53 protein-coding genes, 2 tRNA genes and 1 pseudogene (2 of these 56 only partly in view) are annotated in these 55797 nt (G+C 68.6%); 42 read left to right on the forward strand and 14 right to left on the reverse strand.

Annotated features, from left to right (window positions below; translation table 11 throughout):
- The 5 genes from ACOMD9_RS08115 to ACOMD9_RS08135 form a co-directional block, all read left to right on the forward strand.
- Positions 1-3125 carry the 3' portion of an ATP-binding protein gene (locus tag ACOMD9_RS08115; protein ID WP_421413558.1) on the forward strand. Its footprint begins 559 nt before the window's first position, so the window shows 3125 of its 3684 coding nt (coding positions 560-3684); the start codon falls outside the window, past its left edge; its stop codon occupies positions 3123-3125.
- Between the two features lie 11 nt (positions 3126-3136).
- Entirely contained in the window at positions 3137-3763 is a 627-nt protein-coding gene (locus ACOMD9_RS08120; RefSeq protein ID WP_421413745.1) for a condensin complex protein MksE, read from the forward strand.
- Complete coding sequence (locus ACOMD9_RS08125) at positions 3760-5001, forward strand: hypothetical protein (RefSeq protein WP_421413560.1); 1242 nt, start codon at positions 3760-3762, stop codon at positions 4999-5001. The genes ACOMD9_RS08120 and ACOMD9_RS08125 overlap by 4 nt, the downstream gene beginning before the upstream one ends.
- Positions 4998-5861, forward strand: coding sequence for a DUF7281 domain-containing protein (locus tag ACOMD9_RS08130; RefSeq protein ID WP_421413562.1), 864 nt, complete (start codon positions 4998-5000; stop codon positions 5859-5861). The genes ACOMD9_RS08125 and ACOMD9_RS08130 overlap by 4 nt, the downstream gene beginning before the upstream one ends.
- Before the next feature lie 116 nt (positions 5862-5977).
- The gene (locus tag ACOMD9_RS08135) at positions 5978-6643 is read left to right on the forward strand and encodes a dienelactone hydrolase family protein (protein WP_421413564.1); all 666 of its coding nucleotides are present in this window, start codon (positions 5978-5980) and stop codon (positions 6641-6643) included.
- A gap of 7 nt (positions 6644-6650) precedes the next feature.
- On the opposite strand, the gene ACOMD9_RS08140 is transcribed toward ACOMD9_RS08135, so the two are convergent.
- Positions 6651-7556: a GGDEF domain-containing protein gene (locus tag ACOMD9_RS08140; protein ID WP_421413566.1), complete on the reverse strand. Its 906-nt coding sequence runs from the start codon at positions 7554-7556 to the stop codon at positions 6651-6653.
- A 178-nt stretch (positions 7557-7734) separates the two neighbouring features.
- Positions 7735-8886, reverse strand: a complete 1152-nt coding sequence (gene cfa / locus ACOMD9_RS08145; RefSeq protein WP_421413569.1) for a cyclopropane fatty acyl phospholipid synthase — start codon at positions 8884-8886, stop codon at positions 7735-7737.
- Positions 8887-9062: 176 nt separating this feature from the next.
- Here cfa and ACOMD9_RS08150 point away from each other — a divergent pair, with 176 nt between their 5' ends.
- Positions 9063-9368, forward strand: coding sequence for an MTH1187 family thiamine-binding protein (locus tag ACOMD9_RS08150; protein WP_421413571.1), 306 nt, complete (start codon positions 9063-9065; stop codon positions 9366-9368).
- A gap of 22 nt (positions 9369-9390) precedes the next feature.
- On the opposite strand, the gene ACOMD9_RS08155 is transcribed toward ACOMD9_RS08150, so the two are convergent.
- Positions 9391-10284: a LysR family transcriptional regulator ArgP gene (locus tag ACOMD9_RS08155; protein ID WP_421413573.1), complete on the reverse strand. Its 894-nt coding sequence runs from the start codon at positions 10282-10284 to the stop codon at positions 9391-9393.
- Positions 10285-10378: 94 nt separating this feature from the next.
- On the opposite strand from ACOMD9_RS08155, the gene ACOMD9_RS08160 reads away from it, so the two are divergent.
- The 24 genes and pseudogenes from ACOMD9_RS08160 to ACOMD9_RS08275 all read left to right on the forward strand — a co-directional run bounded on the left by ACOMD9_RS08160 (position 10379) and on the right by ACOMD9_RS08275 (position 35287).
- Entirely contained in the window at positions 10379-10987 is a 609-nt protein-coding gene (locus ACOMD9_RS08160) for a LysE/ArgO family amino acid transporter (protein WP_421413575.1), read from the forward strand.
- Positions 10988-11240: 253 nt separating this feature from the next.
- On the forward strand, positions 11241-12341 hold the full coding sequence (hppD, locus tag ACOMD9_RS08165; RefSeq protein WP_421413577.1) for a 4-hydroxyphenylpyruvate dioxygenase: 1101 nt from the start codon (positions 11241-11243) through the stop codon (positions 12339-12341).
- Positions 12342-12509: 168 nt separating this feature from the next.
- A complete protein-coding gene (locus ACOMD9_RS08170) occupies positions 12510-13970 on the forward strand; it encodes a sodium-dependent transporter (protein ID WP_421413578.1) in 1461 nt (486 codons plus the stop codon).
- Positions 13971-14101: 131 nt separating this feature from the next.
- Entirely contained in the window at positions 14102-14932 is an 831-nt protein-coding gene (gene cobA, locus ACOMD9_RS08175; RefSeq protein WP_421413580.1) for a uroporphyrinogen-III C-methyltransferase, read from the forward strand.
- Positions 14933-15016: 84 nt separating this feature from the next.
- Positions 15017-16711, forward strand: a complete 1695-nt coding sequence (locus ACOMD9_RS08180; RefSeq protein ID WP_421413583.1) for an ATP-binding protein — start codon at positions 15017-15019, stop codon at positions 16709-16711.
- Positions 16712-16740: 29 nt separating this feature from the next.
- Positions 16741-17502: a response regulator gene (locus ACOMD9_RS08185; protein WP_421413585.1), complete on the forward strand. Its 762-nt coding sequence runs from the start codon at positions 16741-16743 to the stop codon at positions 17500-17502.
- A gap of 163 nt (positions 17503-17665) precedes the next feature.
- Positions 17666-18670: a Bug family tripartite tricarboxylate transporter substrate binding protein gene (locus ACOMD9_RS08190; RefSeq protein ID WP_421413587.1), complete on the forward strand. Its 1005-nt coding sequence runs from the start codon at positions 17666-17668 to the stop codon at positions 18668-18670.
- Positions 18671-18787: 117 nt separating this feature from the next.
- Positions 18788-19267 (forward strand): tripartite tricarboxylate transporter TctB family protein, encoded by a 480-nt coding sequence (locus ACOMD9_RS08195; RefSeq protein WP_421413589.1) that lies wholly within the window; start codon positions 18788-18790, stop codon positions 19265-19267.
- 40 nt (positions 19268-19307) lie between these two features.
- Complete coding sequence (locus tag ACOMD9_RS08200) at positions 19308-20807, forward strand: tripartite tricarboxylate transporter permease (protein WP_421413590.1); 1500 nt, start codon at positions 19308-19310, stop codon at positions 20805-20807.
- Positions 20808-21118: 311 nt separating this feature from the next.
- On the forward strand, positions 21119-22462 hold the full coding sequence (gene urtA, locus ACOMD9_RS08205) for an urea ABC transporter substrate-binding protein (protein ID WP_421413592.1): 1344 nt from the start codon (positions 21119-21121) through the stop codon (positions 22460-22462).
- Positions 22463-22623: 161 nt separating this feature from the next.
- Positions 22624-24210: an urea ABC transporter permease subunit UrtB gene (gene urtB, locus ACOMD9_RS08210; protein WP_421413747.1), complete on the forward strand. Its 1587-nt coding sequence runs from the start codon at positions 22624-22626 to the stop codon at positions 24208-24210.
- A 6-nt stretch (positions 24211-24216) separates the two neighbouring features.
- The gene (gene urtC, locus ACOMD9_RS08215) at positions 24217-25347 is read left to right on the forward strand and encodes an urea ABC transporter permease subunit UrtC (protein WP_421413595.1); all 1131 of its coding nucleotides are present in this window, start codon (positions 24217-24219) and stop codon (positions 25345-25347) included.
- Positions 25344-26168 carry an urea ABC transporter ATP-binding protein UrtD gene (urtD, locus tag ACOMD9_RS08220; RefSeq protein WP_421413596.1) on the forward strand — a complete coding sequence of 275 codons (825 nt, stop codon included), beginning with the start codon at positions 25344-25346 and terminating at the stop codon, positions 26166-26168. Before urtC ends, urtD begins: the two co-directional genes overlap by 4 nt.
- Positions 26168-26866, forward strand: a complete 699-nt coding sequence (gene urtE, locus ACOMD9_RS08225; protein ID WP_421413599.1) for an urea ABC transporter ATP-binding subunit UrtE — start codon at positions 26168-26170, stop codon at positions 26864-26866. The genes urtD and urtE overlap by 1 nt, the downstream gene beginning before the upstream one ends.
- Positions 26867-27160: 294 nt before the next feature.
- The gene (locus ACOMD9_RS08230; RefSeq protein ID WP_421413601.1) at positions 27161-28054 is read left to right on the forward strand and encodes an urease accessory protein UreD; all 894 of its coding nucleotides are present in this window, start codon (positions 27161-27163) and stop codon (positions 28052-28054) included.
- A 292-nt stretch (positions 28055-28346) separates the two neighbouring features.
- The gene (locus ACOMD9_RS08235) at positions 28347-28649 is read left to right on the forward strand and encodes an urease subunit gamma (protein WP_421413602.1); all 303 of its coding nucleotides are present in this window, start codon (positions 28347-28349) and stop codon (positions 28647-28649) included.
- 10 nt (positions 28650-28659) lie between these two features.
- Positions 28660-28962, forward strand: a pseudogene (locus ACOMD9_RS08240) (urease subunit beta); the annotation flags it as partial.
- A gap of 86 nt (positions 28963-29048) precedes the next feature.
- On the forward strand, positions 29049-30752 hold the full coding sequence (ureC, locus tag ACOMD9_RS08245) for an urease subunit alpha (protein ID WP_421413604.1): 1704 nt from the start codon (positions 29049-29051) through the stop codon (positions 30750-30752).
- A 249-nt stretch (positions 30753-31001) separates the two neighbouring features.
- Positions 31002-31514 carry an urease accessory protein UreE gene (gene ureE, locus ACOMD9_RS08250; protein ID WP_421413606.1) on the forward strand — a complete coding sequence of 171 codons (513 nt, stop codon included), beginning with the start codon at positions 31002-31004 and terminating at the stop codon, positions 31512-31514.
- Entirely contained in the window at positions 31498-32211 is a 714-nt protein-coding gene (locus ACOMD9_RS08255) for an urease accessory protein UreF (RefSeq protein WP_421413608.1), read from the forward strand. The genes ureE and ACOMD9_RS08255 overlap by 17 nt, the downstream gene beginning before the upstream one ends.
- 201 nt (positions 32212-32412) lie before the next feature.
- Positions 32413-33051, forward strand: coding sequence for an urease accessory protein UreG (gene ureG / locus ACOMD9_RS08260; RefSeq protein ID WP_421413611.1), 639 nt, complete (start codon positions 32413-32415; stop codon positions 33049-33051).
- Positions 33052-33094: 43 nt separating this feature from the next.
- Positions 33095-33328, forward strand: a complete 234-nt coding sequence (locus ACOMD9_RS08265; RefSeq protein ID WP_421413613.1) for a hypothetical protein — start codon at positions 33095-33097, stop codon at positions 33326-33328.
- 159 nt (positions 33329-33487) lie between these two features.
- Positions 33488-34912: a phospholipase D-like domain-containing protein gene (locus tag ACOMD9_RS08270; RefSeq protein WP_421413615.1), complete on the forward strand. Its 1425-nt coding sequence runs from the start codon at positions 33488-33490 to the stop codon at positions 34910-34912.
- A 144-nt stretch (positions 34913-35056) separates the two neighbouring features.
- Positions 35057-35287 (forward strand): lipopolysaccharide assembly protein LapA domain-containing protein, encoded by a 231-nt coding sequence (locus ACOMD9_RS08275; protein ID WP_421413618.1) that lies wholly within the window; start codon positions 35057-35059, stop codon positions 35285-35287.
- A 6-nt stretch (positions 35288-35293) separates the two neighbouring features.
- Here ACOMD9_RS08275 and ACOMD9_RS08280 read toward each other — a convergent pair whose 3' ends face one another.
- On the reverse strand, positions 35294-36229 hold the full coding sequence (locus ACOMD9_RS08280; RefSeq protein WP_421413621.1) for a YihY/virulence factor BrkB family protein: 936 nt from the start codon (positions 36227-36229) through the stop codon (positions 35294-35296).
- Positions 36230-36429: 200 nt separating this feature from the next.
- On the opposite strand from ACOMD9_RS08280, the gene ACOMD9_RS08285 reads away from it, so the two are divergent.
- The 6 genes from ACOMD9_RS08285 (at position 36430) to dcd (ending at position 41497) form a co-directional block, all read left to right on the forward strand.
- Complete coding sequence (locus tag ACOMD9_RS08285) at positions 36430-37104, forward strand: spermidine synthase (protein WP_421413622.1); 675 nt, start codon at positions 36430-36432, stop codon at positions 37102-37104.
- 1 nt (position 37105) lies between these two features.
- Positions 37106-37693: a hypothetical protein gene (locus tag ACOMD9_RS08290; protein WP_421413624.1), complete on the forward strand. Its 588-nt coding sequence runs from the start codon at positions 37106-37108 to the stop codon at positions 37691-37693.
- A gap of 53 nt (positions 37694-37746) precedes the next feature.
- A complete protein-coding gene (locus ACOMD9_RS08295) occupies positions 37747-38505 on the forward strand; it encodes an RNA pseudouridine synthase (protein ID WP_421413625.1) in 759 nt (252 codons plus the stop codon).
- Positions 38506-38626: 121 nt separating this feature from the next.
- On the forward strand, positions 38627-39619 hold the full coding sequence (locus tag ACOMD9_RS08300) for a coiled-coil domain-containing protein (protein ID WP_421413628.1): 993 nt from the start codon (positions 38627-38629) through the stop codon (positions 39617-39619).
- 147 nt (positions 39620-39766) lie between these two features.
- Positions 39767-40570 carry an iron-sulfur cluster carrier protein ApbC gene (gene apbC, locus ACOMD9_RS08305; protein ID WP_421413750.1) on the forward strand — a complete coding sequence of 268 codons (804 nt, stop codon included), beginning with the start codon at positions 39767-39769 and terminating at the stop codon, positions 40568-40570.
- A gap of 360 nt (positions 40571-40930) precedes the next feature.
- Entirely contained in the window at positions 40931-41497 is a 567-nt protein-coding gene (gene dcd, locus ACOMD9_RS08310; protein WP_421413629.1) for a dCTP deaminase, read from the forward strand.
- 106 nt (positions 41498-41603) lie between these two features.
- On the opposite strand, the gene purN is transcribed toward dcd, so the two are convergent.
- Positions 41604-42344, reverse strand: coding sequence for a phosphoribosylglycinamide formyltransferase (purN, locus tag ACOMD9_RS08315; RefSeq protein WP_421413632.1), 741 nt, complete (start codon positions 42342-42344; stop codon positions 41604-41606).
- Positions 42341-43405, reverse strand: coding sequence for a phosphoribosylformylglycinamidine cyclo-ligase (gene purM / locus ACOMD9_RS08320; RefSeq protein WP_421413634.1), 1065 nt, complete (start codon positions 43403-43405; stop codon positions 42341-42343). Before purM ends, purN begins: the two co-directional genes overlap by 4 nt.
- A gap of 178 nt (positions 43406-43583) precedes the next feature.
- On the opposite strand from purM, the gene ACOMD9_RS08325 reads away from it, so the two are divergent.
- Both ACOMD9_RS08325 and hda read left to right on the forward strand, forming a co-directional pair.
- On the forward strand, positions 43584-44660 hold the full coding sequence (locus ACOMD9_RS08325) for an AI-2E family transporter (RefSeq protein WP_421413637.1): 1077 nt from the start codon (positions 43584-43586) through the stop codon (positions 44658-44660).
- Entirely contained in the window at positions 44657-45358 is a 702-nt protein-coding gene (gene hda / locus ACOMD9_RS08330) for a DnaA regulatory inactivator Hda (RefSeq protein ID WP_421413640.1), read from the forward strand. Before ACOMD9_RS08325 ends, hda begins: the two co-directional genes overlap by 4 nt.
- Before the next feature lie 3 nt (positions 45359-45361).
- Here hda and ACOMD9_RS08335 read toward each other — a convergent pair whose 3' ends face one another.
- The 3 genes from ACOMD9_RS08335 to ACOMD9_RS08345 form a co-directional block, all read right to left on the reverse strand.
- Positions 45362-45892 (reverse strand): carboxypeptidase-like regulatory domain-containing protein, encoded by a 531-nt coding sequence (locus ACOMD9_RS08335; RefSeq protein ID WP_421413642.1) that lies wholly within the window; start codon positions 45890-45892, stop codon positions 45362-45364.
- 143 nt (positions 45893-46035) lie between these two features.
- Positions 46036-46404, reverse strand: a complete 369-nt coding sequence (locus ACOMD9_RS08340; protein ID WP_421413644.1) for a phasin family protein — start codon at positions 46402-46404, stop codon at positions 46036-46038.
- A 138-nt stretch (positions 46405-46542) separates the two neighbouring features.
- The gene (locus ACOMD9_RS08345) at positions 46543-47547 is read right to left on the reverse strand and encodes an alpha/beta hydrolase (RefSeq protein ID WP_421413647.1); all 1005 of its coding nucleotides are present in this window, start codon (positions 47545-47547) and stop codon (positions 46543-46545) included.
- Positions 47548-47710: 163 nt separating this feature from the next.
- Between ACOMD9_RS08345 and ACOMD9_RS08350 the strand changes: the two genes are divergently transcribed.
- A complete protein-coding gene (locus tag ACOMD9_RS08350; protein ID WP_421413648.1) occupies positions 47711-49090 on the forward strand; it encodes a class II fumarate hydratase in 1380 nt (459 codons plus the stop codon).
- 7 nt (positions 49091-49097) lie between these two features.
- Here ACOMD9_RS08350 and glpD read toward each other — a convergent pair whose 3' ends face one another.
- Complete coding sequence (gene glpD / locus ACOMD9_RS08355; protein WP_421413650.1) at positions 49098-50600, reverse strand: glycerol-3-phosphate dehydrogenase; 1503 nt, start codon at positions 50598-50600, stop codon at positions 49098-49100.
- Positions 50601-50749: 149 nt separating this feature from the next.
- Complete coding sequence (locus ACOMD9_RS08360; protein WP_421413653.1) at positions 50750-51508, reverse strand: DeoR/GlpR family transcriptional regulator; 759 nt, start codon at positions 51506-51508, stop codon at positions 50750-50752.
- Positions 51509-51660: 152 nt separating this feature from the next.
- Between ACOMD9_RS08360 and glpK the strand changes: the two genes are divergently transcribed.
- From glpK to ACOMD9_RS08375, 3 genes are all read left to right on the forward strand, one after another.
- Positions 51661-53148 (forward strand): glycerol kinase GlpK, encoded by a 1488-nt coding sequence (glpK, locus tag ACOMD9_RS08365; protein ID WP_421413656.1) that lies wholly within the window; start codon positions 51661-51663, stop codon positions 53146-53148.
- 88 nt (positions 53149-53236) lie between these two features.
- Positions 53237-53313: transfer RNA gene (locus ACOMD9_RS08370), tRNA-Val, on the forward strand.
- Positions 53314-53345: 32 nt separating this feature from the next.
- A tRNA-Val gene (locus tag ACOMD9_RS08375) sits at positions 53346-53422 on the forward strand.
- Positions 53423-53464: 42 nt separating this feature from the next.
- Here ACOMD9_RS08375 and ACOMD9_RS08380 read toward each other — a convergent pair.
- The 3 genes from ACOMD9_RS08380 to ACOMD9_RS08390 form a co-directional block, all read right to left on the reverse strand.
- On the reverse strand, positions 53465-53923 hold the full coding sequence (locus ACOMD9_RS08380; RefSeq protein ID WP_421413659.1) for a GAF domain-containing protein: 459 nt from the start codon (positions 53921-53923) through the stop codon (positions 53465-53467).
- Positions 53924-54191: 268 nt separating this feature from the next.
- Positions 54192-55004 carry a MetQ/NlpA family ABC transporter substrate-binding protein gene (locus ACOMD9_RS08385; RefSeq protein ID WP_421413661.1) on the reverse strand — a complete coding sequence of 271 codons (813 nt, stop codon included), beginning with the start codon at positions 55002-55004 and terminating at the stop codon, positions 54192-54194.
- Between the two features lie 192 nt (positions 55005-55196).
- Positions 55197-55797, reverse strand: the 3' portion of a protein-coding gene (locus tag ACOMD9_RS08390; RefSeq protein ID WP_421413663.1) for a methionine ABC transporter permease. The gene runs 53 nt beyond the window's last position; only the last 601 of its 654 coding nucleotides appear in the window; its start codon lies beyond the right edge, outside the window — the gene reads right to left on this strand; it ends in the stop codon at positions 55197-55199.

Consider the following 55797-nt stretch of genomic DNA (forward strand, 5'->3'; position numbering starts at 1 on the left):
CGGGGCAGCGCATTCGCCACATCGAGAAGCTGGTCTCGGCGGTTCACGCCAAGGAGGGCAAGATGGACACCCTCAAGACCATGCTGGCGGCCATCTTCGAGGAGGACGGCGTCGAGCTCCCGGTGACCCGTATCCGCAACACCAAGGCGCGGGAATGGATCGACCGCATGCGCCAGTCGATGCGCCTGGAACCGCTGCAGCGCTCTCTTGCCGCCCTGCAGAGCCTCGATCGCGAGATCGCCGATATCGAGGCCTCGCTGTGGCAGCTGATGCCCCAGCTCGAGGCCGACCGCCACCGCGCCGAGCGCGAGAGCGCCGACCTCGACGCGCAGCTCGAGAATCGCCAGCGTGACTTCCAGGCCCGGGAGCGGGCCTACCAGGAGGCCCGCGATGCGCTGAACGATCGGGTAAGCCAGCTCGACAGCGAGCTCGACCAGACCCGCTGCGTGCTCGACGACCTGCAGCACCAGTTCGAGGCCTTCGAGGAGGCCGACATGCCCGGCCTGGCCCGCGACCTCGAGGCGCTGCCCCAGTGGCGCGAGCAGCAGCAACAGCTGCGTGAGCACCTGGAAGTGATGCAGCAGGCGGTCACGGAGAGCCGGGTGCGCCTCGACGCGCGGCTGGTGGAGCTCGGTGACCGGCTCGAGCAGCACGGCGAGGAGATCCAGGCGCTGATCGATGCCCTGGGCGAGGAGAAGGAGGCGTGCCGCGAGCAGCAGCGCGAGGCCGAAAGCCGCCTGGACGTCGACTACCAGAGCCGTCGCCAGGCGCTGGACGACGACTATCGTGCCCGCCTGGAGCAGGGCACCGCCCGGCTCTCCGAGCTCAAGGCGCAGCTGGCCCACGGCGCCCCGACCCCGGAGGAGGCGCGCGAGGCCGAGCAGGCCCAGGCCCGCGTCGACCAGGCCCAGAGCGAGCAGAGTGCCGCCGCGGCGGCTTTGGAGAGCGTGCAGGGAGAGCTCGACGAGCGCAAGCAGGAGCGGGAGCTCGCCGATCGCGAGCTGGAGCGAGCCCGTGCGCAGCGCGCGCAGGCCGAGGCCCGCCTGAAGGCGCTGCAGGTCCAGCGCGACCCCGCCCAGGGCAGCCTGCGCCACTTCCTGCGCCACCATCGGCCCGGCTGGGAACAGACCCTGGGCAAGGTGATCGCACCGGGGCTCCTGGAGCGCCGCGACCTGGCACCGCAGCTCAACGACGCCGCCAGTGACGACCTCTTCGGGCTGGCGCTGGATCTCGCCGCCATCGCGCTGCCCGACTACGCCCAGGACGAAGCCAGCCTGCTGGCCGAGATCGCGGCCGCCGAACAGGCCCTGGGCCAGGCCCAGGGCGTCGAGAAGGCCGCCGAGAAGGGGCTCAAGGTATGCCACGAGCGCGTGCAGGAAGCCGACGCACGGCTCGACCGCGCGCGCAGTGCACGACGTCGCGCCGCCGAGGAGGTGGACTATGCCCTGCAGGCCCGCAGCCAGTGCCAGCTGCGCCAGGCCGCCGCCCGCAAGGAGCGCGAGGCCGCCTGCCGCGAGGCCCTCGAGGAGCGGGAGGCCAGCCAGCAGGCGCTGCGTGAGGAGCAGCGCCGGGCCCTGGCGGCGCTCGCCGACAGCCACCGTGGCCAGCGCCTGGAGCTCACCGCCGACTACCAGGGGCGCCTGAGCGGGTTCGACCAGCAGATCGCCCAGCACCGCCGCCAGCTCGGTGAACTCAAGGAGGAGAACCGCCGCCAGCGCGAGGAATTGCAGGCCGCCTTCGACCGTGAGCTGGCCGAGCAGGGCGTCGATACCGTTCGCCTCGACGAGACCCGTACGCGCCTGGAGGCGCTCGGCAAACGCATTCGCCAGACCGAGGCGCGCCGCGAGGAGCTGGACGACTACGCGCGGTTCATGCGGGTGGAGTGGGGCGAGCGCAAGCCGCGTCTGGTGGAGAAGGAGGCGTCGCTGGCCCGCGAGCGCCAGGCCGCCGAGCGGGAGCGCGAACAGCACAAGGCCGACTTCCAGACGGCCAGGCGCGAGCACCAGGCGACGGTGAGCGAGCTGAAGCGCCGTCGCGACGGCGAGCAGCAGCACATCGAGACCCTCGCTCCCCTGCTCGCGAGGCTCGAGGCCCTGACCCTGGAACCGGCCAGCGAGCCACGCGGCGAGACACCGGGCGATGCCGCCGAGCGTATCGAGCGCACCCGGCAGGCGCTGGCCGACCACGCCAGGGCGCTCGACGAGTTGCGTCGCGGCTGCGAGAAGATCGAGAGCGACCTGATCAAGGGTGCCAGCGCCGATTTCCAGGCGACGCTCGAATCCGAGCGCGCCAAGCTGGAAGACGCCAGCCCGCGCCGCCTGCTGGGGGTGCTGGCCGAGATGCTCCAGCTGCTCGAGGGGCAGCAGCGCCAGCTGTTGCAGGAGGGGCGCAACCTGAGCGATGACCTCGACAAGTTCTTCACCGTGTTTCGCGACCTCAACCGGCGCATCAACGCCCAGAGCCGGCGGCTCTCCGACGAGGTCGCCGACGATCTCAGGCTGGAGGGCATCGGCCGCGCCGAGGTCAGGATCCAGTCGACCATCGACGAGCTGGGCTTCTGGGAGCCGCTCAAGCGCTTTGCCCAGCGCTACCGCGAATGGCGCGACTCCGGCCAGACGCTGCCCGGTGACGACTACCTCGACGCCCTGGCCGACGTGGTGGAGCTGTTGCGCAGCGACCAGCAGTACAGCTTCGAGAGCCTGCTGCGCCTGGAGCTGCACCTCAACGAGGGTGGCACGGATCTCGTGATCAAGAACGACCGCCAGCTGCTGGAGTCCTCCAGCCACGGCATGGCCTACCTGATCCTGTGCAAGTTCCTGCTCGCCTTCACGCGGCTGCTGCGTGGCCAGGCCGAGGTGGCCATCCACTGGCCCATCGACGAGATCGGCACCCTGGCCTATCACAACGTCGAGAAGCTGTTCGATGCCTGCGACAACAACCGCATCCATATCGTCGGCGCCTTCCCCAACCCGGAGTCGGACGTGCTGCTGCTGTTCCACAACCGCTACCTGATCGACCGCGACGAGGCCGCCCCGGAGAAGCGTCGCCTCAAGCGCATCGAACCGCGCCTGAGCCGCCTGGCCGAGCGCCTGCAGGCCCGCGCCGCCGAGGAGGTGTCCGCATGATCGAGCATTCCATGGTGGAGCAGGGCCCCCTGCTCGAACGCCTGCTGGCCGGGCAGTTCATCTGCGCGGTCAGCGACGAGGCCGCCTTTCGCCGGCTGCAGGACGAGGAGATCCGCGAGCAGCTCGATGCCTACCTGCGTCCCCTCAACCGCCGCCTGGCCACCAACGACGAGGGCAGCGTCTATTTCCTGGCCTGGCGGCAGTTGAACGACGACGCGCGGGAGCAGCTCTCGCGGCAGCTCGGCGACACCGTCGCCAGCCTGCTGCCGCTGCTGGAGTGGCTGCAGCTGGTGCAGGAGGCGCTGGGCCGCGATGGGCTGGCGGCCCCCGGCGACGTGCTCAAGCCCGCCGACTTCAGCTCGCGCTGCGAGGACAACCAGGGCCTGCGCGAGCGCCTCGAGCGCCTGGCCACCGATCCCTTCTTCGGCTCCCAGAGCGACCAGCTCGACGCCCAGCTCAAGCAGGTCTTCAAGCGCCTGAAGGAGCACGGCTACCTGCTCCAGCCCCATGCCGACCGGCAGTACTTCGTGGTCACCGCCAAGATCGACTACCTCATCGACCTTGCGCGCTTCATCCGCGACGAGGAGAACCTGCCCGTCGACGAGGCGCCCCCCGGTGACCAGGAGAGCCTGCTGTGAGCGCCGGCCACGCCCTGGAGAGCCGGCTGATCACCACCGGCGCCGAGCGCCTGGCGCTGCTGGGCAAGCACGCCGAGGCGCTGATGGCCGGCTATGCCCGCGACGAGGTGCCCCTGGAGGGGCTCAGCACCACGGCGCTCAACCGGCTGCTGGCCGCGCGTATCCTGTGGCGGCCGGACGAGCAGGGCGGTGTCAAGCTCACCCCCAAGGTGCGCGAGCTGATCGCCGAGATGCTCGCCGACGAGACCCGCCGCCACGTCAACGCCGACGTGGCCGAGACCCTGGAGCTGGTGCGCAGCCTGGTGCAGAGCTACCGGGAAGCCCGCGACGCCGGCGAGTACTGGCGCCAGGAGCAGCAGCTGTTGCGCCTGCGCCAGGAGGTGGACGATCTCAACGGCCGCTTCGCCGACGCCATCGACAGCCTGTGGCGACGCTTCAACAGCGACTTCGGCTTCGTCAGCCGGCTCACCGACAAGATCCGCGAGAACGAGCGCGCCCAGAAGCAGATCGAGCGCCTGCTCAATGGCCTGGCGCTGATCGACTTCGACGAGCTGATCGAACTGGTGGGCAGCGACGGGGCACTGCGCAAGCTGCTGGTCAGCGGGCTTCAGCACCAGCTCAGCCAGCACTACACCAGCCTGCGCGAGGTGCAGCGCCGGCTGATCGAGCTGATGGCGCGCTTCCGTCAGCAGCAGTCGCGCAGCCGCCTGGTGGCGGGCATGGCCGCCTTCCTGCGCGAGCATCCCGGCTTCGTGCCCGGCAACTATGCGAGGCGCAGCGAGGTACCGGAACTGGTCAACCGCGCCGCGCCACTGATCGCCGCCGGCGCCGCCGCGCTGGACCACCACCCCGATACTCGAGTCCTCGGCGAGTTGCTGCACCGCCTGCCGCGGCCTGCCCAGCGCCCGGAACCGGTGACGGCCGCCGGTGCTGCCGCTCCCCAGGAGGACACGCTCGTCGCCGCTCGCCAGCAGGCGCTCAAGGAAGACGTCGAGCGCTTCTACCTGACGGTGGTGGACCATGGCGGGGAGTCGCTCAGCGCCCTGCAGTACCTGCAGGAAGGGGAGCTGGCGTGGGGCGAGGAGATCTGGCTCTTCCAGGTGATCGCCGAGTACCAGGGACTGCCCAGAAGCGAGCAACGTGCCTTCCGCCTCCGCCAGCAGGAGACCCAGGCCAGCCCCTACAATCACCTGCGCCTGATCCACGACGTCAGCCTGGAGCTGGAGGTGGGGGCGTGAAACTGTCTTCGCGTGCTCGCAACCTGCTCCGCGACGCCGACCAGGCGCTGCGTGGCGCTTCCCGCATGAAGAAGCGCCGCGGCAAGGTGGTGAACGAGGTCGTGGCCTGGTGCCAGGCGCATGATATCGAGCTCGGCCCGCGCCTCTCCCACGCCCGTCTGCAGCTCGACCGTGATCTGCTCGCCCGGGTCGACGAGACCCTGTTCGCGCTGGGGGAGCCCGCCCTGGCAGCCGAGCTCAGCGGTCTGACCACCGCCGAGCAGGCTCATCTGGGTAACCGGGAGGAGAAGAGCGTCCGCGAGAAGCCTCGCGATCGACGCGTGCTGGCCAGCTTTCCTGCTGCGATGGAGCGGCGGCCGGGCCTGGCCAGCCGCCCCCGCGACTTCCTCGACCTCGACTGGTGCGAACTCGACCTCGATGCCTTCGATGCGCTGATCCAGGTGGAGAACCTCGACAGCTTCTACGCCTTCATGCCCCACGCGCACTGGCGGCTACCGCTGGTGGCCTACCGGGGCGACCGCCACTACGGCGGCGGTTTCGCCGCCCTGGCCGAGGCGTGGTCGGCGAGGGGGAAGCCGCATCTCTACGTCGGCGACTTCGATGCGGCGGGCATCGGGATGGCCATGGCCAGCCGAGCTACGCATCTGCTGCTGCCGCCCCTGGCGTGGCTGGAACGCCATGCCACCGCCGATCACCTGCCGGCGACGCAGTCGGCAGTCCAGGCCAGGCAGCGCGAGTACCGCGCCACGCTGCCCGACGGCCACCCGTTGCGGGACTATCTGGCGATCATCCTCGACCGCCAGTGCGGCCTGCGACAACAGTGGTTCGGCGATGACTGGATCATGGTGCCGCTCGATTGACGCCTGCCCCGGCATCCGTGCGGTGCTTTCCCGGTACGGATGTGACGGGGCATGACGGCCGCTACACTTCGGGTAGAGCCGCCATCTGTTCCGGCGCTGTTCCGGGAGGGCCTTCCATGTCGTATTCGCAACATGAAGTGGAGATCCTGACGGCGGGGGTCGCGCTGGAGGGGACCCTCCTGCTGCCCGACACGCCGTCGGGGATCGTGGTCTTCGCCCATGGCAGCGGCAGCAGTCGCTTCAGTGTGCGCAACCACCAGGTGGCCCGCCATCTGGCCGAGCAGGGGCTCGCCACCCTGCTGTTCGACCTGCTGACGCCGGAAGAGAGCCTGATCGACGAGCGAACGCGTGCCTTGCGTTTCGACATTCCGTTGATCGGCGCCCGCATGAGCGGGGCGGTGGACTGGGTGGCCGAGGCCGAACGGACACGGGGACTGGCCATCGGCCTGTTCGGCGCGAGTACCGGCGCCGCCGCGGCGCTGATCGCCGCCGCCGAGCGGCCCGCCCGGGTGAGTGCCGTGGTCTCCCGCGGCGGGCGCCCCGACCTGGCCGGCGACCATCTGCCACGGGTGCAGGCGCCGACACTGCTGCTGGTCGGGGGACGGGACCCCCAGGTGATCGGACTCAACGAAGCGGCCATGGCGCGCATGACGGCCCCCTGCGAGTTGCTGATCGTGCCCGGGGCCACTCACCTGTTCGAGGAACCCGGCACCCTGGAGGTGGTCGAGGCGCGGGCCGCCCGCTGGTTCCTGGAACATCTCGGGGCGAGCCGGTTCGCCTGACACCGCGTCAGGCGCTGGTCATGACCCGGTTGCGCCCCCCGTGCTTGGCGGCATAGAGGCTCTCGTCGGCACGGGCGATCAGGACATCCCGGGTCTCGCCGATGCGGTGCTCGGCGATGCCGATACTGACGGTCACGCTGCCAGGCCCGAGCCCGAAGTCGTGCTCGGCGATGCGTCTGCAGAGTCGCTGCGCCAGTGTCCGGCAATGGCCCCTGGGGGTCAGGGGCAGCAGCAGGGCGAACTCCTCGCCGCCCAGGCGGGCCACCAGGTCCTCCTCGCGCAGCGTGGCGCGGCAAAGTTCGGCCAGGTCGCGCAGCACCTGGTCGCCCTGCAGGTGGCCCCAGGTATCGTTGATCGACTTGAAGTGATCCAGGTCGAGAATCATCAGCGACAGGGGGGTGGCGTGCCGGTTGCTCAGCGAGATCTCCTCGTCGAGTCGATCGATCAACTTGCGACGATTGGCGAGGCCGGTGAGGTCGTCGGTATCGGAGAGGCGGCGCAGGCGCGCCTCCTCGGCGACCTGCTCGGAGATGTCGAGCATCATGCCGTGCCAGAGCACGCCATCGTCGACCCGTCGTGGCTGGGCACGCACGGCGATCCAGCTGTGACGGCTACCCACCAGGCGCAGGCGAAACTTGGTGGTGATGGGGGTCATCCAGCGTGCCGAACGCTCGATGGCGGCCATGAGCCTCGGGTAGTCGTCGTCATCGAGTCGCGCCAGCGCCGGCGTGGCATCCTCGGCCAGCTGGCGGCGGTCGATGTCGGTCAGGCGGGTACCGCTGCCGGCCAGATAGGGGAAGTGCATGTGGCCGTCCGGCCCACGCTGCAACTGGAAGATCACGCCCGGCAACTGCTCGGTGAGTTCGGCAATGTTCGTCTTTCCCCCGCCCGGCATGACGTCGTTTGAGGGCATGCGGGTGTCCTTGTGTTCCTGCTGCGTACAGGTGTCGTTCTTCTTCTGCCGGACGCTTCGCTCGGCGCCTCTGATCAGGCGTCCGATGATACGCCGACCGGGACGAGCGTCGTATTCTGCCTCGGTTGTAGGAGATCGCCTACAACCGAGGCCGGGGCATGATCGAGGTCAAGCCGGGCTAGCGCGGCGCATCATAGCGTCCCGGACGGCCGCGCGAATAGACCACCTGCCACAGCTGCAGGTCCCGCGAGCGGAAGGCCCCGGCACAGACCGAGAGATAGTAGCGGAACATGCGCCGTGTTCGCTCGTTGTAGTGGTGGGCGATCTCGTGCCAGTAGGCGTCGAGGTTGGCTAGCCAGGCCATCAGGGTGAGGTCGTAGTCCGCGCCGAAGTTCTGCCAGTCCTCCATCAACAGGTAGGACTCGCTGGCGCGGGCGATGTGCATGGCCGAGGGCAGCACCCCGTTGGGGAAGATGTAGCGGTTGATCCAGGGGTCGGCGCTGATGTCGGAGTTGTTGGAGCCGATGGTGTGCAGCAGGAAGAGGCCGTCGGCCGCCAGCAGCTGCTCGATGGTCCGGAAGTAGGTGGCATAGTTGCGATGCCCCACGTGCTCGAACATGCCGATCGAGACGACCCTGTCGTAGGTGCCATCCAGGTCGCGATAGTCCTGCAGCTGGATCTCCACGGGCAGGTTGGCGCAGCGCTGGCGGGCCAGTTCCGCCTGCTCGCGGGAAATGGTGATGCCGGTGACCTCGACCCCGTGGTGGCGGGCGGCATGCTCGGCGAAGCTGCCCCAGCCGCAGCCGATGTCGAGCACCCGCATGCCCGGGGCGAGCTCGAGCTTGCGACACGCCAGCTCGAGCTTGGCGAGCTGGGCCTGGTGCAGGGTCTCGGCCTGCTTCCAGTAGCCGCAGGAGTAGCACATGGTGGCGTCGAGCATGCGCTCGAAGAGGTCGTTGCCCATGTCGTAGTGCGCCTCACCGACGATGTAGGCGCGGGCCTTGCTCTGCAGGTTGAAGAAGCCCGACTGCAGGCGGTACATGAGCCGTTCGGAAGGCGTGCGAGCATGCTCGCCAAGGCCGTGGCGCAGCAGCCGGCAGGCCATCTCGTCGATCCTGTCGCACTCCCACCAGCCATCCATGTAGGCCTCTCCCAGGCCCAGGGTGCCCTGGTGCAGCACGCGGGAGAAGAAGTCGGGATGGAAGACCCGGATATCCTGTGGCGCATCGCCGTTGAGCGTCACCCCCGAGCCGTCGAGCAGTTTCTCGATGACACGCCGGGCTCGGGTGTCGGGGAGGGCGAGGGGGCCGATGCGTGGATCACTGGTCATGGAGTCCTCCTGGTCCAGCAGGATCGAGGGTCATCACAGGGCCGGTGGTCATGTCCATACGGTGGTGCGCCACGGGTGCCTTGCGGTTAGCATTGAGCATAGACCAGCATGAAAATGGCGGGAAAATCCACTCGGGCCAACGCTGGATCCATGCAGGACGAAGAGGAGTCACCGGAATGCACGTCATCATCGATCTCTGCGTGGTGCCACTGGGCGTGGGCGTCTCGGTGTCACCGCAGATCGCCGCTTGCCAGCGGGTGATCCAGGCGTCGGGCCTCGAGCATCGCATGCACGCCTATGGCACCAACATCGAGGGGCCCTGGGACGAGGTGATGGCCGTGGTCAAGCGCTGCCACGAGGCGGTGCACGAGATGGGCGCACCACGCATCACCACCACCATCAAGCTCGGTACCCGCATCGACCGGGAGCAGCACATGGACGACAAGGTGGAAAGCGTGGAGACCCTGCTGCGCGGCGATTGATCGCTCCCGCCTTCGCCAGGGTTCAATCGCCGTCGATCGGCGCCAGCCACTGGCGGGCCGTGGCCAGCAGGTGGCGGGTCAGTGCCTCCAGGGTCTGGCCGCCATGGCGCCAGTGGTGCCAGTAGAGGGGCACCTCGACATGGCGACCGGGCGCGATGTCGACGAGGCGGCCTTCCGCCAGTTCCCGCCGGACCTGCTGCTCGGGTATCAGCCCGTAGCCCACGCCGGCCAGGGCCAACTGGACGAAGCCCTCGGAGGAGGGGCAGAGGTGGTGGGGAAAGGCCTCCCGGAACCCATGCTGTGCGAGGTAGCGATGCTGCAGGCGGTCGTCGGGGCCATAGACGATGACCGGGGCGGTCCTGAATGCCTCGTGGAGCGGACCCTCGGGGAAGTGTCGGGCCAGATAGGCGGGACTCGCCAGGGCACGGTAGCGCATGCTGCCGAGCGGGTGTGCCCGGGCACCCTGCACCGGCTGCGGGGTGGCGCAGATGCAGCCGGCCACCTCACCATCGCGCATCCGCTTCAGGGCCACGTCCTGGTCCTCCACCACCAGGTCCATCAGCATGCGCCTACCGCTGCAGAACTCCCTGACGGCCGTCGCCCACCAGGTGGCCAGGCTGTCGGCATTGATGGCGAGCCGCAGGCGCTGCTCGCTGTCACCCAGTGCCGGCACCTGCTCGAGCAGGTCGTGCTCCAGCAGTTGGACCTGTCGGGCATGCTCGAGCAGGCGTCGCCCGAGCGGCGTGGGCGTCACGCGGGGGGTGCGTACCAGCACCGGCTGCCCCAGCCGCGCCTCCAGCAGCTTGATGCGCTGGGATACGGCCGATTGCGTCAACCCCAGGTGACGGGCGCCTCGTTCGAACCCCTGGTGGTCGATCACGGCGGCGAGCGCGGCGAGCAGCTTGTAGTCGAGCATCGATAATATTTATCTCGCAGTTGTTGAATTAATTTTCCTGATGACAGAGTCAAGCCCAGGATGGTCCTCCATGGCAAGCGCAGGGAGAGGAAGAGTGCTGTCGTCGATCCTTCATGGCGGGCTGGTGAGTGGCGGGCTGATCATCGCCATCGGCGCCCAGAACGCCTTCGTGCTCAACCAGGGGCTGCGGCGCCGGCATGGCTACCTGGTGGCGCTGGTCTGTGCCCTGTGCGACGGACTCCTGGTCGGTCTCGGCGTGCTGGGCCTGGGTGCCCTGATCGCCCGGCAGGACGCGCTGATGGAAGTGGCGCGCTGGGGTGGGGCCCTGTTCCTGGCCTGGCAGGCCGGGCTGGCACTGCAGCGTGCCTGGTCGGCCGAGGTCCTGAACGCTTCCGGCGGGGGCCAGGACACGCGCCGGGCGGCGTTGGTCGCGACGCTGGCGGTCACCCTGCTCAACCCCCAGGTCTATCTCGAGACGGTGGTGCTGCTCGGCGCCATCGGCGCCGTCCAGCCCAGTCCACTGGGGTTCTTCATCGGTGCCTCGCTCGCCTCCTTCGGATGGTTCTTCGGCCTGGTGGCGGCGGCGGGCTGGTTGGCGCCACGGCTGGCCAGCGCAGCGGTCTGGCGTGGCATCGAGGTGCTGATCGCCATCATCCTGGCCTGGATCGCCTGGCGGTTGGCCAGTGGTGCCGTGTTCGGCTGAAGGCGCCTGTGCAGGATGGCCGTCAAGCATTCGTTACGCCCTGTCAGGGAAAGTCGACACCCCTGGCGCGGAGATACCGGCGTCGGACGCGGTGTAACGAATTCCTTACGATCGGCGGGACGCGAGGCCTCCGCAGGGGACGGGAATCGGGCCACGGCGCGTTCCGGACCGGGGAGGAGGGCTCTAGGCTGGAGGCACATCGCGGCACAGGCCCGCAGCCACCCAACCCATAACAACATCCCCGGAGGACCCCATGAACGCTCCCGCCCATACCCCGAGTGCCATCAGTCAGGCGAACCCGATCGGCACCGATGGCTTCGAGTTCGTCGAGTACACCGCGCCGACCGCCGAGGGCATCGAGTCACTGCGTGCGCTCTTCACCCGGATGGGCTTCACCGAGACGCGCAAGCACCACTCCAAGCAGGTGTTCCTGTTCCAGCAGGAGGGCGTCAACTTCGTGCTCAACGCCGAGCCGGACAGCCATGCCGCCGAATTCGGCCGCGTGCACGGTCCGAGTGCCTGCGCCATGGCCTGGAAGGTGGCCGATGCGCGTCAGGCCTTCGAGCATGCGATCGCCAACGGCGCCGAGCCGGTGGAGAACCCTGTCGGTCCCGGCGAGGTGGGCATCCCCGCGGTCAAGGGCATCGGTGGCTCGCTGCTCTACTTCGTCGACCACAAGGTCGACGGCGAGGGGCGCACCATCTACGACATCGATTTCGAGCCGATTCCCGGCCGGGGTGCCAACGATCACAGCGTCGGCCTCAAGGTCCTGGACCACCTGACCCACAATGTCGATCGCGGCCGGATGGACCCCTGGGCCGACTTCTACACCCGCATCGCCAACTTCCGCGAGAACCGCTACTTCGACATCAAGGGGAAGAAGACCGGCCTGCACTCCCGGGCGATGACCGCACCCTGCGGCAGGATGCACATCCCGATCAACGAGTCCGCCGACGACACCTCCCAGATCGCCGAATTCCTTCGCGAGTACAACGGCGAGGGCATCCAGCACCTGGCCATGGCCACCGACGACATCCATGCCACCGTGCGTGCCCTCAAGGCCAACGGCGTCACCTTCCTCACCACCCCGGATACCTACTACGAGAAGGTCGACCAGCGGGTGCCCAATCACGAGGAGAGCGTCGAGGAGCTGCGCGAGTTGAGCCTGCTGATCGATGGCGGCCCCGACGAGGGCGTACTGCTGCAGATCTTCACCGAGACGGTGATCGGCCCGATCTTCTTCGAGATCATCCAGCGCAAGGGCAACGACGGCTTCGGCGAAGGCAACTTCAAGGCCCTGTTCGAATCCATCGAGGAGGACCAGATCCGTCGCGGCGTGCTCAAGGACGACTGACCCCCTGGCCCCCGCCCCTCCAGGGCGGGGGCTGGTTAATTGGTGTGCGTGCAGGATGAAGCCCTGCTCGACTGCCATATGACAATAAAATCCGTCACAATGGGTGGTCGATGCCGATCATTCATCGAGTCGGGTCACAACAATATCCTCTGATTCCCCTGGTGAGACATGACAACATCCCAACAACCTCGTGCCCAGTGGCTCGGCCGCTGGGGCTTCGTGCTGGCGGCCACCGGTTCCGCCGTCGGTCTGGGCAATATCTGGAAGTTTCCCTACATCACCGGTGAGCATGGCGGCGGTGCCTTCGTGCTCGTCTACCTGGCCTGCATCCTGGCGGTGGGCGTGCCGGTGATGATGACCGAGATCGCCTTCGGGCGGCGCGGTCGCGGCAGTCCCATCGATGCGGTGCGCCGGGTGGTCGGCGAGTCGGGTCGTGCCTCGGCCTGGTCGCTGCTCGGCTGGATGGCGATGCTTTGCGGCTTCATGATCCTGTCGTTCTATGTGGTGGTGGCCGGCTGGTCCTTCTCCTACCTGTGGAAGATGCTGACCGGCGGGCTGGCCGGCACCGGCGTCGACGACATGGTGGCGATCTTCGTCGCCAACAACGAGAATCCGCTCAACCTGGGGTTCTGGAGTACCCTGGTCACGCTGCTGACCATGCTGATCGTGGGCAAGGGCGTCCAGGCCGGCATCGAGAAGAGCGTCAGCTGGATGATGCCGGGCATGGTGGTGATGCTGCTGATCCTGATCGGCTATGGCGTCTACTCCGGCGGTTTCGGCGAGGCCTGGCGTTTCCTCTTCTCCTTCGATGCCGGCAGCCTCTCCAGCGACGGCATGCTCGCTGCCCTGGGCCATGCCTTCTTCACCCTGTCGCTGGCTTCCGGCGCCATCCTCACCTACGGCAGCTACCTGCCGTCCCGCGCCTCCATCGTGCGGACCACCTTCAGCGTTGCCGTGGCCGATACCCTGGTGGCGCTGATGGCCGGGCTGGCGATCTTCCCGGTGATCTTCGCCAATGGCATGGATCCCGGCGAGGGGCCGGGGCTGATCTTCATGAGCCTGCCCCTGGCCTTCCAGGCCATGCCCCTGGGCACCCTGTTCGGCATCCTCTTCTTCGTGATGCTCTCCATGGCGGCCCTGACCTCGTCGATCTCCATGGTCGAGGCGACCGTCTCCTGGCTGTGCGACAACAAGGGGATCTCACGCCGTGCGGCGGCCTGGGGCACCGGTATCGTGCTGTGGCTGATCAGCACCCTGGCGATGCTCTCCTTCAACCTCGGTGCCGACTGGACGCTGGCCGGCCGCCACTTCTTCGACTGGCTCGACTACCTGACCTCGCGCTGGATGATGCCGCTGGGTGGCCTGGGCATGGTGCTGCTGGCCGGTTTCGTGCTGAAGAGCGGCACCTTCCGCGACGAACTGGGGCTGTCACCGCGCTGGCACGCGCTCTGGCTGTTCATGGTGCGCTACGTCAGCCCCCTGGGCATCCTGGTGATCTTCGTCGATGCCCTGGGCATCGCCCGGGTCGAGTTCGGAGTCCACTGGCCCTGGCTGCTGGCCCTGCTGCTGCTGGTGACCCTGGTCGGTGAACTGGCGAGCCCTAGGCTGCGACGGGCCCTGTCCACTTGACCTCCCTGCCGCCTTCGCGCTCATGTCCGGCCCCCGCTCGTGCGGGGGCCGGGCATTTCAGGGTGGCGATGAGGCGTCTTTTTCATTACTTTAAGGTATATCTAGACGACTGAAACTGGAGTGCAGGGTATATGAGCGCCGACCATGAGCCACGCGACGAACGGAAGTATCGTGCCGGTGCACGGCCCCGGGGGCGGGTCAGCCTGGTGGGGGCGGGACCCGGGGATCCGGAGCTGCTGACGCTCAAGGCGCTCAAGCGGCTGCAGGCGGCCGAGGTGATCCTCCACGACCGGCTGGTCAGCGAGGAGGTCCTGGCCCTGGCCAACCCTGCCGCGCGACGGCTCTATGTCGGCAAGGCCCGCTCGGACCACAGCCTGCCCCAGGAGGACATCAACCAGGCACTGCTCGACTGGGCGCGCTCGGGCAAGCGGGTGGTGCGCCTGAAGGGCGGTGATCCCTTCATCTTCGGGCGCGGTGGCGAGGAGCTCGAGGCCCTGGTGGCCGAGGGTGTCGAGGTGGAGGTGGTCCCCGGCATCACCGCGGCCTCGGGCTGTGCCGCCTATGCGGGTATCCCGCTCACCCATCGTGATCACGCCCAGTCGGTGCGCTTCGTCACCGGGCATCTCAAGAACGGCAGCACGGATCTGGACTGGCCGGCCCTGGCCAGCCCCGGCCAGACCCTGGTCTTCTACATGGGGCTGCATGGCCTGGCGGAGATCCGACGCCAGCTGATCGCCCATGGCCTGTCCCCCGAGACGCCGCTGGCGTTGATCGAGCAGGGCACCACGGCGCGACAGCGCGTCCACCGCGGTACCCTGGGGTGGATGCCGGACTCCCTGGGCGACACCCTGCGCCCGCCGACGCTGATCATCGTCGGCGGCGTGGTGGCGCTCCACGACCGCCTGGGCTGGTTCGACGAACAGCAGGCCGGGAGCCGCGGCTGGGACACCGGCAGGCGATAGCCGCCTGTCGGCGCGCCGCATCGCCGGGTGCCTGAACCCGCCGGGCGTGCCACAATGGCGACTCTCCCTCAGCGAGTCCGCGTCATGTCGTCCCGTCGTGCCGATGCCATTGCCGAGGCGAGGCGCCTGCGTCGTCCCAGGGCGCGCCGCCACCGGCTGATCCGCAGCTTTCGCCTCCAGGTGATGCTGCTGGTGGGCGTGCTGTTGGCCGCCATGCTGCTGGCCCAGGGCGCCTATCTCAACCACCGCCAGGCCGAGATCATCGGCGACCAGATGGGCGAGCGTGCCCTGGCCGTGGCGCTGAGCGTGGCCACGATCCCCGAGCTGATCGAGGCCTTCTCCCATGATGACCCGGCAGCCACCATCCAGCCCATCGCCGAACGCATCCGCCGCGAGACCGGCGCCCGTTACGTGGTGGTCGGCAACACCGAGGGGCTGCGCTATTCCCACCCGCTGCCCGAACGACTCGGCCTTCCCATGGTGGGGGGCGACAACGACCGGGCGCTGCTGCATGGCGAGTCCTACGTCTCCGAGGCCACCGGTTCGCTGGGGGAGGCGGTGCGTGGCAAGACGCCGGTACGCGACGCCGAGGGCAACATCGTCGGCATCGTCTCGGTGGGCTTCATGCTCGACCGGGTGGCCATGGATGTGGGCCGGCACACCAGCCTCGGCTGGTGGCTCGTCGGGGCGATGATCCTGCTCGGCTTCGCCGGGGCCTATGCCCTGTCTCGCCACCTCAAGCAGGTGATCCTGGGCCTCGAGCCCCACGAGATCGCCCGGCTGGCGATGGAAAAGGAGGCGATCCTGCAGTCGATCCACGAGGGCATACTGGCGGTCAACGGGGAGGGGCAGATCACCCTGGTCAACCAGCAGGCGAGGCGCTTCCTGGGGCTGCCGCCGGAATGCGAGGTGCTCGGGCGACCGATCCAGGAGCTGGTACCCAATTCACGGCTGCTCGAGGTGCTGGAGCGTGGCGAGCAGCAGTTCGACCAGCAGATGTGGCTCGGCGACCACCCGGTGGTGGTCAACCGGGTGCCGGTGATCCACGCCGACGAGATCGAGGGCGCGGTGGCCACCTTTCGCAGCCGGCGCGAGATCGTCGAGCTTTCCAATGCCCTGACCGCCGCCAGCCGCGACGTGGACATGCTGCGCGCCCAGGCCCACGAGTTCTCCAACAAGCTCTACACCATCTCGGGGCTGCTGCAGCTGGAGCGCATCGAGGATGCCCTGGCCTTGATCCACCAGGAGAGCGAACGCGCCCAGGCTCAGATGAGCTTCCTGATGGGGCACGTGGCGGATCCGGTGATCAGCGGTACCCTGCTCGGCAAGCTGACCCGGGCCCGAGAGCTCGGGGTCAGCCTGGAGATCGACGATCAGAGCTCGCTGGCCACCCCGCTCACGCCCGACGGTCAGGAAGTGCTGATGACGGTGATCGGCAACCTGCTCGACAACGCCTGCCATGCGGCCCTGCAGGGCGAGCGGCGACGCAACGAGGGGCCACGGGTACGCCTCTTCTTCACCGACCTGGGCGAGCAGCTGCTGCTCGAGGTGGAGGACAATGGTCCCGGGGTGGCCGCCGAGCATCTCGAGGCGATCTTCCGCGAGGGCTTCTCGACCAAGCCGGGCAAGCATCGCGGGATCGGCCTGGCCCTGGTGGCGCGCCTGAGTCGCGAACATGGCGGCGAGGTCACCCTGGAGGAGAGCGAGCTGGGCGGTGCCTGCTTCACGGTGGTGCTGGACCGTTCGCTGTGCCGGTCGCCGGCCTCGGCTGAACATTGACGACACTTGCGACGACAGGGGAAGAATCGATGCCAGCTTCCGTCAGCCCGCCTGGGGGGCCCTCATCCCGTGACTACGGGATCCTGATCATCGAGGACGACTTCCGTATCGCTGAGATCCATCGCGCCTTGATCGAGCGGAGCGAGGGCTTCCGGGTGGTGGGCATGGCGCGTTCCGGTGCCGAGGCCCGGGGGCTCCTGGGCTGTCACGCCGACGAGATCCAGCTGGTGCTGCTCGATGCCTACCTGCCCGACGTGGAGGGCCTGGAACTGCTCTGGGAGCTGCGCCGCGATCACCTGCACATGGACATCGTCATGGTCACCGCGGCCCGGGAAGTGGAGACCATCGCCGAGGCCCTGCGCGGCGGGGTCTTCGACTACCTGATCAAGCCCACCGAGGCCTCGCGCATGGCCCAGATGCTGGCCCGGTTCCGCCGCGAGCGCACCGCCCTGGCGGCCCGCGGCGAGATGAGCCAGGAGGAGCTGGACCGCGCCCTGTCGCGACTGCGTCCGGAGCAGACCGCGACCGGCGGCTCCCGCACACTGCCCAAGGGCATCGACCGGTTGACGCTCTGCACCGTGATTCGAGCCCTGGAGGGTGCCGATACCGCGCTGACCGCCATGCAGGCGGCCCGCGCCATCGGTGCCAGCCGCTCCACGGCGCGTCGCTACCTGGAATTCCTGGTTTCGGTACAGGTCGCCGGTGCCGAGCTGGGCTATGGCGATGTCGGCCGGCCCGAGCGTCGCTACCGCCTGGTCGGCGATGTCACCCCGTGGCTCGAGGACGGCTGACCCGTGGCCATGAGCAGAATGGACAGAATGCTCATAACGGACAATTTGTCCTTTATGTTCAGAAGCTTGCTGGCCGACGCCGGGCGCCTCTAACGTTGCTGATGCACGCGGACACTCCGCGGAGATCCATGCACAGAACAACAGCCAACGTCTGGAGTACGCCATGACCGTCAAGACCTCCCGCCCGGCAATCCGCCTGGCCGCCCTCGTCCTGCCCGTCGCCGCCCTGGCCGGCATGACCACCGCCGCCCAGGCCCAGGAGTGGACCCCGACCAGTTCCATCGAGTTCATCGCCCCGGCCAATCCCGGTGGTGGCTGGGACACCCTGGTGCGCACCACCTCGCGGGTCATCCAGGAGGAGGGCCTCGCCGAACAGAACTTCGCCGCCATCAACGTCCCGGGTGGCGGGGGGGCCGTGGCCTGGGCCCAGATTGCCCGGGACACCGGCAATCCCCACAAGCTGTTCGCCACCAGCCCGCCGATCATCCTGGTGCCCCTGGCCGGGACCTCACAGTACGATCACACCGACTTCACGCCGATCGCTCGCCTGATCACCGATTACTCGATCGTGCTGGTGCCGCAGGATTCCGAGTACCAGGATCTCAACGACCTGTTCGACGCCATGCGCGAGAGTCCCAACCTGAGCGTCGGTGGCGGCAGCGCGCCGGGCTCCATGGACCATATCGCCATCGCCGGCGTGGCATCGGCAGCCGGTCTCGAGGCGGCCAATGTCAACTACATCGCCTTCTCGGGAGGCGGCGAGGCGATGACCAGCCTGATGGGGGGGCACGTCGAGGCGGTGATCACCGGTGCCGGCGAGGCGTCGGGCCAACTGGGCCCGGACAGCGACGTTCGTGCGCTGGGCGTGTCGGCCCCCGAGCGGCTGGGTGGCCCGCTGGCCGATATTCCCACCTACCAGGAGCAGGGCATCGACTACACCTTCGATATCTGGCGCGGCGTGATGGGCACTCCCGACATGCCGGAGGAGGCCGTGGCCTATTACGAGGAGCTGTTCGCCAGGATGCTCGAGACCGATGGCTGGGCCGAGGCGCGCGATCAGCTGGGCTGGCTCGACGCCTACCAGGACAGCGAGGAATTCGGTGCCTTCCTCGACGCGCAGAAGGAAGAGTTCAGCGGCGTGCTGAGCGAGCTCGGGTTGATCCGCTGACACCGCGACGCCTCACCCGCCCGCGCGAGCCCTGCATCGACCCGGGCTCGCGTTTCCTCGAATGCATGACTTGAACCCATCGCAGCGTTCACGCTTCGGGTTCGGGATGACTGCCTCATGACAAGACTCAATACCAACCAGTGGCTGGCGCTGGTGATTGCCCTGTTCTCCCTGGGCTACCTGGCGATGGCCTTCCAGATTCCGAGTTTTCCGCTGCCGCGGCCGGTCGACTCCGACCTCTTCCCCAAGGTGCTGGGTGTCGTGTTGCTGGGCCTGGCGTTGCTGCTGTTCCTGGAGAAACCCGAGGCCCGGGATATCCCCGAGCCGGTCGATGACGAGCCGACCCTGCCGCTGCTGCTGCGCCCCTGGTCGCGGGTGGTCGTGACCTCGCTGGCGATCGCCGCCTACGCCGGGGTTCTGGTGCCGATCGGCTTCGTGGTCGCCTCCACGCTGCTGTCGTTCGGCCTCGCCTGGTACTACGGCTATCGACGTCATGGCATCAACCTGGCCGTTTCCCTGGGGGTGGTGCTGGCGCTGTACCTGACCATGACCAGGATCATGAACGTCTACCTGCCGACCGGGATCCTGCCGATCTGATGTCGCCCGACACGCTCAGCCAGCCAGAGAGGCCCTGACAATGGATGCTTTCAACAACCTGATGTACGGCTTCGGCATCGCGCTGGAGCCGATCAATATCGTCTACGTCTTCACCGGGGTATTCGCCGGCACCATCATCGGCATGCTGCCCGGTCTCGGGCCGATCAGTGCCCTGGCGCTGATGATCCCGATCACCTTCGCCATGGATCCCTCCTCCGGCCTGATCCTGATGGCGGGGGTCTACTACGGTGCCATCTTCGGCGGATCGACCTCGTCGATCCTGCTCAACGCCCCCGGCGTGGCGGGGACCGTGGCCACGTCATTCGACGGCTACCCCATGGCCAGGCAGGGCCTGGCGGGCAAGGCCCTGGCCATCGCTGCCTATGCCTCCTTCGTGGGGGGGACCATCTCCATCGTCTTCCTGATGCTGGTGGCGCCGCTGCTGTCGAAGGTCGCGGTCAGTTTCGGCCCGGCGGAGTACTTCGCGCTGATGGTGCTGGGGCTGACGGCGGTGGTGTCGCTCTCCGACAAGTCGCTGGTCAAGGGGCTGATCGCCGCCGTGATCGGGGTGATGATCTCGATCATCGGCATCGACCTGCAGACCGGTACCGTGCGCTATGCCTTCGGCAGTGCCCATCTTCTCGACGGCATCGACTTCCTGGTGGTGGCGCTGGGGATCTTCGCCCTGGCCGAGGTCTTCTACATCCTGCTGCGCGGCGGTGGCGGCAAGGAGCAGCCGCGCAACGCCATCGGCTCGTTGAAGCTGTCGAGAGGGGAGGTCAAGGAGATCGCCGGTCCCATCGGCAGAAGCTCGGTGCTCGGCTTCTTCACCGGGGTGCTGCCCGGCGCCGGCGCCACCATCGGCTCCTTCCTCGGCTACAGCATGGAGAAGCGCCTGGCCAGGGATGGCGACAGCTTCGGCAAGGGCAACATCAAGGGCGTGGCGGCCCCCGAGGCGGCCAACAACGCCGCCTGCACGGGCTCCTTCGTGCCGCTGCTGACCCTGGGCGTGCCCGGGTCGGGCACCACGGCGGTGCTGCTCGGTGCCCTGCTGGTGATGGGCGTGACCCCGGGGCCGGCGATGCTGGTGGATCGGCCCGATGTGTTCTGGGGCGTCATCGCCAGCATGTACATCGGCAACATCTTCCTGCTCGTGCTCAACCTGCCGCTGATCCCGCTGATCGCCAGGATCCTCGACATGCCGCGGCCGCTCCTGCTGTCGTTGATCCTGATCTTCTGCATGATCGGCGTCTACGGGATGAGCTTCAGCGTCTTCGACCTCTTCCTGCTGCTCGGCTTCGGCCTGCTGGGCCTGGGCATGCGCCAGTTCGGGTTCCCGGCCGCACCGCTGATCCTGGCGCTGATCCTCGGCGGAATCATGGAAGAGTCGATGCGGCGTGCGCTGCAGATCTCCGGTGGCGACTGGTCGACCTTCATCGACAAGCCGATATCGCTGGCCCTGCTGATCATCGCCGTGCTGTCACTCGCCCTGCCGCTGGTGAGGAAGGTCGTGTTCCGGGCGCGGCGCGCCGGCGCCTGACGCGGCGCTCGTCCCCTCGAACGGGGGCGCCGACTCGGCCCGCTTGCAGGGCCCGGGCCGGCGGGTGCACCGCGGGAGTGCGTCGGGACGGGCGCGGTGCATGGGCAAGGGGAGGGCCCGGTGCATCATCGGGGCCTCGCCCCCTGCCCGTTGCACCGGCCGGGTGCATCCGGGCCCTTCCTTCATGGCACGGCCATGTCTCAACTTTCTGTAATAAAAGGATCTTTCTGGAGGTGCCGCCTGATGGCGCAGCGCTTGCAACGTCTTCTTGCCACACAACAACGACCCCTCCGGGGAGCAAGGAGACTTTCATGACCCTATCCCGACCCAAGACGCTGCGGCTCCGTCCCCTGACCACCGCGTTGCTGACCGCCTCCCTGCTGGGGGCCGGCGGCCAGGCCCTGGCCCAGGAGGAGCCGATCAAGGTCGGCATCCTGCACTCTCTCTCCGGCACCATGGCCATCAGCGAGACGGTGCTCAAGGACACCGTGGAGATGCTGGTCGAGAAGCAGAATGCCGAAGGGGGCCTGCTCGGCCGTCAGCTCGAGGCGGTGGTGGTGGACCCGGCCTCCAACTGGCCGCTGTTCGCCGAGCGTGCCCGGGAGCTGCTGGCACAGCACGAGGTGGACGTGGTCTTCGGCAACTGGACCTCGGTGTCGCGCAAGGCGGTGCTGCCGGTCTTCGAGGAACTTAACGGCCTGCTCTTCTATCCGGTGCAGTACGAGGGCGAGGAGTCCTCCGAGAACGTCTTCTACACCGGCGCGGCGCCCAACCAGCAGTCGGTTCCCGCCGTCGACTACCTGCATGACCAGGTCGGCGTGGAGCGCTGGGTGCTGGCGGGGACCGACTATGTCTTCCCGCGCACCACCAACCGCATCCTCGAGGCCTATCTCAAGGACGAGTTCGGGGTGGCCGACGAGGACATCCTGGTCAACTACACCCCCTTCGGTCACTCCGACTGGCAGAACATCGTCTCGGATATCCGCCGCTTCGGCAGCGAGGGCAAGAAGACCGCGGTGGTCTCCACCATCAACGGCGACGCCAACGTGCCCTTCTACACCGAGCTGGCCAACCAGGGCGTGGACGCCGCGGATATCCCGGTGGTCGCCTTCTCGGTGGGCGAGCAGGAGCTGACCGGGATCGATACCGGCCCGCTGGTCGGCCACCTGGCCGCCTGGAACTACTTCATGAGCGTCGATGCCGATGAGAACTACGACTTCATCGATGCCTGGATCGACTACACCGGCGACGAGGAGGCGGTGACCAACGATCCCATGGAGGCCCACTACATCGGCTTCAACATGTGGACCGAGGCGGTGCGCAAGGCCGGCACCACCGACGTCGACGCGGTCAAGGACGCCATCATCGGCGTGACGGTACCCAACCTGACCGGCGGCTATGCGGCGATGATGCCCAACCACCACATCACCAAGCCGGTGCTGATCGGCGAGATCCAGGACAACGGCCAGTTCGATATCGTCTGGCAGACGCCTTCCACCGTGGCCGGCGATGCCTGGTCGGACTACCTGCCGGGTTCCCGCGACCTGATCAGCGACTGGCGCGCCCCGATGCGCTGCGGCAACTTCAATGTGTCCACCGGGTCCTGTGGCGGCAGCACCGCGGCCGAAGAAGCCGAGGCCGCCCTGGCCGAGTAAGTCCCCGCGCGTTCCGCCGACCCTCGGGGCGGCGGAACGGCACGCCATCTCCGCTGACTTCATTCCAGAGGAAAAGCCCGATGAGGAATTTCCCGTGGCCCTGGCCGACGACGGCCGAGGCCGGCCGTTGCCGTGCCCAGCGCCGGACGCAGCGCTGGCGCATGGCGCTGTTGACCCTGCTGGCGCTGCTCTTCATGCCCCTGGCGGCCCAGGCTCAGCAGGGCGGGGAGGATACCGCTGCCATCGAACTGCTCGAGGCGCTGGACGTCGACAGCTTCCCCGCCAAGGGGGAGGCCATCGAGGCCATCGTCGCCAGCGACGATGAGCGAGCCCGCTACTGGCTGCAGTCGCTGCTCGACGGTCGCCTGCAACGGGCCGACGATGGCCGCTTCGTGGTGGTGCTCGACAACCGCGGCCGCGACTGGCCGGTGGAGGACGCCCTCACCGGCGAGCCGCTCGGCGAGATGTCCCGCCGCGAGCTGGATCGCATCGGTATCAACAATGCCCTGCGCAACCAGCTGCGCAGCGCCATCGCCGTGGTCGATCTCTACTCGGCGGATCTCGAGCTGCGCCGTGCCTCGGCGGAGCGCCTGATGGGCGAGGTCGATGCCGACCTTGCCGAGCCCCTGCGCGAGGTGATCGCCCGGGAAGCGGATCGTCGGGTGCGTGAGCGCCTGAGCCAGGCGCTGGCGATCCATGAGCTCGAGCGGGGCGAGGTCGAGGCGGTCGAGACCCTGCAGGGCAGCCTGCATCCCCGGGCGCGGGTCGCGCTGTCGAGGGCGGCGGCGGGCGAGGATGCCGAGCTCGCGTCGGCTGCCCGGTCGGCGCTCAACAGCATCGAGCAGAAACTCAAGCTCAATCGCATCGCCGAGACCCTCTACTTCGGCCTGAGCCTCGGTTCGGTGCTGGTGCTCGCCGCCATCGGGCTGGCCATCACCTTCGGGGTGATGGGGGTGATCAACATGGCCCATGGCGAGCTGATCATGCTCGGCGCCTATACCACCTGGGCGATGCAGCAACTGCTGCCCGGCCAGCCGGGGCTGGCACTGCTCCTGGCGGTGCCCGCGGGGTTCCTGGTGGCCGCCCTGGCGGGTATCGCCATCGAGCGCGGGGTGATCCAGTTCCTCAAGGGGCGGCCCCTGGAGACCCTGCTGGCCACCTTCGGCATCAGCCTGATCCTGCAACAGCTGGTGCGCACGGCCATCTCCCCGCAGAACCGTACCGTGATCACCCCGGAGTGGATGAGCGGTTCGCTGGTCGTCAACGATGCCCTGTCGCTGACCCTGAATCGCATGGTTGTGCTGGGCTTCACCCTGGTGGTGTTCGCCGCCCTGATGCTGATCATGCGCCGTACCCGGTTGGGCCTGGAGGTCCGGGCGGTGACCCAGAACCGCGCCATGGCGCGCTCCATGGGGATCCGTGCGACCCGGGTCGACATCCTGACCTTCGCCCTGGGGTCCGGCGTCGCCGGCCTGGCCGGGGTAGCCCTGTCGCAGCTCACCAATGTGGGCCCCAACCTGGGCCAGAACTACATCATCGACTCCTTCATGGTGGTGGTGTTCGGCGGCGTGGGTAACCTCTGGGGCACCCTGGTGGCGGGCCTGTCGCTGGGCGTGATCAACCAGGTGCTGGAGCCCTGGGCGGGTGCCGTGCTGGCCAAGATCATCGTGCTCGTCTTCATCATCCTGTTCATCCAGAAGCGCCCCCGCGGACTCTTTCCGCAGAAGGGCCGCGCGGCGGAGGGCTAACCGACCATGTGGCTGACACGACCCTTCCACGAGCGTTCGACGCTCCTCTTCCTCGGCGTGCTGCTGGCCGCCATGACCCTGGTGACGCTGCTGCACGTCGCCGTGCCCCAGGGGCATGCGCTGCATGTCAATGCCTATACCGTCAACCTGTTCGGCAAGTACCTGAGTTATGCGCTGCTGGCCGTGGCGGTGGACCTGGTGTGGGGCTATCTCGGCATCCTGAGCCTCGGCCATGGCGCCTTCTTCGCCCTGGGCGGTTACGCCATGGGCATGTACCTGATGCGCCAGATCGGCGACAGGGGCGTCTACGGGCATCCCGAGCTGCCGGATTTCATGGTCTTCCTCGACTGGGAGAGCCTGCCCTGGTACTGGGCCGGCTTCGACATGGCCTGGTTCGCCTTCATCGTGGTACTGCTGGCGCCGGGGGCGCTGGCCCTGGTGTTCGGCTTCCTGGCGTTCCGTTCGCGGGTCACCGGGGTCTATCTGTCGATCATCACCCAGGCCTTGACCTTCGCCCTGATGCTGGCCTTCTTCCGCAACGAGATGGGTTTCGGCGGCAACAACGGCCTGACCGACTTCCGCGACATCCTCGGCTTCAACCTGAGAAGCGATGCCACCCGGCTGGGGCTGTTCATCGCCACCGGGGCGGCCCTGGCGCTGGGCTATGTGCTGTGTCGCGCCATCGTCGGCAGCAAGCTGGGCCGGGTCTGCGTGGCGACCCGCGACGCCGAGGCGCGCACGCGTTTCCTCGGCTACCGGGTGGAGCGCTTCCAGTTGTTCGTCTTCGTGGTCTCGGCGATGCTCGCCGGCCTGGCCGGTGCCCTCTACGTGCCCCAGGTGGGGATCATCAACCCCAGCGAGTTCTCGCCGATCTTCTCCATCGAGATCGTGCTGTGGGTGGCCCTGGGCGGCCGCGCGACCCTCTACGGCGCGGTGATCGGGGCGATACTCGTCAACTACGCCAAGACGGTGTTCACCGGCGTGATGCCCGATGCCTGGTTGTTCGCCCTGGGGGCGATGTTCGTGCTGGTCACGGTCTTCCTGCCGCGGGGCATCGCCGGTCTGCTGAGCTATCGTCTGCGCCGGGGCCGCCCTGACGACGATGGGTCCACCACCGGCAGGGAGGTCTCGGCATGAACCTGATCAAGTCGCTTTCCCGCAGGGATCGGGTCTTCGAGTTCCTCGCGCCGGATCCCTCGCCGGTGGACGTGCGCCATGGCCCCATCCTCTACCTGGAGGACGTCACGGTGAGCTTCGATGGCTTCAAGGCGATCAATGATCTCAACCTGACCATCGACGACGGCGAACTGCGCTGCATCATCGGTCCCAACGGCGCCGGCAAGACCACCATGATGGACATCATCACCGGCAAGACGCGGCCTGACCATGGTCAGGTGTGGTTCGGCAGCCGCCACGACCTGCTGGCCATGAACGAGCCGGAGATCGCCAGCCTGGGCATCGGCCGCAAGTTCCAGAAGCCCACGGTGTTCGAGGCGCTCTCCGTCTTCGAGAACCTGGAACTGGCCATGGCCGCCGACAAGCGCATCCTGCCGACCCTCACCGCACGGATGAGCGGCGAAGTGCGCGATCTTGTCGAGGAGGTGCTCGAGACCATCGGGCTCGCCGAGCTGCGCGACGGGCCGGCGGGCATCCTCTCCCACGGCCAGAAGCAGTGGCTGGAGATCGGCATGCTGCTGATGCAGCGGCCGCGGCTGCTGCTGGTGGACGAACCGGTGGCCGGCATGACCGAGCAGGAGATGGAGCGCACCGCGGAGCTGCTGACCGGGCTCGCGGGCAAACAGTCCGTCGTCGTCGTCGAGCACGACATGGGCTTCGTGCGCTCCATCGCCCGTCAGGTGACGGTACTGCACCAGGGCAGCGTGCTCGCCGAGGGCACCATGGACCAGGTGTCCACTGATCCGAAGGTAATCGAAGTCTACCTGGGCGAGGAGGCGTGATGCTCGAGATCGACAAGCTCAACCAGTTCTACGGCGAGAGCCACACCCTCTGGGACCTGGATATCGAGGTGCCCGCCGGCCAGTGTACCTGCGTCATGGGTCGCAACGGGGTAGGCAAGACGACCCTGATGAAGGCGGTGATGGGCGAGGTGGCGGTCGCCTCCGGGCGCATCCGCTTCGCCGACGACGTCGAGCTGACCCGCCGGCGGATCGAGGATCGCTCACGGCTGGGCATCGGCTATGTGCCCCAGGGTCGCCAGATCTTCCCGCTGCTGACGGTGGAGGAGAACCTGCGTACCGGCCTGGCCGCCCGTGGCGATGGCCGCCGCGCCATTCCGGAGCGGGTCTACGAGCTCTTCCCGGTGCTCGAGGAGATGAAGCATCGCCGCGGCGGGGATCTCTCCGGTGGCCAGCAGCAGCAGCTGGCCATCGGCCGCGCCCTGGTGATCGAGCCGCGGCTGCTGATCCTCGACGAGCCGGGGGAGGGCATCCAGCCCAATATCGTCACCCTGATCGGCGAGGTGATCCGGCGGCTGATCGAGGAGGACGGCCTGACCGTGCTGCTGGTGGAGCAGAAGCTGCCCTTCGCACGCAAGTACGCCGACCGCTTCGTGATCATGGACCGCGGGCGGCCGGTGGCCCGCGGGCCGATCGGCGAGCTCACCGATGCGCTGATCAGGGAGCACCTGACGGTATAGGCTCGAAGCGCCGAGCGCCGAGCGCCGAGCGCCGAGCGCCGAGCGCCGAGCATCGAGGCGCCCCCTGTGGTTCGCAGGGGGCGCCTTGCACCTTTCTGGCCTGTCCGCCCGTGCGCCTGCACTCGAGGGGTGCGCGATGGCTGGCTGTGGTGCACCTCAAGAGGACGCCGGGGCACTGTCCCGTGCTGGAGGTGACTCCCAATGCACTGAAAGATAAGCGTAAACCACCTCCTTCCCCAAACTGGTACGGTGCTTGCTGATAGCAGGTGATACACGCTGGATCACGAGCCGCCCATGACCGCCTTCGAGACCTCCCTGGATGCCAACCCGCCGACGGATTCCGGCCATCGCTTCGATGCCGGGCGCCGCTGGGACGCCTCCCTGGACCTGGGCTTCGCTTTGCGCCGGGACGTGACCCGCCTGGTTCATGCGCGCCATCGTGGCCCGCTGCGGGTGCAGCGGCCCTTCCATCCGGAAGGGCCTCAGGGGGCCTGCCATGTCTACCTGCTGCATCCGCCGGGTGGGCTGGTCAGCGGCGATGCCTTGAGCATCGATGTCGGCGTCCAGGGCGGCGCCCATGCGCTGCTGACCACGCCGGCGGCCAACAAGCTCTATCGGGCCGACAGCCACGGCGTGGCCTGCCGCCAGCAGGCGCGCCTGCGGGTCGGGGAGGAGGCCATTCTCGAGTGGCTGCCCCAGGAGACGATTGCCTTCGACGGGGCCCGGGGCGAGCAGCTGACCTCCATCGAGCTGGCCGGCAGCGCACGCTGCCTGGGCTGGGAGGTCATGGCGCTGGGGCGTCCGGCAAGCCGGCTCCCCTATGCCTCGGGCCGCATCGACCAGCATTTCCGGCTCACCCGCGACGGCAGGCCGCTGTGGCTCGAGCGCCAGCCACTGGACCCGGCCCACCCGCGCTTCCGTGGCTGCTGGGGGCAGGGCGGCGCCACCGTCCAGGCCACGCTCTGGGCGGTGGGCCTGGCCGATGAGACCGAGGCCGTCGAGGCCCTGCGCCAGCGGCTCGACACCTCGACCCGCTGGGCGGCCACCGGGCGCCACGGCGTGCTGCTGCTGCGCTACCTGGGCCAGGAGTGTCGCGAGGCCTGGGCGCTGTGCGAGGCGGCCTGGCGGGTGCTGCGCCCCCGGCTGCTCGGCCGCGAGGCCTGTGTACCGCGGATCTGGAGGACATGAGGAGGCGTTTGCGAAGGCCTTTGAGGCTTTTGGGGTCAGACCCGATAGCCGCGTCTTGGTGGTCAGGCACCGGCGCTGACGGTCCCTATGGGGTCAGACCCCGGCGGGGACCGGTACGGCGGGAAAGGTGCACTATGACGGGCATGGCGACTTGGCCGGGGTCTGACCCCATAGGGACCATGCCGTCGACATCGGCAGCGAACGGGAAGCCGACGCCGAGAAACACGTGGGATGCACCCCAACAGCCTACCAGCCGCGAAGCGCCGTTCTTACATCTTGAGGAGATACACCCATGGAACTGACCCCCCGAGACAAGGACAAGCTGCTGCTCTTCATGGCGGCCCAGCTGGCCGAGCGGCGCCGCGCCCGTGGCCTCAGGCTCAATTATCCCGAGGCGGTGGCGCTGATCAGCTTCGAGATCCTGGAGGGCGCCCGGGACGGGCGCACCGTGGCGGAACTGATGGGCTACGGCCGCGAGATCCTCACCCGAGATGACGTCATGGAGGGCGTGGCCGAGATGGTCGACGAGGTGCAGGTCGAGGCCACCTTTCCCGACGGCACGAAGCTGGTCACCGTTCACTCGCCGATTGTCTGAGGAGCTTCCGATGATTCCAGGTGAATACCAGTTGCAGGACGGCGAGATCGCGCTCTGCGAGGGGCGTGATCGCCTGACCCTCGAGGTCGCCAACACCGGCGACCGGCCCATCCAGGTCGGCTCCCACTACCACTTCGCCGAGGCCAACCCGGCGCTCACCTTCGATCGCGACCGTGCCCGCGGCCATCGCCTCGACGTGGCCGCCGGCACGGCGATCCGCTTCGAGCCGGGCCAGACCCGCGAGGTGACGCTGATCCCCTATGCCGGCCGGCGCCATATCTACGGCTTCCGCGGCGAGGTGATGGGCAAGCTCTCTATCGCGCCCGCTGCCGCGGCTTCTACCGCGCCCGGTGCCGCGCGAAGGCCGTCTTCCGGCGCTGCAGACCAAGGAGGGCAGTCATGAAAATCAGCCGTCAGGCCTATGCCGACATGTACGGCCCCACGGTGGGCGACCGGGTGCGCCTCGGCGACACCGCGCTGTGGATCGAGGTGGAGCGGGACGCCACCCACTATGGCGAGGAGGTGAAGTTCGGCGGCGGCAAGGTGATCCGCGACGGCATGGGCCAGAGCCAGCGCCATGACGACAGCGTGATGGACACCGTGATCACCAACGCCCTGATCCTCGACTGGTGGGGCATCGTCAAGGCCGACGTGGGGATCCAGGCCGGGCGGATCGCCGCCATCGGCAAGGCCGGCAATCCCGACACCCAGCCCGGGGTCGAGATCGTCATCGGCCCCGGCACCGAGATCATCGCCGGCGAGGGCAGGATCCTCACCGCCGGCGCCATCGATGCGCATATCCACTTTATCTGCCCCCAGCAGGTGGAGGAGGCGCTGATGAGCGGCATCACCACCATGCTCGGCGGCGGCACCGGGCCGGCCACCGGCACCAACGCCACCACCTGCACCCCGGGGGAGTGGCACATCGGCAAGATGCTCCAGGCGGTGGACGACCTGCCCATGAACATCGGCTTCCTGGGCAAGGGCAATGCCAGCCTGCCCGAGGCGCTCGAGGCCCAGCTCGAGGCCGGCGCCATGGGCCTCAAGCTCCACGAGGACTGGGGCACCACCCCGGCGGCCATCGACAGCTGCCTGGCCGTCGCCGAACGATTTGATGTGCAGATCGCCATCCACACCGACACCCTCAACGAGTCGGGCTTCGTGGAGGACACCCTGGCCGCCTTCAAGGAGCGCGGGATCCACACCTACCACACCGAGGGGGCGGGGGGCGGCCACGCGCCGGACATCCTCACCGCCTGCGCGAAGCCCTATGTGCTGCCGTCCTCCACCAACCCGACGCGGCCCTACACGGTCAACACCATCGACGAGCACCTGGACATGCTGATGGTGTGCCACCACCTGGACCCCAACATCCCCGAGGACGTGGCCTTCGCCGACTCGCGCATCCGCCGCGAGACCATCGCCGCCGAGGATATCCTGCACGACCTGGGGGTCATCTCGATGATCGCCTCGGACTCCCAGGCCATGGGCCGCGTCGGCGAGGTGATCTGCCGGACCTGGCAGACCGCCCACAAGATGAAGGTGCAGCGGGGGCTGCTGCCCGAGGACGAGGCGCTTGGCGCCGACAACTTCCGGGCCAGGCGCTATATCGCCAAGGTCACCCTCAACCCGGCCATCACCCACGGGATCGGTCACGAGGTGGGCTCCATCGAGGTGGGCAAGCTGGCCGACCTGGTGCTCTGGAAGCCGGCCTTCTTCGGCACCAAGCCCGCCATGATCATCAAGGGCGGGATGATCGCCGCCGCCCCCATGGGCGACCCCAACGCCTCGATTCCCACCCCCCAGCCGGTGCACTACCGGCCGATGTTCGGCGCTTTGGGCCGCGCCGCCAGCCAGACCCGCCTGACCTTCGTCAGCCAGGCGGCGCTGGACGCCGGCATCAAGGAGCGGCTGGGACTCGCCAGCGAGCTCTCCGCCTGTCGCAACGTGCGCGGGGTGAGGAAGGGCGACATGAAACTCAACGACGCCTGCCCGGCGCTCTCCGTGGATCCCCAGACCTACGAGGTGCGCTGCGATGGGGAACTGCTGACCTGCGAGCCCGCCACCGAGCTGCCGCTGGCCCAGCGCTATCATCTGTTCTGATGCCTTCGAGGATGGCGCCATGCTCGGAACCCCGCGCTCGCCACGCCACGCGCCCGAAACCCTGGCATCCCGGTCGGACTCCCGCGGTCGGAAAGACGGCACATCCCTGTGCCGGCTTTCCTCGATCTTCTTCCCTGAAGATCGACCGCGTCGTCTCGACCGGACTGCCAGCGGTCGCGCGAGGTGGCTCGACGGGGTCCGACCTGTCGCCTGCTCGGCTCCGAGCCTGAATTCAACGAGACGATGCCAATGCTGAAACTGACCGAACGCCTGGGCCCCATCGCGGCGGACCAGGCCACGGATACCCTGACGCTGCCCTATGAGCAACGCGTGCTGGGTCGCCTGAAAGCGACCAGCGATACCGGGCGCGAGCTGGGCCTGTTTCTCGACCGCGGCCCGGTGCTGCGCGACGGCGAGGGCCTGCGCGCCGAGAGCGGCGAGACGGTGCGGGTGAGGGCGGCCGACGAGCCGGTGGTCACCGCGCGCATCGGCGCAGGACTCCCCCTGGCACGGCTCGCCTACCACCTGGGCAACCGCCATGTGCAGCTGGCGCTGGGCGAGGACGCTCGGGGCGGCCATGTGCGCTTCCCGCCGGACCATGTGCTGGAGGCGCTGGCCGAGCGTCTGGGCGCGACGCTCGAGCGCCATCAGGCCCCCTTCGACCCGGAGCCCGGCGCCTACCAGCAGGCGGGGCACGCCCATGGCCACTCACACGGACATGATCATCACCACCAGGCCCACGACCATGACCCTGCCCATTGAGCCCGTCATGACGCCGCCGGCGGGGCAGGGCGACGACCTGGCGCTGCTGGGCCTGCTGCAGCTGGTCAGCCCCGCGCTGCCCATCGGCGCCTTCGCCTTCTCCCAGGGGCTGGAGAGCGCCTTCGAGCTGGGCTGGGTGCGTGACGAGGCCACCCTCGGCGACTGGCTGGAAGGGGTGCTGGAGGACGGCCTGACCCGCTGCGAGCTGCCGGCGCTGACCCGCCTTTCCGCCGCCTGGGCGGCGGGCGACGGCGAGGCGCTGGCCGAGTGGGATCAGTGGCTCGCCGCCAACCGCGAGACCGCGGAGCTCGCCGCCGAGGATTTGCGGCTCGGCGCCTCGCTGGCGCGCCTGCTGGACAGCCTGGCGCTGCTGCCGGCCGAGCCGACACTGCCGGAGCGGGCGGGCTATGTGACGGTCTTCGCCTGGACCGCCCATCGCCGCGGTGTGCCGGTACGCCAGGCACTGCTCGGCTTCGCCTGGGCCTGGCTCGAGAACCAGCTGGCCGTCGCCTGCAAGGCGCTGCCGCTGGGCCATACCGCCGCCCAGCGGCTGGTGGAGCGGCTGCGGCCGTCAGTGGTGGTGGCGGTGGACGAGGCGCTGACCCTTGCTGACGACGAACTCGGCCCGGCGCTGCCCGGCCTGGCGCTGGCCAGCGCCCTGCACGAGACCCAGTATTCGCGGCTGTTTCGAAGTTAGCGCCGTCGGGGACTGGTTGCCAGCGCTGCCGGTCCCTATGGGGTCAGACCCCGGCGGCGTCGAATCCGCCCGCAAGGCGCACCATGACGGGCTTCGTGACTTGGCTGGGGTCTGACCCCATAGGGGCAGCCTCGGCGCGGTCCGCCACGACCAGCACGGCCTCGACAGAATGAAAGTGATCGACAGCACAGGAGTGACGACATGACCCATTGTTTACGCGTTGGCGTCGGCGGCCCGGTGGGCTCCGGCAAGACGGCCCTGCTCAAGCAGCTCTGCCTGGCGCTGCGCGACCACTACGATATCGCCGTGGTCACCAACGACATCTATACCCGCGAGGACGCCGACTTCCTGCTCAAGCACGAGGCGCTGGCCGCGGATCGCATCCTCGGCGTGGAGACCGGGGGCTGTCCGCACACCGCCATCCGCGAGGACGCCTCCATGAACCTCGCCGCCATCGACGAGCTCCAGGCGCGCCACCCGGGCCTCGAGCTGGTGCTGGTGGAGTCCGGCGGCGACAACCTCTCGGCCACCTTCAGCCCCGAGCTCTCCGACCTGACCCTCTACGTGATCGACGTCTCCGCCGGCGACAAGATCCCCCGCAAGGGCGGGCCGGGCATCACCAAGTCGGACCTGCTGATCATCAACAAGATCGACATCGCCGAGCAGGTGCACGCCTCCCTCGAGGTCATGGAGCGCGATTCCAGGACGATGCGCGGCGAGCGCCCCTTCGTCTTCACCAACCTCTACGACGGTGTCGGCCTGGAGACGATCATCCACTTCATCCTCGAGCGCGGCATGCTGCCGGAGCGCCGGCCGCCGGAGATGGCCGCACCCACCTGACGTCAATCATCGACACACAAACCCCGGCAAGGAGAATGTCACCATGATCCCTTTCTCGACCCCCTCCAGGCGTGCCGCCCTGGCCGCCGTTCCTGTCCTGATGCTGTGCGCCGGTACGTCGCTGGCCCATCCCGGCCACGATGCCCCCACGGTGCACAGCCATACCGGCAGCCCGGTCATGCTGGCGGTGCTGGCCATCTCGGTGCTCGGCCTGGTGGCGCTGGTGCCCCTGGCGCGCCTGGCGAGGCGCCGGCGGAAGCAGCGCCTGGGCCGCTGACGCCGCCCGCCTTCCCGTCCCAGGCGTCCGGCCCCGGCCGGGCGCGCTGCGTTTCGGTGCGCCAGGGGCTATGCTGCCACTTCATCGCCGCGGACCACGGCGATCGTTCACGGCAGGGAGTGGGCCAGTATGGGACGGGTAGTGCAGGGGAGGCGACGTATGTGGCCATGGATCGTGACGCTGCTGCTGGTGGCCTGGATCGCCATGGGCACCTGGCAGCGGTTCAAGCCGCTGCCGGAAGGCATCGGTGAAGCCTGGCCGGAACGCCCCGCCGAGTCGGTGCGCTTCCTGGCCGACGAGACCTGGATCGACGGCTCGGGGGAGCGTCAGGCCCGCCGCGAGATCTTCGACGAGCTTCTGGCACTGGTGGGCCAGGCCCGGCGTCTCGTGGTGCTGGACATGTTCCTGTTCAACGACTTCGCCGGCAACGCCGACGGCGAGGCCTTCCGTCCGCTCTCCACGGAGCTGACCGACGCCCTGGTCCGCCAGAAGCGGCGTCACCCCGATCTCGAGGCGGTGGTCATCACCGACCCGCTCAACACCCTCTATGGCGGTCTCGAGCTCGACCACCTCGAGGCCCTGCGCCGGGCCGGCGTCACGGTGGTGCTGACCGATCTCAACCGACTGCGCGCCTCCAATCCCCTCTGGTCGGGGGTCTGGCATCTGGGGCCGCGCTGGCTCGGCAACGGCAGCGAGGGGGGCTGGCTGCCCAATGCCCTGGGCCCGGGGCGGGTGCCGCTGCGCAGCTATCTCGCCCTGCTCAACTTCAATGCCAACCACCGCAAGAGCCTGGTGGTCGACCAGGGTGACGGCTGGGTCGGCCTGGTGACCTCGGCCAACCCCCACGACGCCAGCAGTCTGCACGGCAACGTGGCGCTGCGCGTCGAGGGCGGGGCCGCCCTCGACCTGCTGGATACCGAGCGCCCGGTGGCGGGCTGGTCGGGGGTGTCGTTGCCCGCCCCGCGTGCGGCCGAGGCCGGCGTCCCGGCGCATGGCGCACGCCTGCAGGTGCTCACCGAGGGCGCGATCCGCGATGCGCTGGTCGCCGCCGTGGGCCGGGCCAGGTCCGGAGACCGGCTGGATATCGCCGTCTTCTACCTGTCCCACCGGGGGGTGATCGAGGCACTGCTGGCGGCCCACGGGCGTGGCGTCGACATCCGGGTGCTGCTCGATCCCAACCGCGATGCCTTCGGCCTCGAGAAGGGGGGGATCCCCAACCGGCCGGTGGCCAGGGAGCTCCATGATGCCGGCATCCACGTGCGCTGGTGCGCCACCCGCGGCGAGCAGTGCCACAGCAAGCTGCTGCTGCGCCGGCCGGCGACGGCCGGCGAGGCCGAGATGATCATCGGCTCGGCCAACTTCACCCGACGCAACCTCGACGACCTCAACCTGGAAACCAGCCTGCGCCTGATCGGCCCCGTCGATACCCCGGCCCTGAGTGAGGCCGGTGCCTTCTTCGAGCGGCGCTGGCACTCGACGCCCGACAAGGTCACCAGCGAGCCGTTTGCCGTCCACGGCGATGCCACCGCCTGGCAGCGGCTGCGCTACCGGGTGATGGAGGCCACCGGGCTCTCTACCTTCTGACGGCTGAAGGCTCCCTACCTTCTGACGGCTGAAGGCTCTCTACCTTCTGACGGCTGAAGGCTCTCGACCTTCTGAGCGCGCTCCTTGACAGCGCCATGGCCGCCGGCCAGCTTGGAAGTGTCCCCTTCGACAGGGAGAGATGGCATGGACAAGCTGCTGCTGGCCGTGAAGCTGGTCGTCACGCTGCTGGTGCTGATCCTCTTCGTGCAGAACATCGCCGTGGTGGAAGTGCGTTTCCTCACCTGGAGCCTGTCGCTGCCTCTGGCCCTGCTGCTGGTGGCGATCTACCTGCTGGGGATGGTCAGCGGGCGCAGCCTGGTGGCGCTGATCCGGCGGCTGCGCCACGGCGCCGGGGCCCGCGAGGAGCGCCGCTGACGGCCTTCAGTCCACATGGGTGACGGCCTGGCGGCGCGGGTCGATGTGCCAGGGCAGGCCGAGCCGCGCATTGCGCTCCAGCTCGGCGATCACCTGGGCGCCGAGCAGCAGGATGATGGCGCCCACCTCCAGGCTCAGCAGCACCACGATCAGGGTGGCCAGCGACCCGTAGACGGCGTTGACGAAGGAGATGTTGGCGAAGTAGTAGACCAGCAGCAGGCGCACCCCCTCCCACAGCAGGGCGGCGACGAAGCCGCCCACCACGGCTCGCCTGAGCGCGATGCCGACCACCGGGAGCACCTTGTAGATGGCGCTGAACAGCAGGAAGACCCCGAGGAAGCTGGTCAGGTTGAGCATCGGCTCCGAGAGGCCGGCCAGCGGCAGCTCGCGTCCGAACAGGGCCATCCAGAGGGCATTCAGCGAGCTGGCCAGGGTCACCAGCAGGGTCAGGGCGAGCAGTCCCGCCCCCAGGACCAGCATGAAGGCATAGGGCATCAGCACCGACACCCAGGCGCTGCGGCCGTGCAGATGGGTATCCGGAGCGTGGAAGATGATCGCCAGGGCGTCTTCCAGCATGCGGAAGGCGAAGGAGCTGAACAGCAGCAGCACCGGGAAGCCGAGGATGCCGATGACATCCCGGGAATCGAGCAGGGTGCGCACCGCCTCGAGCAGCACCTCGGCGTGGGCCGGCGCCAGGTGGCGCGCCTGGACCGACAGCACCTCGAGCAGGTGCTGCTCGTCGACCACGCCGGCCAGCAGGACCACCAGCAGGGCGAACAGCGGGACGATGGAGAGCAGGATGTTGTAGCCCACGCCGCCGGCGAGCAGGATGCCACGGTTGCGCAGGAAGGCCGTGAGCACCCGCCACAGGAAGCGGGCCATCCGCGGCAGCAGGGTGAAGGCGACGTGGTGCGAGCGGGGCGGGGGCGGAGCGTCCGTCATGTGCCATGCCTTCCGTGAGGCTGTCAGGGCATCATACGCCGGTAGCGACGATCGCCGTCAATCATGCCCGTGCCGACCCCGGCATGGCATGTGGTCGGCGACGACCGCATAATGAGCGCTGCCGGTGGTCGTCCGGCGCGTCATCGGGGCTTGGCGCGACGGCTCCCCGGACACCCGTTTCCTTCCGTCAACGAGGCATCATGGCCAAATTCGAAGAGATCGGCACGGCGAGCATCCCCGGTCAGGGCAGCGAGCTGCGGCTGCTGAGACGCAACGACGAGTTCTCCATCCGCATCGCCGGCAAGGGTGGCGAGCTGATGAATACCCGCCTGCATGGCTCCGAGGATGCCCTGGCCGAGCTGGCCTGCCAGCGGATTGCCGACCGTCCCGCTGCCCGGGTGCTGGTCGGCGGCCTGGGCATGGGCTTCACCCTCGCCGCCGCGCTGGCCGTGCTGGGGGAGGACGCCGAGGTGGTGGTCGCCGAGCTGGTGCCGGGGGTGGTCGAGTGGAACCGCGGGCCGCTCGGCATGGCCGCCGGCCGCCCCCTGGACGATCCCCGCACCCGGGTCAGCCTGGGGGACGTGGGCGAGCTGCTGCGCCGCGAGCCCGGCGGCTTCGACGCCATCATGCTCGACGTGGACAACGGCCCCGAGGGCCTGACGCGCCGCGAGAACGACTGGCTCTACTCGCCCGAGGGACTCGCCGCCGCCCAGGAGGCACTGCGTCCCGACGGCGTGCTGGCGGTCTGGTCGGCGGGTCAGGATCCCGCCTTCACCGAGCGCCTGCGGCGCGTCGGCCTGCTGGTCGAGGAGGTCACGGTACGCGCCCATCGCCCCGGGAAGGGGGCGAAGCACCGGATCTGGCTGGCCAGTTGAGATGCGCTCGGTTGCACTCCCGTGGCTGCTTGCCGTGCTGCTGCTGAGCGGCTGTGCCGGGCGCCTCTCTCCCCCGGTGGCCCCCGTCGACCCCGTCGAGGTCTACCTGCTCGACCATGGCCGCCATGCCAGCCTGGTGTTGCCCCTGGCCCGGGGCGGAATGGTGCGCTACAGCTATGGCGAATGGGGCTGGTACGTCGAGGGACGCCGGCATCTGCTGGCCGGCGTCGCGGCTCTGCTGTGGCCAACGGCCAGCGGGCTGGGGCGCGGGCTGCACGAGGAGATCGATAGCCCCGCGCAGCTCCATCGGCTGGCGCCGGAAGGCCTGGCGCGCGTCTACCCCCTCCAGGCAGAGTCCGACCGGGTGGCGGCGCTGAGGCGTCGGCTCGATGCCCACTTCCGCGAGGGAGGCGTGGCACCGACCTACAGCGCCGAGTTCGACCTCGAGTTCGTCCCCTATCCCCGCGCCTACTGGCTGACCCACCAGTCCAACCTGGTCACCGCCCAGTGGCTGCGGCGGCTGGGCATCGAGGTCAGGGGCATTCCCTGGCTCTCCAACTGGCGTCTCGAGGCACCCCCCGCCCCCTGAAGCGGCACCGAAGCGGGTACAATCCCTTCCCCCTCAACCTCCCGGGACCCGACATGACCACGACCGATAGCCCGAGCTCCACCGGTGACGCCCCCGGCACGGAGCGTCTTTCCAAGCGCCTGGCGCGACGGCTGGCCTGCTCCCGTCGCGAGGCGGAGCAGTATATCGCCGGCGGCTGGGTCCTGGTCGACGGCCAGGTCGTCGAGGAGCCGCAGTTCAAGGTCGGCGAGCAGCGTGTCGAACTGGCGGCGGGGGCCCGGGCGGAGGCGATCCCCCCGGCCACCCTGCTGCTCAACTGTCCCCCCGATCATGGCGGCCTCGAGGCCGCGGCGCTGGCGAGGACGCTGATCACCCCGGCCACGCGCCGGGAGCAGGATGCCGGGGCGCGGCGAGTGCTCAAGGCGCACTTCCGCGGCCTGACGGTGATGCTGCCCCTGGTCGCCGGCGAAGGCGGGTTGCTGGTCTTCACCCAGGACCGTGGTGTGGCGAGACGGCTCGACGAGCAGACCGCCCGGCTGGAGCAGGAGTGGCTGGTCGAGGTGGACGGCAGCCTCGACGAGGAAGGGCTGGCAGCGCTGCGGCGTGGCGAGGCGATCCCCGGCCGCCGGCTGGCCCCCGGCAGGGTGAGCTGGCAGAGCGAGAACCGTCTGCGTTTCGCCCTCAAGGGCATGGTGCCGGGGCAGCTGGAGGCGATGTGCCGGGCCCTGGGGCTGGGCGTGATCTCGCTGAAGCGCCTGCGCATCGGCGGCGTCTCCCTGGGACGCGTCCCCCCGGGGCAGTGGCGCTACCTGGAGCCCGGCGAGCGATTCTGAGCCTTCGCGCCCTCGCTTTCCCCCCCTGCGATCGCTATGTATGCTGAAGGTGTTGCATCCATGCCGCGCGGCCCAGCCGGTCGGTACCGATTCGTAGCCTGAATCCGAGAGGAGACGTCGCATGTCGGAAACCTCGCAGAATTCACTGTTCAAGGACAATCGTGTCAAGGGACTGGCCGCCGTGGCCGTCGTGGCCGTCATCTGGGCGCTGTTCGCCCAGTCCAGCGCCAGCTCGCACAAGGAGGAGGTCGAGGCGCTGGAGTCCCGGCTCTCCGCCATGGAGGACGAGAATGCGTCACTCACCAGTCAGCTCGCCGAGCGAGATGAAGCCGAGGCCGACATCGAGTCGCTCGAGGCCCGCCTGGGAGAGCTGCGTGAGGAGCAGGAGGGAGCCGAGGCCGAGCTCGAGCGGGCCCAGCTCGAAGTCGCGGCGGCCAGAGCCGATCTCGAGGAGGCGCAGGCCTCGCGAGAGGCGGTGACGGCCGATGTCGAGGGTGCCGAGGAGCGCCTGAACGAGGGGCAGGAGGCACTGGCCGCACTGCAGCAGGAGTATGACGAGACCGAGCAGGCCCGACAGGATGCCGACCAGGCACGCCAGGAGGCGGAGGCCGCCCGGCAGGAGGCCGAGGAGGCACGCCAGGAGGCGGAAGCCGCCCGTCAGGAGGCCGAGGAGGCACGCCAGCAGGCCGAACGGGATCGCGAGCAGGCCATCGCCGACCTCGAGGCGTTGCAGGCCGAGAGCGAGGAGGCCGAGGCGCGTCTCGCCTCGCTGGGCGACGAGATCGGCGAGCAGGAAGCGCGGCGCGACGCCCTGACCGATGAGCTCGGCGAGCTCGAGCAGCAGCGCGAGACGCTCGAGGGGCAGCTCGAGGCCGTCCGCCAGGAGCGGGACGAGGCCGAAGCGGCCCTGGAGGAGGCCCGCAGCGAGCGCGACGACCTGCTGGTGGCCATCGAGATCGGCCGGGACGAGATCGAGGCCATCGACGCGGAGATCGAGCGTCGTCGATCACAGCTGGAGCGCCTGGAGTCACAGCTGGAGGCGTGGCGCAGCGAGCTGGCCGAGCTGGAAGCCAACCTGGAAGCCGGCCAGGCCCTGGAGGCCGACCAGGACTGACGCGAGCGTCGGCTGTCGGAATGCGAACGGCGAGCCTGGCTCGCCGTTCGCGCGTGCGGGCATTGCATCCTCCTCGACCCCGGCGGGTATACTGGCCTGGCAGCCGCCGCGGGCGGTGCTGCCCAACAGCTAAAGGAGCGAGTCGTGATCGAAGGGGTGAAGCATATCGTCGCCGTGGCATCCGGCAAGGGCGGGGTGGGCAAGTCCACCGTCGCCGTCAACCTGGCACTGGCCATGGCCGCCGAGGGCTACCGCGTCGGCATCCTCGATGCCGACATCTACGGCCCCAGCCAGGCGCAGATGCTGGGCGTGGGCGAGGGCGTGCGCCCCCAGTCCGCCGGCGAGAACCGCTTCAGGCCGCTGGAGGCCCACGGCATCCAGGCCATGTCCATGGCCTTCATGGTCGACATCCGCGAGCCCATGGTGTGGCGCGGTCCGATGGTGGCCGGTGCCTTCCAGCAACTGCTGGGCCAGACCGCCTGGGACGACCTGGACTATCTGTTCATCGACATGCCCCCGGGGACCGGGGACATCCAGCTGACCCTGGCCCAGAAGGTGCCCGTGGACGGTGCGGTGATCGTCACCACGCCCCAGGACATCGCCCTGCTCGACGCCCGCAAGGGCATCGAGATGTTCCGCAAGGTGAACGTGCCGGTGCTGGGCGTGGTGGAGAACATGAGCCTGCATGTCTGCTCGAACTGCGGCCACCGCGAACCGATCTTCGGTGAGGGGGGCGGCGAGCGCATCGCCGGCGAGTACCAGACCCGGGTACTGGGTCGGCTGCCACTCACCCTGTCGATCCGCGAGCAGGTGGACGGGGGGCGCCCCACCGTGGTCGCCGAGCCGGATGGCGAGGTGACGGCCACCTTCCGCGACATGGCACGCCAGGTGGCCGAGCAGATCCGGGAGCAGTCGCCCGAGGGGCCGAGCATCTCCTTCAGCGACGACTGAGCCGGCCAAGGCTCTATCGCCGTTCATTTCCAAGTGTTCCAGTAGCGGGGCTGATCCGGAGGCAGGTCCCGGAGCGCCGGACCGACGAGGAGGCGCTGTGAACCCTTCCCTGGGCGCTACCGATTCCCTGCGGCGCTCTCGCATCCTGCTCCGCTTGCAGGGCCGGTGCTGGCCATCCATGGCCAGCCCGTTCGGAGCAGTGCTCCTCACCCCTGGAATCGGACCTCCTCTTCGACCTGCCCCCGGCGCCCGCTATGCATCCAACTGCGACTGCTTGCTGAGCAGGCAGTGACGTCGATCCACGGGGCCGCTATCATGACGGCCCCGACTTCTTCCTCCGATACCCACCAGGACGTCCCGATGAGCATCAAATCCGACAAGTGGATCCGCCGCATGGCCGAGCGGGAAGGCATGATCGAGCCCTTCGAGGCCGAGCAGGTGCGCTACGTGAACGATCGTCGGGTGATCTCCTACGGGACCTCCAGCTACGGCTACGACGTGCGCTGCGCCGACGACTTCAAGGTCTTCACCAACATCCACTCGGCGGTGGTGGATCCCAAGGCCTTCGACGACAAGAGCTTCGTCGACATCAAGGGCGACGTCTGCGTCATCCCGCCCAACTCCTTCGCCCTGGCCCGCACCGTCGAGTACTTCCGCATCCCGCGCAGCGTGCTGACCATCTGCCTGGGCAAGTCGACCTATGCCCGCTGCGGGATCATCGTCAACGTGACGCCGCTGGAACCGGAATGGGAAGGGCACGTCACCCTGGAGTTCTCCAACACCACCAACCTGCCGGCCAAGATCTACGCCAACGAGGGGGTGGCGCAGATGCTGTTCCTGGAGTCCGACGAGGAGTGCGCGACCTCCTACAAGGATCGCGGCGGCAAGTACATGGGGCAGCGGGGCGTCACGCTTCCCCGCACCTGACCCCGGGAGCTGTAAGCCATAAGCTTGAAGCTGTAAGAAAAAGCGAACCCCACAGTCGCCAGGCTCGTGGGGTTCGCTTTTGACTATCTAGCTTCCAGCTTACAGCTTACAGCTCTTGATCCTCGTCGAGCTCCTCGGCGGCATCGGCATGGGACATCCGCAGCCCCTGGGGCGGCAGCGGCAGGCCGTCGAAGGTGGCGCCGTCGGCGCCGAGCTGCAGGCGTCCCTCCAGGAACCACTTCACCGCGATGGGGTAGATCAGGTGCTCGCGGGCGTGGACCTTCTCCTTCAGGCTCTCCTCCGTCTCGCCATCGGCGACCTCGACCGCGGCCTGCAGCGCCACCGGCCCGCCATCGAGCTCCTCGGTGATGAAGTGCACGCTGCAGCCGTGCTCGCTGACGCCGTCGGCCAGCGCCCGGGCATGGGTGTTCAGGCCCTGGTAGGCGGGCAGCAGCGACGGGTGGATGTTGAGCATGCGGCCGAGGTAGCGTTGCACGAAGCGCGGCGTGAGGATGCGCATGAAGCCCGCCAGCACGATCAGGTCGGGCTCGTGGCGCTCGATCACCTTGATCAGGGCGCCGTCGTAGGCGTCGCGGCTCTCGTACTCGCGGTGCGGCAGCACCACGGCGTCGATGCCGGCGTCCCGGGCGCGCTGCAGGCCGTAGGCGTCGGGCTCGTTGGAGATCACCGCGACGATCTCGCCGCCCAGCCTGTCGTGGGCCTGCTCGTCGATCAGCGCCTGGAGGTTGCTGCCGTTGCCCGAGATCAGCACCACCACGCGGCGGGCCTCGCCGGGCTCCGGGGTGATCTCCCTGAGGGTGTCGCTCTGGTAGCCGGGTCCGCTCATGCCTCGAGATTCTCCAGTCGCACCGGCGCCTCGTCACCGCGGCGTGCGACGATCTCGCCGATGCGGTGCACGGTCTCGCCCTGGGCCTGCAGGTGGGCGCGGGCCCGGTCGGCCTCGTCGGCGGGAACCACGATCACCATGCCGATGCCGCAGTTGAGCACGCGGTGCATCTCGTGCTCGTCGACATTGCCCTGCTGCTGCAGCCAGTCGAATACCGCCGGACGGGTCCAGCTCGCCACGTCGATCCGCGCGCCGAGGCCTTCGGGCAGCACCCTCGGGATGTTCTCCAGCAGGCCGCCGCCGGTGATGTGGGAGAGGGCGTGCACGGGCACGCCGCTCTCCCGGATCAGCGACAGCAGCGGCTTGACGTAGATGCGGGTGGGGGCAAGCAGGGCGTCGCCCAGTGGCTGGCCATCGATGGCGGTGTCGAGGTCGGCCGGGCCGACCTCGAGGATCTTGCGGATCAGCGAGTAGCCGTTGGAGTGCGGGCCGGATGAGGCCATGCCCAGCAGGACGTCACCCTCGGCGACCCGGTGGCCGTCGAGGATCTCGGACTTCTCCACCACGCCGACACAGAAACCGGCCAGGTCGTAGTCGCTGCCCTCGTACATGCCGGGCATCTCGGCGGTCTCGCCGCCCACCAGGGCACAGCCGGCCTGCTCGCACCCCTCGCCGATGCCGGTCACCACGTCGGCGGCGATGTCCACATCCAGCTTGCCCGTGGCATAGTAGTCGAGGAAGAACAGGGGCTCGGCGCCGGCCACCACCAGGTCGTTGACGCACATGGCCACCAGGTCGATGCCGATGGTGTCGTGGCGGCCCAGGTCCATGGCCAGGCGCAACTTGGTGCCCACCCCGTCGGTGCCGGAGACCAGTACCGGCTCGCGATAGCCGGCAGGCAGCTGGCACAGGGCACCGAAGCCGCCCAGTCCACCCATCACCTCGGGACGGGAGGTGCGCCTGGCCACGCCCTTGATGCGATCGACCAGGGCATTGCCGGCGTCGATGTCGACACCGGCATCCTTGTAGCTGAGCGAGGGGCGGGAAGTGGAATCGGTCATGACCTGTCCTGTATGAGAATGGCTGTCGGTGAGTCGTCGGAATAGCGCGTCGCTGGCCGTCGCAGGCCGACGGGCAGTGGGCAAGATCGGGGCGTGAATTGTAGCATCATGCGGCAGGGCTGGCAGCCGTCGGCTCGCCTGCATCGCCAGGGCAGGTATCGGCAACGGGGAGGAAGGGATGCGCAGAGAGTGGTGGGTATTGATCGGCGTCGTGGCGCTGGTATGGCTGCTGTTTCGCCTCGAGGCGATGCTGATGCCGTTCATCGCCGGCATGATACTGGCCTACCTGGTCGACCCCATGGCCAACCGGCTCGAGGGCTGGGGCCTGTCGCGTCCGCTGGCGGTGTCTGCTGTCTTCCTGGTCCTGCTGCTGGTGCTGGCGGTGGGGCTGCTGGTGCTGATCCCGCTGCTCGTCCAGCAGTTCCGCCAGTTCGGCCAGATGATTCCCGGCATCTTCGCGTGGATGGAGTCGGTGCTGGCGCCCCAGCTGCAGGCCTGGACGGGGTTCGACGTGGGCGGCGAGCTGAGCAACGTGCAGGAAGCGCTTTCCGAGCACTGGCAGGATGCCGGAGGTTACCTGGCCCAGTTCCTCGGCCAGGTCGGTCGCTCCGGCATGGCCTTCGTCACCTGGGTCACCTATGTGGCGCTGATACCCGTCGTGACCTTCTACCTGCTGCTCGACTGGGAGCGCCTGATGACCAGCATTCGCGACCTTCTGCCGCGGGGCTGGGAGGCCGATGTGGTGCGCCTGGTCCGGCGCTGCGACGAGGTGCTCTCCGCCTTCCTGCGAGGTCAGCTGCTGGTGATGCTGTGCCTCGGTGCCATCTATGCCATCGGCCTGTCGCTGATGGGCGTGCGCTTTGGCGTGCTGATCGGGCTGATCGCCGGCCTGGCCAGCATCGTGCCCTTCCTCGGGTTCATCGTCGGCATCAGCGTGGCGCTGGTCGTGGCCTTCTTCCAGTTCGGCGGCTGGCTGGCCCTGGTCGGCGTGGTGGCGGTCTTCTCCCTCGGCCAGGTCATCGAGAGCACCGTGCTCCAGCCCAAGCTGCTGGGGAACCGGATCGGCCTGCACCCCGTGGCGGTGATCTTCGCCGTGCTGGCCGGCGGCAACCTGTTCGGCTTCACCGGGGTGCTGCTGGCGCTGCCGGCGGCGGCCGTGATCATGGTACTCTTGCGGGAACTCAACGACCGCTACAAGAACAGCACCTTGTACGACGCCAGACAACGCCGCACCGACGACGAGGAGTCGACATGAGCCGAGCACCCGCGCAGCTTCCGTTGGGCGTGGGGCTGCGGGACGATGCCACCTTCGCCAACTTCCTTGCCGGCGCCAACGCCCCCCTGGTCGACCGGCTGGTCCACCAGCTCGACGGCGGCGGCGAGCCCTTCCTCTACCTGTGGGGCAAGCCCGGGGTGGGGCGCAGCCACCTGCTGCAGGCGGCCTGCCACTGCGCCTCCGATCGCGACCGGCGGGCCCTCTACCTGCCCCTGGAGGAGCTGGGGCATTTCCCACCGCTGATGCTCGAGGAGGTCGAGCGACTCGACCTGGTGGCCATCGACGACCTGGAGCGCGTGGTCGGTCGCAAGCGCTGGGAGGAGGCGCTGTTCCATGCCTTCAACCGGCTTCGCGATGCCGGCAGCCGGCTGGTGATCGCGGCCGAGGCGCCTCCCCGGCAGCTGCCGGTACGGCTCCCCGACCTGGCCTCGCGACTGACCTGGGGCGTGACCTTCCAGGTGCAGGGACTGGATGACGACCAGCGCCTGGCCGCCCTGACGCTGCGCGCCCGGGCGCGCGGCATGCAACTCTCCGACGAGGTCGCCCGCTACATCCTGCATCGCGGTCCCCGCCGGCTGGGCGAGCTGTTCGAGGCCCTGGAGGCGCTGGACCGTGCCTCGCTCTCCGCCCAGCGCAAGCTCACCATTCCCTTCGTCAAGCAGGCGCTGGGCTGGTAGGCGTCACCGGCTCAGGTCGACCTCCAGGCGCTGGCCATGGCCCAGCGACACCTGGCGGATGATGATCCGCCGTTCGCCGCTGGCGCGATCCACCACGCTGCCCGAGACGTAGAACTCCCCGGGCGGCAGTCCGTCGAGGCGGAAGCGGCCGTTGCCGCCGGTGCGGGTGGTGTGGGTGTACGCCCGGGCTCGCGGGTCGGCGGGCTCCACGGCGCGTCCGGCCAGGGCCTGTTCGGCGGCCTCGGCGGAGTAGGTGGTCACCGGCGCCACCGACACGGTCTCGCCGGCAGCCGGGGTGCCGTTGAGGCTCAGGCGGCCGCTGATGACACTGCTGCCGCGCGTCGGCAGGGCGGCATACTCCGCCTCCGGAAAGGCCACCTGTCGCGCCACACGATCGGGGGCGGTGCGTTCCCGCTCGGGTTCCCGCTCGATGCCGATGTCGATCACCTCGATACGGTCGGTCGGGGCGGGGGGTACGATCTCGCAGCCGACCAGCAGCAGGGCCGACAGCACGACGAGCATCCAGCGTTTCATGATCTCTACTCCCGGTGGTGGACGCCCGGGACCCGACGGGGAATCCCGAGCAAGCAGAGCTTAACGCAAAAGGGCCACCGATCGAGGATCGGTGGCCCTTTCAAGCGCTGGCCGGCACGCGGCCGGACCAGGCGGCAATCGGCTTACTTGGCGGCCTTGGTGGCCGTCTCCTGAGCCTGCTTGACGTTCGCTTCGGTGAGCTTCTGGCTCTTCTGCACGAAGTCCTGCTGCAGGTTGACGACCTTCTCGGCATCACCCTTGAGGCGCTCGGTCAGGTCCTTGGCGACCTTCTGCTGGCCTTCCATGTAGGTGCGCAGGCCCTCGGCATCCTTGACGTTCATCAGGCTGCGCAGCTGGGCCAGGCCGGTGTCGGTGTAGGCCTTGCCGGCGTCGAGCTGGGCGTTGACCAGCTTCTCGGCATAGTCGACCGACAGCGACGCATAGGCGCGGGCCGGGCCGAAGAACATGGACTCGAACTGCTCGGTGAACTGCTTGGTATCGAAGTCTTGCATCGTGAAACCCTCCGGGGCTCTTGAAGTCTCGGGAAGCCACACGGGAGTGTCGCCTTTCCCTTCCTGTTGCGCTGCACAATAGCAGAGCATTTTGTGCAGTGCAACATCCCCGGGCGAAAACCTCGCCAGTCGAGTGGATCAGCCGTCGCAGAGTCGCTGACGGGCCGTGTCGTGGTCGATCTCGTGACCCGAGGGCAGCGGCGCCCGCGTATCCAGCAGCCAGGCGGCGATGTCCTCATGGGTCGCGGTGTCGCCGCTGTAGCGGGTCAGCATGTGGAAGCCGTCGGGATAGAGCACCAGCCGGTGGGCGGTGTCGCCGGGCAGGCGCCGGAGCAGCCGGCAGATCGGCTCCGGGGGAATCACCTGGTCCTGCTCGCCGTAGAGCAGCAGGGACGGCGGCGGCAGGCGCTCGCCGGCCCGGCTGGCGGCATCCATCAGCTGGCTCAGGCCGTACAGGGTGTCGACGCGGGCGCGGCGCTGGATCAGCGGGTCGTCGAGCATGGCGCGCATCACCTCCGGGTCATCGGTGGGCCGGATGCCCAGTCGCCGCGTGATCTGCGAGGAGAGGGTCAGGCCGGGGAAGAGGGTCGCGGCGGCCCGCAGGCCGAGTCGCTGATACCAGGGCATGGTCTCGAGCCCCCAGACCGCCGGTGCGATCAGCACCGCACCGTCCACCTCGAGGGGGGGCGCGGCGGTGACCGCGAGCAGGGTCACGGCGGCCCCCATGCTCTTTCCGACCAGGTAGAGGGGCGACTCCGGGTAGCGCTCCCGCAGCAGGCGGGCGACCAGCCTGGCGTCATCGACCAGGCGCTGCTCGCCGTGCCAGAGGCCGCGCCCGTGAGTGGTGCCGAAGCCGCGCTGGTCGATGGCATGCACGGCGATGCCGCGGGGCCGGAGCGCACGTGCCAGGGGCTCGAAGCTGCCGGCATGGTCGTTGAACCCGTGCAGCGCCAGGATCACCACCGCGGGCTCCTCCGCCGGCAGCCAGCGCCGCATCGGCAGCTGGTAGCCATCCTCGGCGATCACCCGGCCATCTCTCAGCTCGGCGGTGACCTCGGCCGCGGGGGGCGCAGCCCCGCTGGCGGCACAGCCGGCCAGCCAGACGGCGACGAGCAGCGGCAGTTGCCGTGCGACCCTGGTCAAGCAAGAGCGGCTGAGCATCATGCACGGTTCCGTCCTGGTGCCATCACCTCGACGACCATAGCGGAGCCCGGGGGGCATTGGCGAGTGCCGCCTTGCAAGCGGCGTGCGGCGGCACCATGGTGAAGGGTGACGTCCCGCAGCGTCCTTCGACAAGGAGAAGGCCATGAGCGACCATCGCATCGAGCGTGACAGCATGGGCGAGCTCGAGGTGCCCGCCGGGGCCCTCTACGGCGCCCAGACCCAGCGCGCAGTCAACAACTTCCCGGTCTCCGGCCAGCCCATGCCGGCGGCCTTCATCCACGCCATCGCGCGAATCAAGCTGGCCGCGGCGAGGGTCAACCGGGATCTCGGCCTGCTCGACGCCGAGCGGGCCGGGGCGATCGGCGCTGCCGCCGAGGCGGTGATCGCCGGCGAGCATGACGACCAGTTCCCGGTAGACGTCTTCCAGACGGGCTCGGGTACCTCGAGCAACATGAACGTCAACGAGGTGATCGCCCGCCTGGCCAGTCGCGACGGCCTGGCGGTGGGCCCCAACGACCACGTCAACATGGGCCAGTCGAGCAACGACGTCGTTCCCACCGCCATCCATCTCTCCGCGGCGCTGGAGGTGCAGTCACGGCTGCGGCCGGCCCTGGTGCACCTGCGCCGGACCATCGATGCCCGGGCCGCCGAACTCGACGGCGTGGTCAAGACCGGGCGGACACACCTGATGGATGCCATGCCACTGCGCATGAGCCAGGAGCTGGGGGGCTGGTCGAGCCAGGTGGGGCAGGCCATCGAGCGCCTCGACAGCGCCCTGGTGCGCCTCTGCCGACTGGCCCAGGGGGGCACGGCGGTGGGGTCGGGCATCAATGCGCACCCCGAGTTCGCGGACCGCATGGCCCGGGACCTGGGGGGGCAGACCGGGCTGGCGCTGTCGCCGAACGACAGCTTCTTCGCCGGGCTGGCCTCCCAGGATGCCGCGGTGGAGCTGTCGGGACAGCTCAGGGGGCTCGCCTGCGTGGTGATGAAGATCGCCAACGACCTGCGCTGGATGAACTCCGGCCCCCTGGCGGGGCTCGGCGAGATCGAACTCGAGGCCCTGCAGCCGGGCAGCTCGATCATGCCGGGCAAGGTCAACCCGGTGATCCCCGAATCCGCCGCCCAGGCCGCGGCCCAGGTGATCGGCCTGGATACCGCGGTGACGGTGGCCGGGCAGAGCGGCAACTTCCAGCTCAACGTCATGCTGCCGCTGGTCGCCAACAACCTGCTTACCGCCATCGGGCTGATGACCCGCACCGCCGCGCTGCTGGCCGATCGCGCCATCGCCACCTTCAAGGTGCGCGAGGAGAACCTGCGTCAGCCGCTGGCGCGCAACCCCATCCTGGTCACGGCGCTGAACTCGGTGATCGGCTACGACGCCGCCGCGGCCATCGCCAAGCAGGCCTACCAGGCGGGACGGCCGATCCTCGAGGTGGCCGAGGAGGCGACCGACCTGTCGCGGGACGAGCTCGAGCGGCTGCTCGATCCCGCGGCCCTGACCCGGGGCGGGATTCCCGGCTGAAACGGCATCAGGCCGCCACCTGGTGCCGGTGTGCCTGGACATGCTCGGCCAGCCGGGCGGTCTGGGTCGCGTCGAGTCGCAGCCCGAGCTTGGTGCGGCGCCAGAGGATGTCCTCGGCGCTGCGTGCCCATTCATGGTCGACCAGGTAGTCCACCTCGGCGGCGGTAAGCCCGGCACCGAACGACTCGCCCAGCGCCTCGTCACGGGCGGCGCCCCGGAGGAAGCGCAGGCAGAGGCTGCCATAGCTGCGCGCGAAGCGCCGGGCCCGTGCCTCGCCGAGGAAGGGAAAGTCGGCCAGCAGGCGGGCGGTGAAACGGTGCGGGTCGCCGATGTCGCCACCGGGCAGCGGTGCCTCGGCGGTCCAGGGCCCCTGCATGCCGGGAAGGTGAGGTCGCAGGGAGCGCAGGGCCGTCTCCGCGAGCTTGCGGTAGGTGGTGATCTTGCCGCCGAACACCGACAGCAGGGGGGCGCCCCGGGTATCCAGGTCGAGGGTATAGTCGCGGGTCATGGCCGAGGGGGCCGCCGACTCGTCGTCGCACAGCGGGCGCACGCCGGCGAAGGTGGCGATCACGTCGTCGCGCCCCAGCTGGCGACGGAAGTGGCCGTTGACCACCTCGAGCAGGTAGTCCACCTCCTCGTCGGAGGCCGTCACCCGCCCGGGGTCCCCTTCATGGTTCCTGTCGGTGGTGCCGATCAGGCTGAAGGACTCCTCGTAGGGCAGCACGAAGACGATGCGCCGGTCGCTGTTCTGCAGGATGTAGGCGCGGTCGTCGCGGTTGAGGCGATCGACGATCAGGTGGCTGCCGCGGATCATGCGGATGGCGTAGCGGGAGCGCCTGCCGGCCTGCCCCCGTACCACCTGCTCCACCCAGGGGCCGGCGGCGTTGACCAGCACCCGGGCCCGGCGCTCGAGGCGGCTGCCCGTCTCGACATCCTCCAGTTCGACCACCCAGTGGCCGGCCTCCTCGCGGGTCCCGACGCAGCGCGTGCGGACCAGGACCTCGGCGCCGTGCTCGCGTGCCTGGAGAGCATTGAGGACCACCAGGCGGGCATCGTCCACCCAGCAGTCGGAGTACTCGAAACCGCGCGAGATGTCCGGGCTGAGCCCGTCCTCCTCGGCGAAGGTCACCCCCCGCGAGCCGGGCAGGCGTTGCCGCCTGCCGAGGTGGTCGTAGAGGAACAGGCCCGTGCGCAGGACCCAGGCCGGCCGCAGGTGAGGGCGGTGGGGCAGGATGAAGCGCAGTGGCCAGATGATATGGGGCGCCTTGGCCAGCAGCACCTCGCGTTCGCGCAACGCCTCGCGAACCAGGCGGAACTCGCGGTGCTCCAGGTAGCGCAGGCCACCGTGGATCAGCTTGCTGCTGGCCGAGGAGGTGGCGCTGGCCAGGTCGGCCTGCTCGCACAGCCCCACCCCCAGGCCCCGACCGGCGGCATCCGCGGCGATGCCGGTGCCGTTGATGCCGCCGCCGATGACGAAGAGGTCGAGCATGTCGTTCGCCCTGTCGCTCATGAAGGTCTCCCGCCCGGCCGGGCCGGGTCGCTGCTGTCCTGTTTGATGTTAGAAAACGAAAATAGATTAATCAATATCGAACATCAAGGGGCGAGGCGAATGCCGCGACACGGTCGTCGCCGGCGGAGGGGGGGCGGGTGCGAATCGGCTCAGGCGATATGCAGGGCCACGTCGTGCGCCTCGAGCAGGCGCAGGATGGCGTCGGAAGGGCGACGGTCGGTGAACAGGGCGTCGAGCTGGCCGATATTGCCCTGGCGCACGACCGGGTTGCGGTGGAACTTGGAGTGATCGGCGGCCAGGAACACCTGGCGAGAGTTGCGGATGATCGCCTGGGCGACGCGCACCTCCTGGTAGTCGAACTCCAGCAGCGAGCCGTCCTCGTCGATGCCGCTGATGCCGATGATGCCGAAGTCGACCTTGAACTGGTTGATGAAGTCGATGGTGGCCTCGCCGATGATCCCGCCGTCCCGCGGTCGCACCTGGCCGCCGGCGATGATGACGTTGAAGTCCTCCTTGTGCTGGAGGATCGCGGCCACCTTGAGGTTGTTGGTGATCACCTCCAGGCCCTGGTGCTCGAGCAGGGCCTCGGCCACCACCTCGTTGCTGGTGCCGATGTTGATGAACAGCGAGGCGTGGTCGGGAATGTGGCGGGCCAGCAGGGCGGCGATTCGGCGCTTGGCGTCCAGGTTCAGGGTCTTGCGGGTATTGTAGGAGGTGTTGACGGTGCTCGACTCGAGCCCGGCGCCGCCATGGACCCGACGGATCAGGCCTTCGCCGGCCAGGGCGTTGAGGTCGCGACGGATGGTCTGGGGGGTGACCGTGAAGTGGTCGGTGAGCTGCTCGATGCTGGCATAGCCCTGGCGGCGGACCAGGTCGACGATGGCGTCCTGTCGTTGCTGCTGGTTCATGTCGGCTCCTTGTCTGTGGCCCCATTGTATGCCATTCCGGGCGGGTGGAGCAGGGCGACGCCGGGGGGTATGCGCCGAAAGTCGTAAAGCATTACGAACACACTGCAGTACTCTTGGTGATCACAAACGAACATCCAACAACAGGACCCACCATGGCCGACTTCCTGCTTGCCATCGACCAGGGCACCACCAGCTCCCGCGCCATCCTCTTCGATCGCGAAGGCCACAACCGAGCCATGGCCCAGCGCGAGTTCGACCAGCACTTTCCCGCCGACGGCTGGGTCGAGCACGACCCCGAGGCGATCTGGGAGTCGGTGCTCGCCACCTGCCGCGAGGTGATCGAGCAGGCCGGGGTACGGCTCGAGGAGATCGCCGGCATCGGCATCACCAACCAGCGCGAGACCACGCTGCTGTGGGACAGGGCGACCGGCGAGCCGCTTCACAATGCCATCGTCTGGCAGGACAGGCGCACCGCGGATGCCTGCCAGCAGCTGCGCGAGGCGGGCCATGCCGCGGCGGTGCAGGCGAGCACCGGGCTGCTCATCGATCCCTACTTCTCGGCCACCAAGCTGGCCTGGCTGCTGGAGCATGTCGAGGGTGCCCGGGAGCGGGCCGAACGGGGTGAACTGGCCTTCGGTACCGTGGACAGCTTCCTGATCTGGCGGCTCACCGGCGGTCGGGTGCACGCCACCGATGCCACCAATGCCTCGCGCACGGCGCTGTTCGACATCCACGCGCAGCGCTGGGACCCGGCGCTGCTCGAGCTGTTCGGCATCCCCGAGAGCCTGCTGCCCGAGGTGAAGGACTCGAGCGACGATTACGGTGTCGCCGAGTCACGCTGGCTGGGCGGCGAGTTGCCCATCGCCGGGGTGGCCGGTGACCAGCAGGCGGCGCTGTTCGGCCAGGCCTGCTTCGCGCCGGGCATGGGCAAGAGCACCTATGGCACCGGCTGCTTCATGATCGTCAATACCGGCGAGGTCGCCGAGACCTCCCGTAACCGGCTGCTGACCACCGTGGCCTATCGGCTCGACGGCAAGCCGACCTACGCCATGGAGGGCAGCATCTTCGTGGCCGGCGCCACGGTGCAGTGGCTGCGCGACGGCCTCCAGCTGTTCAGCGATGCCGCCGACACCGAGGCCCTGGCCCGCCAGACCCGCAGCGGTCACAGCGTCTACCTGGTGCCGGCCTTCACCGGCCTGGGGGCGCCGCACTGGGATCCGAAGGCCCGCGGCGCCATCCTCGGCCTGACTCGCGACACCGGCATCGCCGAGATCGTCGCCGCCGGCCTGCAGGCGGTCTGCTACCAGACCCGTGACCTGCAGGTTTGCATGAACGACGACATGGCGGCCGCGCCCGGCACCCTGCGGGTGGACGGCGGCATGGTCAGCAACAACTGGGTGATGCAGTTCCTCTCCGACATGCTCGGGGTTCAGGTCGACCGCCCCACGGTGCTGGAGACCACCGCCCTGGGGGCCGCCTACCTGGCCGGGCTGCGCCTCGGCTGGTACCGTGACCTCGACGAGATCGCCGGGCTCTGGCAGTGTGAGCGCAGTTTCGTGCCGAAGATGGAGGAGAGCGAGCGCGAACGCCTCTACCGGGGCTGGCAGGAGGCGGTGGAGCGGGTGAAAAGCGATCGCTGAGGGCTTGCAAATGCCAGTGGTTTCGGTAATATACGCATCCGTTGCCACGGCGCTTAACGCGTCGCCAGACCGGCAGAATGCCCGATGCAGGACCATAGCTCAGTTGGTTAGAGCGCCACGTTGACATCGTGGAGGTCGGCGGTTCAAATCCGCCTGGTCCTACCATTCTCCGGCTCGATTCACGGCAACAGCGTGACAGGACCATAGCTCAGTTGGTTAGAGCGCCACGTTGACATCGTGGAGGTCAGCGGTTCAAATCCGCTTGGTCCTACCAGCTTCCCGAAACGCCCCCGCAGCCCGGCTGCGGGGGCGTTTCTCATTGCAGATCCGTGCGCTCGACGAAGACCGCCACCAGGGCCTCGATACCGGCCTGGTCGGCGGCCGTGAAGCGACCCTTGACCGGGCTGTCCAGGTCCAGCACGCCCCACAGGCGGTCACCGGCGACGATGGGTACCACCAGCTCCGCCGCCGACGCCGCATCGCAGGCGATATGGTCGGCCACGGCGTGGACGTCCGCGATGCGCCGGGTCTGCCGCGTTCGCGCCGCGGCGCCGCACACGCCCTTGCCGAAGGGGATGGGGTGGCAGGCCGGCTTGCCCTGGAAGGGGCCGAGGCAGAGCGTCTCGGGCTCGCGATGCAGGTAGAAGCCCGCCCAGTTCAGCTCGGGGATCTCCTGCATGAGGAAGGCGCTGGCCTGGGCGCTGTTGGTCAGCCAGTCGCGGGTGTCGAGCAGGGCCTCGAGCTGGCGGGCGAGCAGAGGGTAGTCCGGTGTCATGGTGGCTCCTGGAATGAACAGACTTGGCATGATCGCCCGACATTACCTTGTGGGAGCTCGGGTTCCCCGAGCGAATGGCGCCGGAGGCGCCCAGGTAAAGCAGCTTGCGTAAGCGTATGCCGCCTGGGAGCCCTTCGGTCTCCATTCGCCGGGCAAAGCCCAGCTCCCACAGTAAGTCTTCGGCCTCGACTTGTGTTCACAACAGTTGGCGAAGCGCCAAATGCAAGGGGCCGACGCTATGGCCGGCCCAGCTTTACTCGAGAAGAGCTCACTCCCAGCCGGGGATCGCTGATCCCTTGAACAGCTCCTCCGCCTTGGCGGCGACCTCGTCGCTCTGGTAGGCCTGTACCAGCTGGCGGATCGCCTCGCGTTCCTCGTCGCCACCGCGCACCACGATCAGGTTGACGTAGGGCGACTCCGGCCCCTCCTTGATCAGGGCATCGTCCAGGCTCAGGCCGGCGGGCTGGGCGAAGGTGTTGTTGATGAAGGCCATGTCCACGTCGGGCAGCACGCGTGGCAGCTGGGCCGCCTCGATCTCGCGGAAGCGGAAGTCCCGGGGGTTCCCGGTCACGTCGATCGGCGTGGCTTCCAGGTTGGTCGGGTCGTCGAGTTCGATCAGGCCCTCGTTGTGCATCAGGATCAGGGCCCGGCCCTCGTTGGAGGGGTCGTTGGGCAGGGCGATGATGGCGCGCTCGGGCAGGTCGTCGATGCTCTCCCACTTCTCGGAGTAGGCGCCGATGGGGTAGACGAAGCTGCGCCCGGCGATGGCGAAATCGTAGCCGCGGTCCTCCACCATGCTCTGCATGTAGGGCTCGTGCTGGTAGGCGTTGGCATCCAGGCTGCCGTCGGCCAGCGCCGCGTTGGGCGAGACGTAATCGGTGAATTCGACGATCTCCACCTCGAGGTCGAACGTCTCCCTGGCGATACCGGCGGCGACTTCCATCACCTCGGTCTCGGGGCCGGCCACGGTGCCGACCTTGATGGTGCGGGAATCGCCGGCGTCATCGCCGCCGCAGCCGGCCAGCAGGGTGGCGCCGGCCAGGGTGGCGATGCCGATCAGGCGGGTCAGGGTCACTTGCATGTCGTCATTCTCCTTTGCGTGCCAAATGGCTGCGCGGGCGAATCGCTGCGTTGCGCGGTGCTCGGAATCCTCATGTAGCAGGCTACACTCCGGTTCCTGCGCTCCGTGCGCCTTGCGCTTCATCCCGCTCGCCTATTTGGCTTGTTCAGCGGTTCCTTGGGTGGCGTCCGCGGTTATTCTGCCTTGATGAAGTTACTTGTGGTCGGTACGCCGCACCAGGCGGTCGCCGAGCATCTGGAAGCCCTGCACCATCACCACCAGGATCACCACCGTGATCAGCATCACGGTGGGGTCGAAGCGGTTGTAGCCGTAGCGGATGCCCAGGTCGCCCAGGCCGCCGCCGCCGACGGCCCCGGCCATGGCCGAATAGCTGATCAGGGTCACCACGGTGATGGTCAGGCCGGTGATGATGCCGCCCCTGGCCTCGGGCAGCAGGACCTTGACGATGATCTGGCCGGGCGTGGCGCCCATGGACTGGGCGGCCTCCACCAGGCCGGGCGGCACCTCGTTCAGGGCGCCTTCCACCAGGCGTGCCACGAAGGGGATGGCGGCGATGGTCAATGGCACGATGGCGGCGTTGGTGCCGATGGAGGTGCCGACGATCATTCGCGTGAAGGGGATGATCGCCACCATCAGGATGATGAAGGGCACCGAACGGCCGACGTTGGTCACGGCGCCGAGCACCTGGCTGGCGAGGGGATGGGCGAGCACCTGTCCCGGGCGGGTGACGTAGAGCAGCACGCCCAGGGGAACGCCGAGCAGTGCCGAGATCAGGCCCGAGACGCCCACCATG

Source organism: Halomonas terrestris, from assembly GCF_049166755.1.
Lineage (GTDB): Bacteria > Pseudomonadota > Gammaproteobacteria > Pseudomonadales > Halomonadaceae > Halomonas.

Excerpts from the sequence above, each read along its gene's own strand:
- ACOMD9_RS08120 (WP_421413745.1), top strand. The coding sequence starts at position 3,137 with ATGGTGGAGCAGGGCCCCCTGCTCGAACGCCTGCTGGCCGGGCAGTTC.
- ACOMD9_RS08135 (WP_421413564.1), top strand. The coding sequence starts at position 5,978 with ATGTCGTATTCGCAACATGAAGTGGAGATCCTGACGGCGGGGGTCGCG.
- ACOMD9_RS08140 (WP_421413566.1), bottom strand. The coding sequence starts at position 7,556 with ATGCCCTCAAACGACGTCATGCCGGGCGGGGGAAAGACGAACATTGCC.
- cfa (WP_421413569.1), bottom strand. The coding sequence starts at position 8,886 with ATGACCAGTGATCCACGCATCGGCCCCCTCGCCCTCCCCGACACCCGA.
- ACOMD9_RS08150 (WP_421413571.1), top strand. The coding sequence starts at position 9,063 with ATGCACGTCATCATCGATCTCTGCGTGGTGCCACTGGGCGTGGGCGTC.
- ACOMD9_RS08155 (WP_421413573.1), bottom strand. The coding sequence starts at position 10,284 with ATGCTCGACTACAAGCTGCTCGCCGCGCTCGCCGCCGTGATCGACCAC.
- hppD (WP_421413577.1), top strand. The coding sequence starts at position 11,241 with ATGAACGCTCCCGCCCATACCCCGAGTGCCATCAGTCAGGCGAACCCG.
- ACOMD9_RS08170 (WP_421413578.1), top strand. The coding sequence starts at position 12,510 with ATGACAACATCCCAACAACCTCGTGCCCAGTGGCTCGGCCGCTGGGGC.
- cobA (WP_421413580.1), top strand. The coding sequence starts at position 14,102 with ATGAGCGCCGACCATGAGCCACGCGACGAACGGAAGTATCGTGCCGGT.
- ACOMD9_RS08180 (WP_421413583.1), top strand. The coding sequence starts at position 15,017 with ATGTCGTCCCGTCGTGCCGATGCCATTGCCGAGGCGAGGCGCCTGCGT.
- ACOMD9_RS08185 (WP_421413585.1), top strand. The coding sequence starts at position 16,741 with ATGCCAGCTTCCGTCAGCCCGCCTGGGGGGCCCTCATCCCGTGACTAC.
- ACOMD9_RS08190 (WP_421413587.1), top strand. The coding sequence starts at position 17,666 with ATGACCGTCAAGACCTCCCGCCCGGCAATCCGCCTGGCCGCCCTCGTC.
- ACOMD9_RS08195 (WP_421413589.1), top strand. The coding sequence starts at position 18,788 with ATGACAAGACTCAATACCAACCAGTGGCTGGCGCTGGTGATTGCCCTG.
- ACOMD9_RS08200 (WP_421413590.1), top strand. The coding sequence starts at position 19,308 with ATGGATGCTTTCAACAACCTGATGTACGGCTTCGGCATCGCGCTGGAG.
- urtA (WP_421413592.1), top strand. The coding sequence starts at position 21,119 with ATGACCCTATCCCGACCCAAGACGCTGCGGCTCCGTCCCCTGACCACC.
- urtB (WP_421413747.1), top strand. The coding sequence starts at position 22,624 with ATGGCGCTGTTGACCCTGCTGGCGCTGCTCTTCATGCCCCTGGCGGCC.
- urtC (WP_421413595.1), top strand. The coding sequence starts at position 24,217 with ATGTGGCTGACACGACCCTTCCACGAGCGTTCGACGCTCCTCTTCCTC.
- urtD (WP_421413596.1), top strand. The coding sequence starts at position 25,344 with ATGAACCTGATCAAGTCGCTTTCCCGCAGGGATCGGGTCTTCGAGTTC.
- urtE (WP_421413599.1), top strand. The coding sequence starts at position 26,168 with ATGCTCGAGATCGACAAGCTCAACCAGTTCTACGGCGAGAGCCACACC.
- ACOMD9_RS08230 (WP_421413601.1), top strand. The coding sequence starts at position 27,161 with ATGACCGCCTTCGAGACCTCCCTGGATGCCAACCCGCCGACGGATTCC.
- ACOMD9_RS08235 (WP_421413602.1), top strand. The coding sequence starts at position 28,347 with ATGGAACTGACCCCCCGAGACAAGGACAAGCTGCTGCTCTTCATGGCG.
- ureC (WP_421413604.1), top strand. The coding sequence starts at position 29,049 with ATGAAAATCAGCCGTCAGGCCTATGCCGACATGTACGGCCCCACGGTG.
- ureE (WP_421413606.1), top strand. The coding sequence starts at position 31,002 with ATGCTGAAACTGACCGAACGCCTGGGCCCCATCGCGGCGGACCAGGCC.
- ACOMD9_RS08255 (WP_421413608.1), top strand. The coding sequence starts at position 31,498 with ATGACCCTGCCCATTGAGCCCGTCATGACGCCGCCGGCGGGGCAGGGC.
- ureG (WP_421413611.1), top strand. The coding sequence starts at position 32,413 with ATGACCCATTGTTTACGCGTTGGCGTCGGCGGCCCGGTGGGCTCCGGC.
- ACOMD9_RS08265 (WP_421413613.1), top strand. The coding sequence starts at position 33,095 with ATGATCCCTTTCTCGACCCCCTCCAGGCGTGCCGCCCTGGCCGCCGTT.
- ACOMD9_RS08270 (WP_421413615.1), top strand. The coding sequence starts at position 33,488 with ATGTGGCCATGGATCGTGACGCTGCTGCTGGTGGCCTGGATCGCCATG.
- ACOMD9_RS08275 (WP_421413618.1), top strand. The coding sequence starts at position 35,057 with ATGGACAAGCTGCTGCTGGCCGTGAAGCTGGTCGTCACGCTGCTGGTG.
- ACOMD9_RS08280 (WP_421413621.1), bottom strand. The coding sequence starts at position 36,229 with ATGACGGACGCTCCGCCCCCGCCCCGCTCGCACCACGTCGCCTTCACC.
- ACOMD9_RS08285 (WP_421413622.1), top strand. The coding sequence starts at position 36,430 with ATGGCCAAATTCGAAGAGATCGGCACGGCGAGCATCCCCGGTCAGGGC.
- ACOMD9_RS08290 (WP_421413624.1), top strand. The coding sequence starts at position 37,106 with ATGCGCTCGGTTGCACTCCCGTGGCTGCTTGCCGTGCTGCTGCTGAGC.
- ACOMD9_RS08295 (WP_421413625.1), top strand. The coding sequence starts at position 37,747 with ATGACCACGACCGATAGCCCGAGCTCCACCGGTGACGCCCCCGGCACG.
- ACOMD9_RS08300 (WP_421413628.1), top strand. The coding sequence starts at position 38,627 with ATGTCGGAAACCTCGCAGAATTCACTGTTCAAGGACAATCGTGTCAAG.
- dcd (WP_421413629.1), top strand. The coding sequence starts at position 40,931 with ATGAGCATCAAATCCGACAAGTGGATCCGCCGCATGGCCGAGCGGGAA.
- purN (WP_421413632.1), bottom strand. The coding sequence starts at position 42,344 with ATGAGCGGACCCGGCTACCAGAGCGACACCCTCAGGGAGATCACCCCG.
- purM (WP_421413634.1), bottom strand. The coding sequence starts at position 43,405 with ATGACCGATTCCACTTCCCGCCCCTCGCTCAGCTACAAGGATGCCGGT.
- ACOMD9_RS08325 (WP_421413637.1), top strand. The coding sequence starts at position 43,584 with ATGCGCAGAGAGTGGTGGGTATTGATCGGCGTCGTGGCGCTGGTATGG.
- hda (WP_421413640.1), top strand. The coding sequence starts at position 44,657 with ATGAGCCGAGCACCCGCGCAGCTTCCGTTGGGCGTGGGGCTGCGGGAC.
- ACOMD9_RS08335 (WP_421413642.1), bottom strand. The coding sequence starts at position 45,892 with ATGAAACGCTGGATGCTCGTCGTGCTGTCGGCCCTGCTGCTGGTCGGC.
- ACOMD9_RS08340 (WP_421413644.1), bottom strand. The coding sequence starts at position 46,404 with ATGCAAGACTTCGATACCAAGCAGTTCACCGAGCAGTTCGAGTCCATG.
- ACOMD9_RS08350 (WP_421413648.1), top strand. The coding sequence starts at position 47,711 with ATGAGCGACCATCGCATCGAGCGTGACAGCATGGGCGAGCTCGAGGTG.
- glpD (WP_421413650.1), bottom strand. The coding sequence starts at position 50,600 with ATGAGCGACAGGGCGAACGACATGCTCGACCTCTTCGTCATCGGCGGC.
- ACOMD9_RS08360 (WP_421413653.1), bottom strand. The coding sequence starts at position 51,508 with ATGAACCAGCAGCAACGACAGGACGCCATCGTCGACCTGGTCCGCCGC.
- glpK (WP_421413656.1), top strand. The coding sequence starts at position 51,661 with ATGGCCGACTTCCTGCTTGCCATCGACCAGGGCACCACCAGCTCCCGC.
- ACOMD9_RS08380 (WP_421413659.1), bottom strand. The coding sequence starts at position 53,923 with ATGACACCGGACTACCCTCTGCTCGCCCGCCAGCTCGAGGCCCTGCTC.
- ACOMD9_RS08385 (WP_421413661.1), bottom strand. The coding sequence starts at position 55,004 with ATGCAAGTGACCCTGACCCGCCTGATCGGCATCGCCACCCTGGCCGGC.